The sequence below is a fragment of the Veillonella sp. T34266-5 genome, assembly GCF_002959815.1.
GTDB classification, from domain to species: domain Bacteria; phylum Bacillota; class Negativicutes; order Veillonellales; family Veillonellaceae; genus Veillonella; species Veillonella atypica.
Map to the genome: position 1 here is coordinate 1 of NZ_PPCZ01000008.1, position 40,961 is coordinate 40,961.

General features: G+C 40.0%; 14 protein-coding genes and 1 rRNA gene. 14 read left to right on the forward strand and 1 reads right to left on the reverse strand.

All coding sequences use genetic code 11. The features are described from left to right. The 9 genes from VIHSUH07_RS04170 to VIHSUH07_RS04210 form a co-directional block, all read left to right on the forward strand. On the forward strand, nucleotides 1-997 hold a 997-nt coding region (locus tag VIHSUH07_RS04170), incomplete at its 5' end, for an autotransporter outer membrane beta-barrel domain-containing protein (protein WP_146104938.1). A 687-nt stretch (nucleotides 998-1,684) separates the two neighbouring features. Next, on the forward strand, nucleotides 1,685-2,341 hold the full coding sequence (locus VIHSUH07_RS04175) for a hypothetical protein (protein ID WP_105083824.1): 657 nt from the start codon (nucleotides 1,685-1,687) through the stop codon (nucleotides 2,339-2,341). A 312-nt stretch (nucleotides 2,342-2,653) separates the two neighbouring features. Next, nucleotides 2,654-3,799 (forward strand): glycoside hydrolase family 3 N-terminal domain-containing protein, encoded by a 1,146-nt coding sequence (locus tag VIHSUH07_RS04180; RefSeq protein WP_105083825.1) that lies wholly within the window; start codon nucleotides 2,654-2,656, stop codon nucleotides 3,797-3,799. A gap of 255 nt (nucleotides 3,800-4,054) precedes the next feature. Continuing rightward, nucleotides 4,055-5,080 (forward strand): ATP-binding protein, encoded by a 1,026-nt coding sequence (locus tag VIHSUH07_RS04185; protein WP_105083826.1) that lies wholly within the window; start codon nucleotides 4,055-4,057, stop codon nucleotides 5,078-5,080. A 272-nt stretch (nucleotides 5,081-5,352) separates the two neighbouring features. Then, entirely contained in the window at nucleotides 5,353-5,928 is a 576-nt protein-coding gene (locus tag VIHSUH07_RS04190) for an RNA polymerase sigma factor (RefSeq protein WP_233187805.1), read from the forward strand. A gap of 315 nt (nucleotides 5,929-6,243) precedes the next feature. After that, complete coding sequence (locus VIHSUH07_RS04195) at nucleotides 6,244-6,852, forward strand: hypothetical protein (RefSeq protein WP_233187806.1); 609 nt, start codon at nucleotides 6,244-6,246, stop codon at nucleotides 6,850-6,852. 38 nt (nucleotides 6,853-6,890) lie between these two features. Then, nucleotides 6,891-8,264, forward strand: coding sequence for a YadA-like family protein (locus VIHSUH07_RS04200; RefSeq protein WP_105083827.1), 1,374 nt, complete (start codon nucleotides 6,891-6,893; stop codon nucleotides 8,262-8,264). Nucleotides 8,265-8,652: 388 nt separating this feature from the next. Further along, nucleotides 8,653-11,331 carry an S-layer homology domain-containing protein gene (locus tag VIHSUH07_RS04205; RefSeq protein ID WP_233187807.1) on the forward strand — a complete coding sequence of 893 codons (2,679 nt, stop codon included), beginning with the start codon at nucleotides 8,653-8,655 and terminating at the stop codon, nucleotides 11,329-11,331. Nucleotides 11,332-11,469: 138 nt separating this feature from the next. Next, nucleotides 11,470-13,194 (forward strand): YadA-like family protein, encoded by a 1,725-nt coding sequence (locus tag VIHSUH07_RS04210; RefSeq protein ID WP_105083828.1) that lies wholly within the window; start codon nucleotides 11,470-11,472, stop codon nucleotides 13,192-13,194. Between the two features lie 108 nt (nucleotides 13,195-13,302). Here VIHSUH07_RS04210 and VIHSUH07_RS04215 read toward each other — a convergent pair whose 3' ends face one another. Continuing rightward, on the reverse strand, nucleotides 13,303-14,937 hold the full coding sequence (locus VIHSUH07_RS04215) for a class I SAM-dependent methyltransferase (protein ID WP_105083829.1): 1,635 nt from the start codon (nucleotides 14,935-14,937) through the stop codon (nucleotides 13,303-13,305). A gap of 582 nt (nucleotides 14,938-15,519) precedes the next feature. Between VIHSUH07_RS04215 and VIHSUH07_RS04220 the strand changes: the two genes are divergently transcribed. The 5 genes from VIHSUH07_RS04220 to VIHSUH07_RS04240 form a co-directional block, all read left to right on the forward strand. Continuing rightward, nucleotides 15,520-24,162 (forward strand): ESPR-type extended signal peptide-containing protein, encoded by an 8,643-nt coding sequence (locus VIHSUH07_RS04220; protein WP_105084002.1) that lies wholly within the window; start codon nucleotides 15,520-15,522, stop codon nucleotides 24,160-24,162. Between the two features lie 97 nt (nucleotides 24,163-24,259). Then, complete coding sequence (locus VIHSUH07_RS04225) at nucleotides 24,260-25,063, forward strand: hypothetical protein (RefSeq protein ID WP_105083831.1); 804 nt, start codon at nucleotides 24,260-24,262, stop codon at nucleotides 25,061-25,063. Between the two features lie 669 nt (nucleotides 25,064-25,732). Continuing rightward, nucleotides 25,733-38,029 (forward strand): ESPR-type extended signal peptide-containing protein, encoded by a 12,297-nt coding sequence (locus VIHSUH07_RS04230; RefSeq protein ID WP_105084003.1) that lies wholly within the window; start codon nucleotides 25,733-25,735, stop codon nucleotides 38,027-38,029. A 76-nt stretch (nucleotides 38,030-38,105) separates the two neighbouring features. Further along, entirely contained in the window at nucleotides 38,106-38,906 is an 801-nt protein-coding gene (locus VIHSUH07_RS04235; protein ID WP_105084004.1) for a hypothetical protein, read from the forward strand. A gap of 1,025 nt (nucleotides 38,907-39,931) precedes the next feature. Further along, a 16S ribosomal RNA gene (locus VIHSUH07_RS04240) occupies nucleotides 39,932-40,961 on the forward strand; the annotation flags it as partial.

Here is a 40,961-nt window from a genome sequence, read left to right on the forward strand (position 1 = left end):
GCCACAACCGGCACCAACGCCAACACCAGCGCCACAACCAACACCAACACCGCAACCGGCGCCACAACCAACACCAGCACCGCAACCGGCACCAGCCCAATCAACGGCATATGATACTCCGCATATGCGTGGTGCTCGTTCTGCGATTATGAGTAATATCAATGGCTGGCGCACATTAACAAATACTTACCGTCCTCGCGCATTGCAACAAGGCGCAACAACAGGTATTTGGGCCCATATCGGTGGCGGTCAATATAGCTATGATGCACAAGGTATTGATACCGACACAACCTATACACGCATTCAAGGTGGTTACGACGCTAAAACTAGTAGCGGTTGGACCGTAGGTGGTCAAGTGTCTTACCTTCGTGGCCATGATGATTATGTATTCAATGGCTCTGGCAAAGAAAAGGCCTTTGCTGTTGGTGCCTATGGTTTGAAAGACCTCGGCCAAGATCAATACATTCAACTTGAATCCCAAGTTGGTCGTGTAACGAATACTTTCACAGCTCGTAATGAAATTGGTGAAAGCCTATCTGGCGAAACGAAGGCTAATGCATACACTATCGGCGCTCGCTATGGTAAAACTGTGAAATTACAAAATGGTGTATACATCGAACCGCAAGCACAATTGAGCTATACTCACTTTGGTGGAGATAGCTTTAATGCAGGCACCATGCATGTAGACCAAGCTGGTGTAAGCAGCACTGCTGGCGGTCTTGGCCTTGAAATTGGTAAGACATTTGGCGCAGGCAGTATCTATACTCGTATCGGCGTTAACCATGCCTTCTCTGGCTCGGTAAAAACTACATACACAAGTGGTTCTACTGTGAAATCAACAGAACAAGACCTTAAAGGGACATGGACTGACCTTGCATTCGGTGGCCGCTATGGCATCAACGCTAACAACAGTATCTACGCTGATATTAGCAAAGGTCTATCTGGCGACTATAAAGCAGGATGGTCTGTGAACGCTGGATTTACACATAAATTCTAAGATATGTTTACCTAAAACAATCTGAGAATATAGTCGATATATAAAATAGCCCCCGAGTACTAATAGCTGTATATATTAGCTGTTAGTACTCGGGGGCTTTTATAATTTTAACTCATATATCTGTATTTATAGATGCTTATTGATTAACTCATATGTTCTCATTATAATTAGCTTCTCTTATTTGTCTTGGAAAAGACAAATAGCCCTTCGTTATCCTAAAGTAACTAGGTAACTGAAAGGCCATTTCATCACGTTTATAATACTTGAGATGAGCCTGACGGATCTACTCGCTTGGCTATCTTCTTTTATTATAAGGAAAATTATATATATCGTCAAATCCAAATAAACTTAATCAATTATATGGTATCTCTAGAATTAGAACAGGCGTGTTCTAATTTTAAAAGGGTATGTACGAAGGTTCGGAAATTACTACAGGCCTGTTCTAATTTTAAGGAGCAGTATCAAAGGGGCCTATCAATACTACAGGCCTGTTCTAATTCCAAATAGGGATGTCAGAGGAACGCAATCTCAGAAAATGTGGTATAATAAGTTGTTAAATCGTATACAATCATTTTTATACTTACATAATCTACCTACCATTAGTATATATTAATGTATATATTAAGATGTGATTCATATAATATATATAGTATTAATATAGGTAGTAATTCATAATGAGGAGGCCTCATGTTTCAACGTATGTGTGCAGTGGCTATGTTTGTAGCAGCGCTGTTTATATCTGTTATACCCAATGCCGATGCTCGGCAAGATATTTATGCTTTCACCTATAATGGCAATAATTGGTATGTGGACCGCGATTCGATTGACCGCAGTAAACCGGACGGGTTGCTACATTTTACGGTGTATACCATGATTGGCTTGCGTTATGATGTGGCCAGTGGCAGTGAGTATTACAACGCTGATGTATATTATTACGATCAAAAATTGTCTACCGAAGGTGGTCAATTATTGTATCGCAACCCAGGCATCTTGGCGGCGACTCGTGTGGCACGTCAACAACCGGATGCGCCTAAACAAGCACCAAAACCAGTGGTAGCACAGCAAACAGCATCTCAATCGATAGCAGCTCAAACGGCGGCTCAATCTGTAGCGCCAACGGCACCGCAACCAAATATCGTCAAGGCTTTATCGACACCGGTTCAAGCCCCTGTACCTGCTAATGGTCCTGTGAAAGTAAACACTCAAATACCTATTGTATTACCAACAGGCCCAGTGAAAAAGGTGGCGGCTAAAACGGTGATGACCTTCCATAATACATCAAAACAAACGACAGGTACGACATCTGAATCCGATGAAACAGAGGCGAATCGTACTCGTAAATAATCCTAAAAACTGCAATTTAGTCTTATGTATACTGAGAATGTATCAGTTACAGTATATATGACTAGGTTGCAGTTTTTATTTTGTATATATGAGGCTGTCTGAAGAAATTTCTAACTTGTAATCTGTATGCATTCCTTTTTATCAATATGCGGAATCAGCAGGTTGAAAATTGTGGTCTTTTAATGAGGCATTAATGAAATAGATGGTATATAATAGAATGTATAAAGTGTTAACTATAGACTGATGGCTGAGAGGACAGAGGTCTAACCGTAACTTGATTGTATTTGAGCTGTCAATAGAGGGTAGAGAGATATGGAGCAGTTCGTAAAGAGGCTGGCTTGCGGTGTATTGACAATAGCCATGATAGGCATCCTTGTAGGGTGTAGTCGAGAGACGCCGAGTACGACGGCAAGTTCTGACCGTGCGCCCGTAGGGTATAAGGCGATTGCCGCCATGAATGCGTCGGCTGCGGAAAAGGCGGACCGCAGTGTGCGCACGATGTCACAAGAGGACAAGATTGGTCAGTTAATGTGTATCGGTCTAGAAGGCACTACATTTGACGAGTCACAAAAAGAATTAGTACGTAAATATCGCGTAGGCGGTATTGTATTAGATAATGATAATATGGAATCTAAGGAACAAGTGCGGGCTTTCACAAAAGGCATACGAGACACTGCGAATACGTCCAGCCTCATGCCACCGTTCATCGCCATGAATCGGGAACGCATGCAGTATAGACCTAATTTGATGCTGCCTTGGACGGACCCTAAGTTGTTATCGAAGCAGGGCCTTGATGCGGTGTCGAGTCTAGCGACGCGCACGGCCATTGAGATGCGCGACCTTGGGTTTAATCTCAATTTGGGTGTCATGGTGAATACCCACTCATTTTACTCGTACACGAGCGATGTGGACCGGGCGGCGCGCATCGGTGAGACCATTACTAAACGCTATGCGGTGAATCGCGTGTTTACGGGGTACCAATATTTTCCAGGCGGCGCTGATTACACGGTGCCGGGCATGAAATTAGATGCGTCTAAGGCGAGCCTCATGGACGATGATGGCCGCGTTTTTGCTCAGCTCATCGATGCGACGCGTGACGAACATCCTATGATTATGGTAAATGCTGTGAAAGTAACCTCTATTGACGCCAATCAGCCGGTGAGTCTATCTAAACCGATTATTACAGATTGGCTACGGAATGAACTGGGCTTTGAGGGCGTGGTGATGACCGATGATATCGAGGTCGGCGCCGCTATTGCTGGTATGTCCATAGAGGATTATGCGGTGCGTACCATTAATGCAGGCAGCGACATGGTTATTCTTTGTAAGCATGCCAAGCACATCAAGGCAGTTCACGATGCGTTAACACAGGCTGTAGAGAATGGAACCATTTCCGAAGCACGCCTTGATGAATCGGTGCGCCGCATCATGCTCATGAAATTTAGCAATGACCGATAGATATGGCTTACAACTGTAAGCTTTAATAATAAGAATGTAAAATTAGGCATAGAAACTCTTTTCTTGTAATAATGTACTCTCTTTACTGGACAACCAGTACAAGGGGTACATAGCATAATGGGAAAAGAGTTTTTTTATGTGTAAAAAATGAATTTATTATCTATTTGTTAAAATTTGCAAGATATATTTTATAGTTTATTTAAAATATGATATAATAAACTCCTGAGAACTATTTTAAGGGAGGTGAGATCTTATATGAAATGTAGTAACCATGAGGCGGTCATTGACGCCATAATGGAACTATACAATCAGGACCGCATGGAAATGAGTGTTGTACACGGTCCTTACAGCGTTGGTAAAACGTATATCGCTAGAGCGTTACAGGCTCGATTAGGCAAAGATCATACAATATATCTGCTTGGTCGCTTGGCGAATGAGTCCATTCATATTCGATCAATTGAGAGAGAACTAAAGGTGCCATCGGGGTCTTTTAAGACTCTAGAGGATGCATTGCGTGGCGTTTTTCAAGCAAGTCTTGACAAGCGAATCACGCTCATCATAGATGATTATCCTTCATTTGTGGATACAGTTCCACAAGCGCCTATCATATTGCGTGACTTGATGGAAACCTATCGCGACCATGGCAAAGTATTCGTACTTCTCATGGGAACCCATGTAGATGAATTGAAAGGTCGCATCATCGGCGAATCAAGCTTGATTGCAGCCTACATCCATAGTTATTTCAAGGTCAATCCGTTCACACTTGATGATGTGAGAGCATTAGGTTGGGACTATACGGATGAAGATCTTGTTAAGCTATATCATGTAACAGGTGGTATGCCGGGGAACCTCGTGCATATAGATCCCGCCTTATCGGTAGATGAAAATATTGTGCGTCTATTCTTCAGACCACAAGGCATATTATGTACGGAACCACAACGATTGCTTATGCGCTACATTCGTAATGTAGGCGCCGCTAATGCGATTCTCTATGCGTTGGCACAACTGGATAAGCCGTTCTATACAGAATTATGTCATGCTAGTGAGCTTAAGAGTGGTACCTTTGCAACCCGTATGGCCGACCTCTTGGATATGGAAATTATTGGACGTATTCAAGGTGGTAGCCGTGGTCCATTGCGTTACGCAGATTATCATTTTGTGAATACTATGTTCCAATTTTGGTACCAGTTCGTGTTCCCAAATCTTGAGGAAATTAATTGCGGTCAAGGGCAATATATTTACGATACCATTGCAAAACCTGCGCTAGATACACTCGCTTAATACAATCGTTTTAGTGAAATGAATTCGAATTCGTGCGACTTGTAATTGATTCGAACTCGCTCATTGTACAACGATCGATTCAAATTCATACAGCTATGAAAATTGATCTAAATTGACGTACTTTTCTGAAATAGGTTTGTAATTATACACAAATACATATGTAACAACAAAAATTCCGCTGTAAATCTATGCATTTATAGCGGAATTTCTCGTTTGTCTAAATACTCAATTGGGTGTATATTCCAAGTAAGCCTAGGCAGAAAGGAACGAATATGAACGTGAAACATGTGGTTTGTCCCCAAAAGGTGTTGCAAGCGGTGACAGACCTTAGTTTAGTGCGCGTCTGTCAAGAACGTCGTGTATCGGTGCTCAGTACGGAACGAGCCGTGTGGCCTATCGAGGAACTGACTATCGATGCGGCACAAATTGAACTATGCCGACGCTATCGGCCGCTTATCATGCGGTATGCAACCCGATGTAGTACGGCTATGATGACGGATGACGTCGAATCATTTCTGTGGATCATCTTTATCGAATCCATCTATAGCTTTCACACATCGGGAAAGGTACCATTTTCTGGCTATGTGAAAGCAGCCATTCATTATGGTTATCTTAATTTTTATAAACAATCAGCTCATCAGTGGCGCCACGAGTTGACCTTGCCTCTATGCAGCGGTGATGATGTATCAGAGCCCGCCATGGATCAATTTCCTGATGACGTAAATATTGAACGAGATATTATCGAAAACGTGAGCGACGACGAATTGCGCAATCGTCTGTGGTCTGCTTTCAGAAAACTGCCACGCGAGCAACAGCAATTGTTGTTTGCCTTATATCGAGATGCGTAGACATAGGTTGTGAAATACATCAGTCTAGACAGGCTGTGCAACAACGCCATCAAAAGGCCATCGACCAATTGCGGTACTATATGATGGTAGCGGATAACAAAGAATTCGATATCCAAGATATGCAAAATATGCATAGTTATAAGTAATATTAAAAAAACTAAAATATTTTTTAATTTATATATTTACAGTTTGTAATTATAGGTATACAATTGACTCATAAGTGCTGCTAAAGCACCTACTATAACACGTGTTATTTATAAGCTTTTACAAGAGGAATTCCTTAATATTATTACTCCTTTAATATAAGAAGAGGTCATGATGATGCATAATACAACGTGTCAAAATGTAAGTAATAACGAATTAATTTCTTGTAACCCCAATGCCATATATGGAGATGTAGATCACCATATATGTTGCTTGATCCCAATCTATATTGACGGCGGTGATTGTACCGCGTGTTATTATGTAGATGGTCGGCGTGAAATCATCCATAAATCCATTAAGATGGTATTACGAGAAGTAGCGCACCATGAGGGAGTTCTAGCAAACGGCATTCAATCGTCGAGGCGGTCAAAGCCGATGTATACGGACCCTAGAACAATGAGTCCGAACATGACATTTGCGAGCCTGAAATCGCGCAAAGCAATCGGGCGTGATGTGGTATATGGTCTATTCAATGTTATCATTCCATTTCAATACCGCATTGAGCCAGGACCAGAACCACATACAACGTATATCATCATAGGAGACTTTGATCCTATACTCGTATTTCATTCCCCTGACCACGTGCAACGTAAACTACGCGATGCTTTGTTAGAACATCTTGATTATACGAAACGGATACTTGCTAAATTGAGTACTTGCGGAAATCCTTACGTGGTGGCTGAAATATATGGTACATCGAGAACGCTAGCGGGAGTATAGCAACATGGTGTAAGAGAAGAGTGTAGGAGGGACGTAACATGAATTACGCAACAAAATTAAGTGTTGTAACAATGGTTAGTGTGTTTAGTGTATCTTTTATGGGCTTGGTGCAAGCCGCTGATACACCTATCGTTTCAACTGGTGGTGTAGCCTATAATATTGGACTACAAGGATCTACTTTTACCAATTCAGATAATGTTCAGCTTGGTGGTAATACTGGGGCAGCTAATAGTGATCCATATTCCCATACAGGAGATCCGAATGCAAAGGGTAATAATATCGCTATTGGTCGTCTTGCTTTAAATGGTTCTCAAGGTGGTGGCAATGTAGCACTTAGTTCTAAGACCTTTGTAGGTGGTAAAGGTGATTATAACTTCTTAGGCAACTTTGCAGCCGGTTATAATTCAACCATTTCCGATACAATTGCAATAGGGTATTTTGCAGGTTCTTATTCTCAAGGCAATAAAAACGTATGGCTTGGTACTTCTCAAGCTGCCTCTAGTAAGGCTAATAATACCGTATTAATCGGTTCTAACTCTACTGTAAATGGTAATTTTAACTATGGCATGGGTCATGGTGTTATCTTTAAAGGTGACAAGAATTCTGCTGTGGGCGCATATAACAAGATTGAAGGTAACCAATCGGGCGCCTTTGGTGTAGGTACGTATAATGTGGCTACCGTTAAGGGGGATAACTCCTATAGCGTAGGTAACAAGAACAAAATTGATGCCAATAATACATTCGTAATGGGTAATAATGTAAAAACATCTCTAGATAATGCAGTTGTATTAGGTAATAATTCCACTGCTGAAAGTAGTGATGTGGTGAGCACTCCAAGCTATACCTATGTAGGCGGTACCGTTAACTTTGCCGGCACTACACCAGTATCTACTGTATCGGTAGGTGCTACTGATGCAGAACGTACCATCACTCATGTGGCAGCTGGCCGCGTTAGCGCGGAATCCACGGATGCCATCAATGGTTCCCAATTATATGGTGCGAACCAACAAATCGATAATCTGTACAATAAAATTAGTAATATGGGAAAAGAGGCCAATAAAGGCGATGCTCGTGCTGCGGCACTAGCTGCATTACATCCAATGCAATTTGATCCAGATAATCGAGTACAAGTGATGGGTGGTATTGGACACTATAAAGATGCCAATGCCCTAGCTCTCGGTGTGGGTTACTATCCAAAGGAAAACTTGCTACTTACAGCAGGTGCCACTGTAAACGACCATATCATGGCTAACCTTGGTGTATCCTACAAATTCGGCGAAAACAAAACGTTACAAAACATCTCTCCTGCTTCCTATAACGCTCTCGAACAACGGGTTGATACATTGGAGGCTCAAAATAAAAAGTTACAAGAAACAGTAGATATGCTCTTACAAAAATTGAATAATAAATAATAGTTAAATATTCTATAGTATGTGTATCGTAAGTGAATCTGTTATAGAATAAAGCTAATATGTAAGCGGATAGTTATCCTTTATGGTGTACTATCCGCTTTTTATTTTGTTTAACGGTCTTGCAAAAATATTTGTTTTTAAACTCGGTTTAAAAAATGTATTCTATTAAGAAATAGGATTCTATAGTAAATCTTATATTGTAAGATATATTACAGATGGTTATTAAAGAAATAAGTATAAGGTATATTTAAAAATCGTTAACTTCATATTAAATTAATGATTTTACAAATCAAAGCAAAGTGGTATAATATTGAAATATAAAGATAAGATGAATTTTGTGTATATATAATTCATCTTGTGTATAATTTGTGAAATGGAGAGCGGTAAAATGAACAAACGAAAACGTTTATTAGCTTTATTAATTAACGGTGTGTTGTTGTCTAGCTTATGTATGGTAGCTAGCGCTGCAGATACAGCAACAGGTACGGGGAATGGCATTGCTTATGGTACAGGTAGTACTGCACCAGAGGTTAAAAATGTAGCTATTGGTAATGGTGCTGAAATTAATTATGCAAATGGTACTAATCGTCCTGCTACTGGAGATATTGCTATTGGCAGTGGTGCACATACAAATAACTATGTTAACCAAGGTGGTGGCATAGCGATTGGTGAAAAAGCTTTTTCTGAAAATATGGCAGGTACGCAAGAGGCTAATTTTAATTTTAAACAGACTACATTCCAAGGCTCTGGATTTTTTGGCTTTAGTGCGCCATTTGTTCCAGCTGATCCAACTAAAGTACCAACTGGTGTAGCTATTGGTCAAAATACATATGCTCGTTCTGGTGGGATTATGATTGGTACTCATAATTATAAGGGCGACATTGGGGATACCACAGTAGATACAAATAATGTTAGTAGTATGCGTTCTCATAATGTGAGTGTAAATGCAACTACAGTTGGTGTTAATAGTTTTAATAATGCTACCTTTGGTGTAGTTAATGGTGCCTATTCTGCTATCACAGGTGCCTATGATGGTGGATCATTCAGCTCACAAGCAGCACAAAACTTTGGTGCAACTATTACAGGTTCTTTAAATAGTATCGAGTCTAAGACTGCAATTAGTGGCTACTCTGGTATAGGTAATAGTATTGTTGGTACAGCAAATAGAACGTTTAATTCCAATGGCTCCATTATCATGGGGGCTGGCAACGAAATTACAAATTCTGTTAAAGCTATTTCTGGTGCACCAACTAGCGGTGGCAATTCTGCAAAAGCATTAGCTGAGAAATTACGTACTTCTGTTAAAAAATCTGACGGTGGCGGTGCTACAATGGCTTTCGGTGGTGGCAACAAGGCTGACTATACATTGCGTACCTCTATGATTGGTATCAAAAACACTGTAACAGGTGCTAATGGTGCTGAAAGTGCGGATAACCTTGTTATGGGTGTAGGTAATACTGCATCTAATGTACAGCATTTGACTGCTATCGGTTCTAAGAATACTGTATCTGATGCTAATAATACAGTTATCGTTGGTGATAACCGTAAGGTAACAGGTGTTAATAACACTGTCATTATTGGTTCTAGCGACGCAGAAACTACTACAACTGTGAACGATGCAGTAGCTATTGGTCATAATACAGAAGTATCTAAAGAAGGTGGCGTAGCACTAGGTAGCGGCTCTAAAGCAACTGTAGCAGCTGGTGAAGTAGGTTATGATATTAGTACAAATACGGCATCTACTGATACGACTTCTACATGGAAAGCGACAGCATCTGCTGTGTCTGTTGGTGATGTAGCGAATGATGTAACACGCCAAATTACATCTGTTGCAGCCGGTACAAAAGATACTGATGCGGTTAACGTGGCTCAACTTAAAAAGGTAGAAACTAAAATCTCTACTGTTGAGGCAGATGCTAAAAAGCATACTACTGTTGTAGCAGGGGATAATACAACTGTTACACCTGGTACAAATGCTAATGGCGGTGTTGAATACAAAGTAGCTGTAAATAAAGATTTAGTAGATATGAACTCTGCTACCTTCGGCAAAGCTACTGATAATGTGCGTTCTCGTATCGATAAAGACCGTGCTAGCTTCTTCAACGGTAGCGAAAATATTGGTATTTCACCTACTGGTGTTCAAATCGAAAACACAGATACCTTAGAACAAGCAAGATTTGATAAAACCGGTATGTATGCAAGTGAAGGAAGTAACACTGTTTACTACACTACAAATGGTATCAGCGCAGGCGACCAAATCATTAAAAATGTGAAAGCTGGTGTAGCAGATACTGATGCAGTTAATGTATCTCAACTTAAACGCGTACAAGATCAAATTCAAGGATCCTCTGTTGACATCAAGAATATCAAAGGTGACATTTCTAAGTTAGATAAACGTGTTAATCGAGGCGTAGCAGGTGCAGCTGCATTGGCTGCATTACATCCACTTGACTTTGACCCAGATGCTAAATGGGACTTTGCAGCTGGTTATGGTCATTACCACGATGGTAATGCTGCTGCTTTAGGTGCTTTCTATCGCCCTAACGAAGATGTTCAATTGAGCTTGGGTTCTACTGTCGGTAATGGTGAAACTATTGTGAATGCAGGTCTTTCTGTGAAAGTCGGCGCTCACAGCAATGTATCTCGTTCTCGTGTAGCTATTGGTAAAGAAGTATTAGAACTTAAGAAAACTGTGGCGATTCAAAATGCACAAATCCAAAAATTGACAACTCTTTTAAATGGTGTAGCTGGTACAAATATGAAAGCTGACCGTACTACATTATTCCCAGATGTACCAAGCAATCACTGGGCATATGAAGCTGTTAGCGATTTATCTCGTCGTGGCTTAGTAGAAGGGTACCCTGATGGAACATTCGGTGGGGACCGTATGTTAACACGTTATGAGTTTGCACAAATCGTATACCGTGCTATTCAAAACGGCGTACAAGTAAACGAACAACTCGTAACAGAATTTAGCCCTGAAATGGCATTGTTCCGTGTTGATACAGTGGCTAAAAATCATCAAGGAGAACCAACTATTGAACGTGTTCGTGTCAATAAAAAATAGTTAAGAGTGTAAGTTATATAAAAAAGTAATAATTTATTGATTATATATAATAGCAGATAGTTAGTTTAGCAAGTCCAATTATCTGCTATTTTTATGTAATAAATATATAAGTATTATTTAATTAGGGGATGTTAGATTATGGTAAAGTTCAACAAAAAAACAATGTTAATCGCTATGACTATGGCTTCTATAACGGGGTCTGTATTCGCTGGAGGTATTAATAATACGATTGATCCTGCGGCAGCGGCAGAAGGGGCAGAAGCCTTTGGTAATGGTAATACGATTTCAGCAACTGCTACGAGTGCGTTGGTTGCTGGATATAAAAATGTAGTAGATGGTGATAATGCGTTTGCTATTGGGGACAAAAATAAGGCTTTAGGTACGAATAGTATTGCTGGTGGGTCATTATCAGAGGCACATGGCAGAGATTCTTTGGCATTCGGTTCTTCTGCACAGGCATTAACTGATTATACTTATGCGATTGGGGCACAGGCTAGAACAAATGGTGAGCATACTATTGCGATTGGTAATGGTTCTTATGCATCTGCTAAAAGTGCAGTGGCTATTGGTAAATCTTCAAAAGCTACCGATGTCATGGCTACTGCAGTAGGATATGGCACAAAAGCATCTAACCAATATAGTAGTGCTATTGGTTATCAATCTGTGGCTTCTGGTGTGCAATCTACAGCTGTTGGTAGTGATGTAGAGACAACAGGTGATTATTCCTTAGCAACAGGTAATCATGCTGCTGCTAGTGGTGATTATAGTGCTGCTGTTGGGTATAAATCAAAATCGACAGAAGAATATGCTTTTGCTGCAGGTAATGAAGCCGTTGCTAGTGGTAACTCAGCGTTAGCCGTAGGTTCATTAGCAAAAGCATCTGGTAAAGATGCAATCGCTAATGGTCATTCTGCAATCGCTGATGGTGAAGCGTCCATTGCTATTGGTCGCAACGCGAGTGCATTAGGTAATAGTGCGGTAGCTCAAGGTAATGATACATTGGCAGATATTCCAAATAGTGTCGCTATTGGCTCTAATTCTGTAACCGATGCAGCAGTTGGTACAAGTACAATACAAGATAATGCAAGTGACATTAAATTTAGTAATGTCACATTTGCAGGCAGTACTCCAGACTCTGTTGTGTCCTTTGGTGCTAATGGTCGTGCTGGTACAAGTGGTGTTACAACTTATACTCGTCAACTTCAAAACGTCAGTGCTGGTAGAGTATCTTCTACATCTACAGATGCGGTTAATGGATCTCAACTCTATGATGTCGCTCTTGAAGCACAAAAATATAATACTATTGTAGCTGGTGATAATATTACGGTTACATCACAAGATAATGCGCATGGTCGTAAAGAATATACTATAGGATTGAGTCCTGATATCGTTAATCGAATTAACAGTTTCAGTAGTAATACTAATAGTTTGCGCAATATTATTGATGCTAATCAAAAAGAAGCACGTAAAGGTATTGCAGGAAGCGCCGCACTCGCTGGATTACATCCATTAGATTTTGACCCAGATCATAAATTAGACATAATGGCTGGATATGGTCATTATCATAATGCTAATGCTGCTGCTATTGGTGTAGCCTATCGACCAAATGAAGATATAATGATTACTGTTGGATCTACTGCTAATGGTGGGGATGATACTGTTTATAATGCAGGAATTTCTTATAAATGGGGCGCTAAGTCTGAAGTATCTCGTTCTAAAATAGCCATGGCTCGTGATTTAGCTGATGCTAAACGTGAAATTGCTAAATTACAAGCAGATAATGAACAATTTAAGGCTATTTTAAATTCCGTACTAGGTCTTAATATACAAACAGATCAAAATAAGGATCTAAAACATAATTAATAGAGTACGGTTATAACATAAAAAGATATAATATTATAAATTATATATATATATGATAAATGGCGAATAGTTGATATGTTAATCAACTATTCGCCATTTTTGTATTGGTTAACTTCTAAAAAATCCTAGATTTTCAATATGTTGTAAAGATTTTTCTAAATATTCATCATTTGGCACAATAAACGTAGTCCCATCTTTGCGTGTACGTTCTACTGTTAAATTTTCATCCATAATTGCTAGCATTGATTTTTTTGTAGTAGGCTTTGTGAGTAATCGCATCACAAATAAAAGACCTTCATCGATATCTTGATCGATTTGATTATACATATTACCTGTCGTCATATATTGAAGCCCATTACCTTCAGTGAGCGTTGCTATATATTTTATAAATTGTTCTGGTATATATGTTTTATTTTCAATAAATGGCAATTGATTATATCTTTCACCAAGTACATACACATGGCCTACGATAGCTAAGAGGAATAAACGTCTGTATATGCGATCCATGTCAATTTCAAAATCAGGATGGTGTACTGTTACATAGTTGACTACATCTTGAACATTGAATGGTTTTCTAAGGTCCATTAATTGTTTAATGGATATATATGATTTATCTTGCCATTCTGGTGGGGCACCATCATATTCATCTAATGCGGTATAGAAATAAAGACTATTTAATGTATCTATAGTTATTGTTTCATCGCGATTAATCATATCTTCGTTGATTGGTTTAGTGAGTAAAGCCATACGAAATTGCGTATCATATACGTAATCATAATACTGCTCTTTATCCACATGATTTCCTTGAGATAAGGCTGTGATATTTTCTACCACTGCATCATCGAGCCACGTAATAAATGAACGTTGTAACGATTCGTCACCAATGTAGGTACAACCTTGTTGCTCAGCCCATTTCACAAACTGTGATACATAAACAGGGTCATTATAGGATTCTAGATATTCGTGACCTACATAGTAATCATTAGAGTGGAGAACGCGATTAATATTTTTGATTTTGTAATCCGAGTATACCCGAGACCGTTCATCCATTTTCATCGTTTCAGCGATGAGTTTTAATACATTCTTCGTATACACCGTGCGATCTTTTAAGGAATCATGAGGTGCATGTTTTTCCGAATAGAGCATGATATCACGTAGTTGTTCTAATCGTTTCCATCCAGGATATGTATTATATGATATATAGGCAATGCCACGGTCTGATAAATTACGATTGCAAATAGAAAGAATTTTATCTTTCACTACATCAGGTACCCATGACCAAATGCCGTGTACGATAATGAAATCAAAGGTACCAAAATCATCATCGATGTCCATGATATCTTTCTCTAGCAATGTTACATTCGTGAGTCCCATTGAGTTGATAAGTTCATTCCCGTGTTGTACTTGTACTGATGATAGGTCTATGCCTGTGAAAGTAGCATTTGGATAATACAATGCTTGTGGAATGATATTCCCACCACAGGAGGAACCGAGTTCTAATACACGAGCCCCATTAATTGGAACTGGATTAAGTCCGTAAATACGACCTTTAGCGATAAGTGAATTAATATTTGTATTTGGAAATGCTTTTGAAATATAGAGAAAATTATCGTATGAATTTTTTAAATTGTCGATATCCGCTTGTGCATCTGTTGTAACATGCGCAGGTGGAGTAATATGCTGTGCTTGGTTTAGATTAGGTACTGCTGCCTCTAGTTTGTGTTGTGTATCGTCCTTTTTCATATAACATCCCCCTTAGTATTAATGTCTTTTATTTCTTTAGTATACTATAAAAGTGTTTTTTATGTACAAATTATTCCTTGTATAGTTGGTTATAATCGACGATTTTATGAATTTTAAAAATACCTCATATGTATAATATATTTTGTAAAAGTAAAGTTAGAGAATATAGATAATATATGAATTTTAATTATATCGATGATTATGAAAGCAATTAAATTGATGAAAGAATAGTTTATAAGTAAAACTGATGATTATATCGAATGAAATGGTTCTATATCGAATTTAATTGAATTACTTGCTATGAGTAGGCGAAAAATACACATAAAATCTATGATTTTTATATACAAATATAAAATAATTATAAATAAAGTTAAAATATTAAAAATATATGAGTGAAAAATGAAGAATACTATTTACAAGGTATTCTTTTTTTGATATCTTATATATGACACAAGATGAGTAAAAAATGAAATGCTATGAAATAAATTATTTTTAGTAGTATTTATATTATGACTCATCAAACTATAAGGAAAACATTTTGATTGTAATTGTGTCTATTTAAAAAGGGGGTTCATAGTTTCTATGAATAAGATTTTTAAGGTTGTTTGGAGCAAAACTAAAGAGTGCTACGTAGTAGTTTCCGAAGTTGCAAAAAACAATGGTGGTAAGAAAAAAGCTCTTGCTAGCGTGTTAGCTGGTTTGGCTATGGTAGCTGCGGCTGGTACTATGGGTACACCAGTACAAGCGGGGACAGACTTAGGGAATAGCTCTGTTAATATTTCTCCTAATGGTACATTAAATGGTAGTAACCATGTAGGCTCTAATTCTATTGTTGTAGGTTATCAAAATACAACTGATAACAATTGGGGGACTGTTGCAATCGGTGCGGGAAATACTGCAACAGAAAACTCTGCAGTAGCTGTTGGTAATGGTAATGAGGCAACTGGTGGTGCAGCGGCTGCATTTGGTGCCTACAATAAAGCGAAAGGTCGTGCTTCTGTAGCGATTGGTAATGTATCTATGGCATCTGCTGATGATTCTATTGCAATTGGTAATCGTGCGAATGTAGATGCAAATAATCATGATGCAGATCGAGGTAGCGGTCAATTCTCTATTGCTGTAGGCCGTGAAAGCTGGGCAAAGGGTACTGATAACATCAGTATCGGTCATAAGGCTGAAACGAATTCTTCTGGCGATAGCATTGCTATGGGTCGTGAGTCTAAAGCGAACCAAGCAAATGCGGTTGCTATTGGTCCACAAGCCGATGCCAACGGTTGGGGCGGCATTGCCATGGGTCGTGAAGCAGCTGTAAGTGCTAATTTCGGGACTGCTATTGGATATAAATCTAATGCACAAGGTAGTTCTTCTGTAGCAATTGGTAAAAATAATACAACTACTGGTGGTGCAGGTGGTGTTGCTATCGGCAATACAAATACATCTACTGGCGATCGTGCGATTTCTATTGGTGAAAAGAATAACTCTAATAAAGAGGATACAATTACAATGGGTACTTCCAATAATGCGAACATTGGTGGTGGTATTGCTATTGGTCAAAATAACCTTGCAGACTCTACTGTAAATGGTGGCCGTGCCGCAGGTAATACAATGATCGCTATTGGTCGTGAAAATAAAGCGACAGCAGAAGATACTGTTGCAATCGGTCGTAAAACAACAGCATCTGCTAACGTTTCTGTTGCCCTTGGTGCTCGTTCTGAAGCAACAGGTTCTGGTGCTATCGCTATTGCTGGTAATGGTGAAGGTTATCAAACGTCAGCTAGTAAAACAGGTTCTATTGCCATTGGTATGCAATCTAATTCTACAGGCGTTGCTTCCACTGCAGTAGGCGGTGTTGCGCAAGCAACAGAAAAAGGTGCCTCTGCCCTTGGCTTTAAAGCAAATGCTACTGCTGAAAGTGCGACTGCATTAGGTCAAGAATCTGTTGCATCTGTAAAAGATGGCGTTGCTCTTGGTTCTCAGTCTAAAGCAACAGTAGATAAAGGTGTTAAAGGCTTTAACCCTGCAGAAACTCGTACAAACAAATATGATGGTTTAACTGATAATGTACAAACTTCCACATTGGCAGCAGTTTCCGTAGGTGACGGTGCTAATGCAACTCGTCAAATTACAGGCCTTGCAGCAGGTACTGCTGACAGCGACGCAGTTAACGTAGCTCAATTGAGAAGTGTTAACTTGAAATACGCTGGTGACACTGGCAATGGCGATGTATTGTTAGACAATGGTACATTGAAAATTAAAGGTGATGAGCCTACATTTATTTCTACATCTGCTGATAAAAATGGTGTTACAGTAAAAGCTAAAATAGGTGCTGATATTACTAATACTAATGGTAAAGCAGTAGCGCCTACTACAAACGGCATTGCTACAACTGACAATGTTGCAAAAGCAATCAACGAATCTGGTTGGAACGTAGTTTCCTCCAATAACGGTGGTAGCGTAACAGGTACTCAAGTATCCAAAAAAGTAAGCCCTGGCGATACTGTAACATTGAGTGCTGGTAAAAACATTGTATTAGACCAAACTGATAAACAATTCACATACTCCTTGAACAAGAATGTTGATTTAACTAAAGATGGTTCTTTAACAATTGGTGATACTAAAGTTAACAACGATGGTTTAACAATCACAGGTGGTCCATCTGTTACTAAAACAGGCATCAATGCTGGTAATAAGACAATTACCAATGTATCTGATGGTGTCAATAACAACGATGCAGTCAATGTATCTCAATTGAAGGCTGTAGCTGCTAAAGAACGCCACATTAAACCAGGTTCCTATGCAGTAGATAATGATGGCAATGTAACCATGACTTATGTTGATGGTGATGGTAAAGATGTTGCTGGTGACAAAGCAATTATTACTGGCGTTGCTAATCAAGATCTTTCTAACATCACTAATAACGGCGAAACAAAGATTAAAAATCTTGCTAAATCCGTTATCAACATGGAAGATGGTAAAAATACTAAAGCATCCAGCCGTGATGTAAATGGTGTTAAGACTTTCAAAGTTGATGTGGAAGGTGATTTGACAGGTATCACATCCATTTCTAATACAACAACTGGTCCAAAAATGGAAATTGGTGCTAATTCTATCAATATCACAAATGGCCCAATCAACATGGGTGGTAGCAAAATCACTAATGTAGCTCCTGGTACAGATGATACTGATGCAGTTAACTACAGCCAAATTAAAGGTTTGCGCACAGAAGTAAAAGCTGGTAACAATGTGAATGTTACTAAAACACAAGGTGGAGATGGTCATGATATCTACACCATTGATGCTACATCCACTGGTGGCGCTGCTTCCTCTTGGAAGGTGAATACATCTGCTACTGATGGCACTCATTCTGGTGATACTACACAAACAATTAGTGACCAAAAGAAAGTCGACTTACAAGCAGGTAAAAATCTTACTGTAAAACAAACTAATACGACTGACGGTGCTGAAGTTGAATTCGCCTTGAACAAGGACGTTGATTTAACAAAAGATGGCTCCTTGACAATTGGTGACACTAAAATTGTTAATGATGGCTTGACTATTACTGGTGGTCCATCCATCACTAAAACTGGTATTAATGCTGGTAATAAGACAATTACCAATGTATCTGATGGTGTCAATAATAACGATGCAGTTAATGTATCTCAATTGAAGGCTGTGGCTGCTAAAGAACGTCATATCAAACCAGGTACTTATGCGGTAGATACTAATGGCAAAGTAACAATGACTTACCAAAACGGTGATAATGCCGATGTGCCTAATGAAACAGCTGTTATCACAGGTATCGCTAAACAAGATCTCTCCAACATCGATAATGCTGGTAAGAATGTCATCACTGGCCTTGGCACCATCGTAAAAGCTGGTGACAATGTCAACGTATCTGAAAGCTCTGATGCAACAACAGGTCAAAAAACATATACAGTTAATGCTGTAACACCTGCTGTTTACACTAAAGCTGATGGTACGAAAGTGTACAAACGTCCAGATGGCACTTTCACAACAAATAGCAATCTTGCTGCTGGTAATAATGTAGACAAAGATGATGTAATCACATCTTTCATGGATGGTAATGGCAACACAACTGGCGGTAACATGGTTATCAACAATGTGGGCTCTGCTATTGATAAAACTGGTACATCCACAGGCGATGCATTCTTGACTAAGTTAAATACAGCAGCGACTAACACACCAAATGCAGCTGTAAACGTAAAAGACCTTAAGAATACATCCGATGCATTGGTTGACAAAGGTTTGAAATTCACTGGTAACAACACTGGAACCGAAAATGCGCATAAACTTGGTTCTCTTGTAAAAGTTCAAGGTGAAGGCCTTACTGCAACGGATGTTCCAACCTTCGCATCTGCAGCTGGTAACATCGCTGTAGTAGCTAACGGTACAGATACATTGGAACTCAAGTTGAACAAAAACTTGAAGGGTATCAACTCTGTAACTAACGGCAACACTTCCATCCTATTGAATGACGCTCCAAATGCTACAACTCCTGCTGTAACTATTAAGGGCGGTAACTTGTCCTTGGGTGATGGCACAACTAACAATAAGATTGTGAACCTAGCTCCTGGTACAGATAACAACGATGCTGTTAATGTAAAACAATTGAAAACGGCTAAGACAGTTGTTGAAGCTGGTTCTAACGTAAGTGTTAGTAAGACCACAGGATCTAATGGTGAAGATGTTTACACTGTAAGCGCTACTGGTGGTGGCACTACAACTGCTTCTTCTTGGAATGTAAAATCCACAGGTAATACAGATTCTACATCTGAAACTGCTGCTAAGACCATTTCCAATGGTAATACTGTTGAAATGGCTGCAGGTAAGAACCTAACTGTAAAACAAACATCTGATGCTAATGGCGCTAAGGTTGAATTTGCCTTAAATAAAGACTTGTCCAACCTCGACAAAGTCGTTGTTAATGGTAAAGATGGTATTGCTGGTAAAGATGGCGTAACTATCGTTGGTCCTCAAGGTGCTACTGGTGCCCCTGGCATTCCTGGTACAAATGGTATTGATGGTAAAGTTGGTATCTCTGGTAAAGATGGTAAAGATGCTGTATCCATTGCTGGTAAAGATGGCGTTGGTACAATCGGTTTGACAGGTCCTCAAGGCCCTGCTGGTGCTGATGGTAAAGGTGTAGATATCTCTACTGATCACGGCACACAAACCCTTGTTAAGCAAGAAGCTCACAATGATAACAAGTCTGAACGTATCGTATACGTACCAAAAGATAAAGATGGTAATCCATTGAAAGATGGCGACGGCAACACGATTAAACGTGAAGTAGCTACAATGGATGATGGCTTGAAGTTCAAGGGTGATAACGCAACTGTTATCAAGAAACCTTTGGGTGAACAACTCGATATTATTGGCGGTGCAACTGGTAGCTTGTCTGATAATAACATTGGTGTTAATGAAGACAACGGCAAGTTGAAAGTTCAATTGGCTAAGACTATCGACCTTACTAAAGATGGTTCTGTAACAACAGGTAACACTAAAGTAGATAATAGTGGTGTAACAATCACAGCGCCTACTGGTGGTACAACAACTAACGTTAGCTTGACTCAATCCGGTCTTAATAACGGCGGTAACAAGATTGTGAACGTTAAAGAAGGCACAGCTGATACTGATGCAGTTAACGTAAAACAATTGAAAGAAAACCGTACAGAAGTTAAAGCTGGTGACAATGTAGTTGTAACTTCAGCTGTGGATGCAACAGATAACCATACTGTTTACACTGTAAATGCTGTAACTCCAGCAGTTTACACAACTCCAGATGGTGAAAAATTAACGAAAGATAAAGACGGTAAATTCCATAAAGTTGGTGAAACAGCTGAATATACTGGCGATATCATCACTTCTTTCGAAAACCCTAAAGCAGCAACTGGCCAAACAACAAAAGATGGTGGCATGATTGTTAACAACATTGGCTCTGCTATTAAAAATCAAAATCCAACAATGCCTGCAGGACAAACTGCTACATACTTGGATAAATTGAAAGCAGCTGCTGATGCTGGTTCTAATGTTAAAAATGCAGCAGTTAACGTATCTGATCTTTATAATACTGCTGAAGCATTGAAAGCGTCTGAATTGCATATTGCTCCAACAGTTGGTGGTAAAGACGCTGATAAAGGTGGCGTAGCATCTGGTAATACTAACCCAGGCGCAGCAGCTCAAGCTTACAAATATAATGCAGCAACTAAACAAGTTGAATTAACATTCAATGATGGCAATGGTAAAGCTGTAACTGGTCCTAAAGCAGTTATCGACTTCTCCGACTTGAATATTCCAGCTGGTGGCAATAATTACGGGTTCAATACTAATGCAGGTGGTAATCTTGCGACTGGTACGACAGCAAGCGTAAAACCTGTTGCTAGTGGTAAAACTGTAACTTATGCTGCAGGTAAGAACTTGACCGTTAAACAAGAAGAAAATAACGGCGACCTTACTTACACATATGCTTTAAATAAAGATCTTACTAACTTAGACAAAGTTGTTGTAAATGGTAAAGATGGTCAAGCTGGTAAAGATGGTGTAACTATCGTTGGTCCTCAAGGTGCTACAGGTATTCCTGGTACAAATGGTATCGATGGTAAAGTTGGTATCTCTGGTAAAGACGGTAAAGACGCTGTATCTATCGCTGGTAAAGATGGCGTTGGTACAATCGGCTTAACAGGCCCTCAAGGTCCTGCTGGTACAAACGGCAAATCTGTAGATATTTCTACTGAAAATGGTAAACAAACTCTTGTTAAACCAGAAGCAAACAATGGTAATCAATCTCAACGTATTGTTTACGTACCAAAAGATGCTAATGGCAACCCATTGAAAGATACTGATGGCAACGATATTAAACGTGAAGTAGCGACTATGGATGATGGGTTGCGTTTCACTGGTAACAACACTTCTAAAGAAAATAAACAACCAATGAATTCTCTTGTGAAGGTTCAAGGTGAAGGCGTTACTGAAAATGCAGCTGGTAAATTAGAAGCTAATGGCCAAGAGTTCAAATCTGCAGCTGGTAACATCGCAGTTGAAGCAGATAGTCAAAATACTTTAACTGTTAAGATGAACAAAGATCTTAACCTCACTAAAGATGGCTCTGTAACAATGGGTGATACTGTTGTAAATAACGATGGCATTACTATTAAAGCGCCTACAACTCCTGGTACAACTACAACTGATGTTAAGTTGACTAACCAAGGTCTTGATAATGGTGGTAACAAAATTACTAATGTTGCAGCTGGCACAGCTAATACTGATGCAGTAAACGTAAAACAATTGAAAGATAATGTTACAACTGTTACATCTTCTGATAGCTCCATCAAAGTAGTTGATAAAAACGACCCTACATCTGCAACTTATGATGCAACTAAAGGTCACCAATATGACATCACTATCAACAACCAAGGTGTTGTAAATAATGCACAAACTCCTGTTGTTTATACTAAGGAAGATGGCACTAAAGTTTACAAACAACCAGATGGTACTTTCAATACAAATATTAATGGTACTGGTACAGTAGTTCCTGCAAACCAAGTGATTGCATCTATGAACAGTGCTGGTAACTCTTCTACAGATCCTACTAAGTTACAAAACGTTGGTTCCTCCATCGCTGATAAAACTGGTACTACATTCTTAGATAAGATTAATACAGCAGCAGCTAATCCTAATGCTAAGTATGGTGCAGTTAATGTAACTGACCTCAAATCTACATCTGATGCTCTTATCGACAAAGGCCTTGTATTCGATGCAAATAACGGAGATCCTAAGACAAATAAACTTGGTTCTAAAGTAACTATTGCTGGTACAGGCGCTCTCGGCACTACCGAAAACTTTGCAGATAAATACAACACTGATAATATCAGAACTAACATCAAACAAGATGCAGCTGGTAATACAACTGTTGAAATCGGTCTTAATAAGAACCTTAAAGGTTTAGAATCCGTTAGTGTTCCAGGAAAAGATGGCGTTGATGGTCAAGACGGTGTATCCATTACTGGTAAAGATGGTGCGAATGGTCTTGACGGTAAAGTTTCTATCGGTAAAGACGGTAAAGATGCTGTATCTATCTCCGGTAAAGACGGTATCGGTCACATCGGTTTAACTGGCCCTGCTGGTAAAGATGGTAAAAATGCAACTGCTGATATTACTGTTAAAGAAGGCAAACCAGGTGTAAATGGTACTGATGGTATCACTCGTATCGTATACAACGATAAAGATGGTAACGAACATGAAGTAGCAACTCATGATGATGGCGTAAAATACGCTGGTGATGATGCTCAAGGCACAGATAAAACTAAAGTTATCTCCAAAAAATTGAACGAAACTATCGATATCGTTGGTGGTGCAGATAAAACTAAATTGACTGATAATAACATCGGCGTGAATAACGACGGTGGTAAATTGAGAGTTCAATTAGCTAACGAATTGTCTGGTATTACTAAGATTTCTAACGGTAACTCCTCTATCTCTATCGCAGATGTTCCTGCTGGTGCTACAACTCCTGCTGTAACAATTAGCGGTGGTAACCTCAACATGGGTGGTAATAAAATTACTAATGTTAAAGCTGGTACAGATGGTACAGATGCAGTTAACCTTGACCAATTGAAAGCAGCTCGTACAAAAGTTACATCTAATGATAATTCTGTAACAATCAATAGAAGTGAAAATACTACTACCGGTGAAGTCACATATGATTTACATGTAGATCCTAATGCTACACCAGATTTGGACCGTGTTAACAACCGTATCGACCAACTTGGTGAAGAAGTCGGCCGTGTAGGTGCTCAAGGCGCAGCTCTTGCAGCATTGAAACCTATCCAATACGATCCATTAGAACCAACTCAAATCATGGCGGGTTATGGTAACTACCGTGGTAACTCCGCAGTGGCTCTTGGCGTAGCTCATTACAAAAATGAATCCACATTGATTCATGGTGGCATCTCCTGGGCTGGTGGTTCTAGCCACATGATGGCGAACGCTGGTGTAACTTGGAAAGTTGGCAACCGTGATAGCGAAGCTGCTGTAGCAGATCGTTACCGCAAAGGCCCTATCAGTTCCACATATGCAATGCAACAAGAAATGGCAGCTATGAAAGCTCAAAATGCCGGATTAAAAGGCGAAGTATCTGATTTGAAAGCAGAAAATGAACAAATGAAAGCTCAAATTGCTGCAATGATGGCAAAATTAGGTTTATAATTTGAAACGTTAAACTTTCACAGACGCTGGGATGAGGGTTCTCATCAATGAGAATCCTCGCATCCCTTTTGATTCGACTAAGAAAAGAGGAATAGATATGAAAAAATCTACAATGCTTGCTTTCACAGCAGCAGTATTTATGAGCGCTGCATCCCTTACTGGTCACGCAGCTAGCACACCAACGTATGATGATACGTTAATCGTTAAAAATCCTGTAATGACGCCACAACTTGGTTCTGTTGTACTCGTTCCTGTAGCGAGTCCACAAACCATGGCTGCTGTTCATGATTATGTGAAAGCTTGGCAAAATGCAGAGGTTAACATTGCAAAGGCTAAGGTTAAACGCGATAATCACGAGCAATTAACTAAAGCGGATGTAAAATGGTTACATTCTTATGACAAACATAATTATGCTGACTATTTCCGTACACATTCTATCGGCCGTGTACATGGTCAAGAAGTATTCATGAACTGGAATGGTGAAAACCGTAATAAAAATGAATACGAATATTTTGATATGCCAAAATATAACGAACAAGATGGTTTCACTAATAGCTATGGGTACAATGTACTTCGTGGCATGGTGGATCAAATCAATACGGTTATCCAAGAGCAAAAGAAAATTGGCGGTCCTATGACTGACGAAGAAGCAACTGCTTTGGAAGATTCCATTTTGGATATCATGGCCCATGATCAAGAACATGTAAACAATGACGAACTTCGTCACTACATGAATGACACAATCTGGTATGCCGCTAAACAAACGGTTAAAAACAAAGCGAGTGAAGAACCAGTTGCTGGCGAGGATCATGAAGTAGATCTACGTGCAGCGATTGCAAAAGCACCTGTTGATCAACCGCAATCACGTAAAGTAAATTTGCGTGAAGCTATTAGTAAATAATACTAGTAGATACAATTACAATCACATATGGCCCTCATAGAAACTCTCACAATTGCCCCCCCTGTTTAGTATGGGGGCCTATAAAAAGACGCTCACACAATGTGTGGGCGTTTTTTTGTGCATATATGAGTACCTTATGTTGTATTGATGATACTTTTGGTTTAGTTGTAATTGAGTAGATAGGTATTGAATATATTAATTAACTATTAATAGTAAAGGTTTATTATTTTATTAAATGAATTATATTTATAATAGAAAAATACAGCTATTTACTGGTGCGTTGATATTTTATGGTTTACAAAATTTATGGATTATAGATTCCTATTTAGATCTGTATCATAGCTTTATTTTCGTTATTTAACAAAAATATAAACTAAAAAGAATGGGCTGCTATATGAAAGCTATATGAAGAAAGTTTCTAAAATACGTTTAAAAACCTTGCTATTATGCACTTTCTCGTAGATGTATTTATTTTTACACATACATATAAACTTCAGTTTATTTTCATCTAAAATATAAAATTTAATTAAATAAATGGGTGAAAAAGTATTTACAATTAATTAATAAATTGATATTATTGAATTATCCTATATGAAGTGTGTGTGAATGAGAGGAAAGCCACTCTTCATGAAGTGAACAAAAGTGTAAAAGTTACATTTATATGTACTTATGAGAAAGGGGTTCAAAGGTTTTATGAACAAGGTCTTTAAAGTCGTTTGGAGCAAATCCAAAGAGTGCTACGTTGTAGTGCCTGAGATTGCGAAAAATAATAGCGGCAAAAAGAAAGTCCTAGCTAGCGTATTGGCTGGTTTAGCTGTAGCTGGTGCTATGGGCGGTATTGCACCTCAACAAGCCATGGCCGATGCGGATTATGGCAATAGTCATGTTAATGTTTGGGCTAATACGGCTCCAGATGGTAGCAATGGCAAAAATGATGCAGGTCAAAACTCTATCGTTGTAGGGTATCAAAATACAACAGACCACACAGCCGGTAATGATGGCAAGGTAGCGATTGGTGCTAAAAACTCAGCAACTGGCAATTCCGCTATGGCGATGGGTAACCGAAACGTTGCAAACGGTGGTGCAGCTACAGCTATCGGTGCTGGTAATGAATCGACTGCAGCTACAACACTAACGGTAGGTAATAAAAATAATGCGAATGCAGAAAATGCTATCGCTATTGGTGCGTATAATAACCAAAATTGGACACATGGTTCTTGGCAAACAACACCTAAACCAGCTGGTGCTTATTCATTAGCCATTGGTAACTTTAATGATGCCTTAGGCAGTCGTGCTACTGCAGTAGGTGCTTTCAATACAGCTAAAGGCGAATGGGCTACAGCTATTGGTGCGTCTACAGTGGCAAGCGGTGATGGTGACGTAGCTATCGGTGATACAACTAAAACAAATGCAACCGGTGTTGGTCATGCCGTAGCTGTGGGCTGGCATGCTGAAACAGGTGCTGCTAATGCAGTGGCTGTAGGCCCTAGCGCATTAGCTAGTGGTAAAAATTCCGTATCTGTTGGTAGCAATAATAAATCTCGTGTGCAAGATACTGTTACCATGGGTCAAGACAATGATGCGAAAACAATGGGCGGTATCGCCATTGGTAAAAACAATATGGTGGACTCCACAAATGGTGGTACAAACTTTGGTGAAACTCGAAATGAGAATTCTCAAATTGCCATCGGTCGAGATAACACAGCAACTCATTTAGATACAATTGCTATTGGTCGTGATACACATGCTACAGGATCTGGTGCAACTGCTTTTGGTGCTCGCGCCGATGCATCTGGTAATAATTCTATTGCTATCGGTCAAAGTGGTAGAGATTCTAAACGTATCACTGCATCTGGTGAAAATGCTATTGCTATTGGCATGAGAACAACTTCTTCTGGTGCATCTTCTATTGCACAAGGTGCAGAGGCAACTGCAACTGGAGATTATGCGATTGCAGAAGGTCGTCTTTCCAAGGCAACAAAACAAGGTGCGATTGCTATAGGTAATGAAACTGAAGCTAACATCGCTAACGGCGTAGCTCTTGGTGATCACTCTGTTACAACAACAGATAAAGGTGTGTTAGGTTACAACCCATCTAATCTACATGATCGTAAATATAAAAACTTAAAAGGTAACGTACAAACTGCAACAACTGCTGCTGTATCCATCGGTAATGGCGAAACATTGACTCGTCAATTGACAGGCCTTGCTGCTGGTACTGCTGACACTGATGCTGTTAACGTAGCTCAATTGAAAAACGTTGGCGTTGCTGTTGCTGGTAATACTGGTAACAGTGATTTCTTGGCTGACGGTGGTAAATTAAACGTTATCGGTACTGGTCGCGTATCTACTGTAGCGGCTCATGATGGTGAAAAAGATTCCAAAATTACAGTTGCTTTTGATGACACTGGCATGGTGAAAGCTGGTAAAAACGTTACTGTTGATGAAAAAACAGTAAACGGCCGTACTACATACACAATCAACGCTGCAGACGCTGCTGCAAAATACGATTTCTTAACAAATGCTAAGGCTAACGGCGGTAAATTAGATGGTACTGCTACAGCAACTAAAGTTGAAAGCGGTCAAACTGTTACCTATGCAGCTGGTAAGAACTTAACAGTTAAACAAGACATTAACCAATCTATTGGTGAACAAACATATACATACTCCTTGAATAGCGATCTTGGTGGTATTACTTCCATTACTAATAATGGTGGTCCTACATTACACTTTGGTGATAACAACATCAGCGTTACTGGTGGCAACCTAGATCTTGGTGATCACAACATCACTAACCTTAAATCTGGTGGCGATGTAGAAAATAACGCTGCTAATATTGGCGACGTTACTCGTATCTCCAAAGCTAACGATTTACACATAGCACCTACAGCAGGTACTAATAATAACGTAGCTGAATATACTGTAGACGGTAACAAGAAGGTTACCTTAACATACCAAGATGGTAATGGTAAAACTGTAACTGGTCCTAAAGCCGTTATCGACTTGAGCGGTTTACCAACAGGCGACATGAGCTCCTTCAACGTGAAATCTACGGCTACAGAAGGTACAGTGGCTCGTGGTTCTCAAGGCCAACAAGCTATCCGTGATGGCAAAACTGTGGAAATGCAAGCCGGCAAAAACATGACCATTAAACAAACTAATAATAATGGTAATGCGGCTGTTGAATTCTCCTTGAACAAAAATGTAGACCTCACTCCAGATGGTTCTTTAACAATCGGCGATACTAACATCACTGACAACGGTTTGACTATCAACAATGGTCCTTCCATTACTAAAACTGGCATCAATGCTGGTGGTTTGAACATCACTAATGTGAAAGCTGGCGTAAACGATAACGATGCAGTTAACGTAAGCCAATTGAAAAAGGTTCGTGCTGACGAACGTCACATCAAACCTGGTGAATATGCGGTAGATGCAAACGGCAAAGTAACGATGACATACCTTGATGGTAACAACAAAGATGTTGCTAACGAAACGGCTGTTATCACAGGTATTGCTAAACAAGATCTTTCCAATATCAACAAGGGTGGCGAAACAGTCATCCAAAATCTTGCTAAAAAATCCATCGATATGGAAAATGGTAAGAATACAAAGGTGAGCAACCGTGAAATCAATGGCGTTAAAACTTTCAAAGTAGACGTTGAAGGTGATTTAACTGACATTACATCCATCACAAACAAAGATGGCGATGGTAAAGTTGTATTCGGTGGTAACCAAACTGTTAACGTAGCAGGTGACCATAACATTAACTTGAACGCTAAAGTTGGTGACATCACTGGTTTAACTAACGTAACGTTGGATGCTCCTGATTTCGCTAAAAAAGGTCGTGCAGCAACTGAAGAACAATTGAAAATCGTAAACAACGGTTTCAATAACACAGTTGGTTTGACTGGTAACACAGGCGCTACTGATCTTCAAAAATTGAACCAAGCTGGTGGCTTGAGCTTTGGCGTAATTGGCGCTAATAATGGCCAATACATCAAAACAACTGCTTCTGGTAGCAATGTAGCTGTTGACTTGTCCGATGATGCGAAAAGCAAATTGAACAATACTGTAGAAGTTCGCGGTAAAAATGCTGCGAAGGTTACATCTGTAACAGAAAATACTGTTGACGGTGGTAAGAAAACAATCTACACAGTAGACGTTGATAATGTAACACCTACAGCTGCTTCTACTGAAAAAGTGAAAGCAAAAGCTAATGTAACAGGTTCTACAGATACAAATATCGCTAAGGTTACACCTCAAGCAGGTGACCAATATGGCGATGCTGGCGCAACTTACGAAGTAAACGTTTCCCGTAACGACGTAAAAGATGCAGCTCGTGAAGCGGTAACTGTAAACACTACAAATACAACAAACAACCCTATCACTGTTACACCTGCACAAGACGAAACAAACCATAACACAACTTACACTGTAACATTCGATGGCGATAAAGCTGCTAAACAAATTCCTTTGACATACAAAGCGAATGGCCAAAATGCTCAAACAGTTACATTGGATAAAGGTTTGAACTTCACAAACGGTAAAAACACAACCGCTTCTGTAGATGCTGAAGGCGTTGTTAAATACGATGTTAATAAAGATTTAGTGAACATCAATTCCATTTCCAACACTACAAATGGTCCAAAAATGGAATTCGGTCCTAACTCCATCAACATCACTAATGGCCCTATCAACATGGGTGACCAAAACATCACTAACCTTAAATCTGGTGGCGATGTAATCAATAATGCTGCTAACATCGGCGACGTTACACGTATCTCCAAAGCAAACGACTTGCACATTGCACCTACAACATCTAACCGTACTGGTGAAACAACTACATCTTACGCTTACGATGCAGCAAGCAAGTCCGTAACATTGAAATACAACGATGGCAACGGTGCTACACAATCCGGTACAGTTGCGAAAATCGACTTGTCCGGTTTGGCTGATCAAATCAAAGACGGTTATTCCTTCTCTACTGACGCTAAAGGCAATGTAGTTGGTAACCATGCTGTAACAGCTGTTGGCAATGGTAAAACTGTTTCCTATGCAGCAGGCGATAACTTAACTGTAAAACAAGATATCGATAATGCAACTGGTGAACACACTTACACATATGCATTGTCCAACAATGTTGATTTGACTCCAAATGGTTCCTTGAAAATTGGCGACACTATCCTTAATAATGGTGGCTTGACAATTACAGGTGGCCCATCCGTTACTAAGACTGGTATCAACGCTGGTAACTTGAACATTACTAATGTGAAAGCTGGCGTAAACGATACAGACGCAGTTAACGTAAAACAATTGAAAGATGCTCGCACAGTTGTAACTTCTAACGATAACTCTGTAACAATCAACAAAACAGAAAACGGTAATCAAGTGACTTACGACTTGCACGTAGCTCCTGGTGCAGCACAATCCGTATGGAACGTGAAATCCACAGGTAACACAACTGCTGATTCTGAAACAGCTGCAAAAACTATCTCTGATGGTAAAACAGTTGAAATGGCAGCAGGCAAGAACTTGACTGTTAAACAAACTAGCAACAACGACGGCGCTAAGGTTGAATTCGACTTGGCTAACGATATCAAGATTGGTAAAGATGGTAGAGACGGCGTTGACGGTAAAATCGGCGTAAACGGTAAAGATGGTTCCTCCGTTGTGATCAACGGTAAGGACGGCTCCATCGGCTTAAATGGTAAGGACGGCAAAGACGGTCTTACTATGAAGGGCGAAAAAGGCCAACCTGGCTTAAACGGCAAAGATGGCATCACTCGTATCGTTTATGAAGATAACAACCATGATAAACATGAAGTTGCTACGTTAGATGATGGTTTGAACTTCACTGGTAACAACACTGATATAGTGAACAAACAAAAATTGAACAGCTTAGTAAAAGTACAAGGTGAAGGCGTAGATAAAAATACATCTGCTACATTTAAGAGTGCAGCCGGTAATATCAACGTAAAAGCTGATGGTACAGATACTCTAGAAGTTCAATTGAACAAAGACTTGAAAAACATCAACACAATTAAGAACGGTGGCAATGCTACGTTCACAATTGGTGGTGATAACTTTGCATTCAATGGCGGCAACGTAAGCATCGGTGGTAACAACATTACTAACCTTAAATCTGGCATTGTAAATAACAATGATACAGATAATACAAATGCTGCTAACATCGGCGACGTTAAGAATATTTCCAAAGCTAACGACTTGCACATTGCTCCTACTACATCTAATCGTACTGGTGAAACAACTGTATCTTACGCTTACGATACAGCAAGTAAATCCGTAACATTGAAATACAACGATGGCAATGGCGCTAACCAAGCTGGTACAATCGCAAAAATCGACTTGTCTGGTTTGGCTGATCAAATCAAAGATGGTTATTCCTTCTCCACTGACGCTAAAGGCAATGTAGTTGGTAACCATGCTGTAACAGCTGTTGGCAATGGTAAAACTGTTTCCTATGCAGCAGGCGATAACTTGACTGTAAAACAAGATATCGACGCTACAACTGGTGAACATACTTACACTTATGCATTATCCAATGACATCAAGGTCGGCAAAGACGGTAAAGATGGCATCGATGGTAAAATCGGCGTAAACGGTAAAGATGGTTCCTCCGTTGTGATCAATGGTAAAGATGGTTCTATCGGCCTCAATGGTAAGGACGGCAAAGACGGTCTTACTATCCGTGGCGAAAAAGGTCAAGATGGCGTAGACGGTAAAAATGGTACTAATGGTATCACTCGTATCGTATACGAAGACCACAACAACGATAAACACGAAGTGGCTACATTGGATGACGGCATGAAATATGCTGGCGACGATGCACAAGGCACAGATAAATCCAAAGTAATCGCTAAGAAATTGAACGAAACTATGGACGTTGTTGGTGGTGCTGATAAGTCCAAATTGACTGACAACAACATCGGCGTGAACAACGTAGATGGCAAGTTGAAGGTTCAATTGTCCAAAGAAGTGAACTTGACTCCGTCCGGTTCCTTAACAATTGGCGATACTGTAGTTAACAACAGTGGTTTAACTATCTCTGGTGGCCCATCCATCATTAAAACTGGTATCAACGCTGGTAACTTGAACATTACTAATGTGAAAGCTGGCGTAAACGATACTGATGCAGTTAACGTAAAACAATTAAAAGATGCTCGTACAGTTGTTACATCTAACGATCACTCTGTAACAGTTAACAAAACTGAAAACGGTAACCAAGTGACTTACGACTTGCACGTGGCTCCTGGTGCTGCACAATCCGTATGGAATGTAAAATCCACAGGTAACACAACTGCTGATTCTGAAACAGCTCCGAAAACTATCTCTGATGGTAAAACAGTTGAAATGGCAGCAGGCAAGAACTTAACTGTAAAACAAACTAGCAACAACGACGGCGCTAAGGTTGAATTCGACTTGGCTAACGATATCAAGATTGGTAAAGATGGCAGAGACGGCGTTGACGGCAAAATCGGCGTAAACGGTAAAGATGGTTCCTCTGTTGTAATCAACGGTAAAGACGGCTCTATCGGCTTAAATGGTAAGGACGGCAAAGATGGTCTTACTATGAAAGGCGAAAAAGGCGCTGACGGCGTAACTCGCATCGTTTACGAAGATCATGACAACAATAAACACGAAGTAGCTACATTGGATGATGGTTTACGTTTCGACGCTAACTCCGGTGGCGAAAAGAAAAATAAACTTGGCTCTAAAGTAACTGTTAAAGGTACAGGTGCTAAAGCTGATTCCGAATACGATTCCTCTAACATCAAAACAAGCATCACGCAAGGTGCTGATGGTAACAGCGAAATCAACATCGGTTTGGCTAAAGACTTGAACAACATCAACACAATTAAAAACGGTGGTCCTGCTACTTTCACAATCGGCGGCAACGAATTCAAATTCGACGGCGGCAATGTGAACATGGGTGGCAACAACATTACGAACCTTAAATCTGGTATCGTAAATAACAACTCCACTGATGATACAAACGGTGCTAACATCGGCGACGTTAAGACAATTTCCAAAGCTAACGATTTGCACATTGCACCTACTACATCCAATCGTGCTGGTGAAACAACTACATCTTATTCCTACAACACAGCAGATAAATCCGTAACATTGAAATACAACGATGGCAACGGTGCTAACCAAGCTGGTACAATCGCAAAAATTGACTTGTCCGGTTTGGCTGATCAAATCAAAGACGGTTATTCCTTCTCCACTGATGCGAAAGGCAATGTAGTTGGTAACCATGCTGTAACAGCTGTAGGCAACGGTAAAACTGTTTCCTACGCAGCAGGCGATAACTTGACTGTAAAACAAGATATCGACGCTACAACTGGTGAACACACTTACACATATGCATTGTCCAATGACATCAAGGTCGGCAAAGATGGTAAAGATGGCGTTGATGGTAAGATCGGTGTAAACGGTAAAGATGGTTCCTCCGTTGTTATCAATGGTAAAGACGGCTCTATCGGCTTAAATGGTAAGGACGGCAAAGACGGTCTTACTATCCGTGGCGAAAAAGGTCAAGATGGCGTAGACGGTAAAAATGGTACGAACGGTATCACTCGTATCGTATACGAAGATCACAACCATGATAAACACGAAGTGGCTACATTAGATGACGGCATGAAATATGCTGGCGACGATGCACAAGGTGCAGATAAATCCAAAGTTATCGCTAAGAAATTGAACGAAACTATGGATATCGTTGGTGGTGCAGATAAGTCCAAATTGACTGACAATAACATTGGCGTGAATAACGTAGATGGCAAGTTGAAAGTTCAATTGTCCAAAGAAGTTAACTTGACTCCATCTGGTTCCTTAACAATCGGTGATACTGTAGTTAACAACAATGGCTTGACTATCTCTGGTGGTCCATCCATCACTAAGACTGGTATCAACGCTGGTAACTTGAACATTACTAATGTGAAAGCTGGCGTAAATGATACTGACGCAGTTAACGTAAAACAATTGAAAGATGCTCGTACAGTTGTTACATCTAACGATAACTCCGTAACAGTTAACAAAACTGAAAACGGTAACCAAGTAACTTACGACTTGCATGTGGCTCCTGGTGCAGCACAATCCGTATGGAAAGTGAAATCCACAGGTAACACAACTGCTGATTCTGAAACAGCTCCGAAAACTATCTCTGATGGTAAAACAGTTGAAATGGCAGCAGGCAAGAACTTGACTGTAAAACAAACTAGCAACAACGATGGCGCTAAGGTTGAATTCGACTTGGCTAACGATATCAAGATTGGTAAAGATGGCAGAGACGGCGTTGACGGCAAAATCGGCGTAAACGGTAAAGATGGTTCCTCTGTTGTGATCAACGGTAAAGACGGCTCCATCGGCTTAAATGGTAAGGACGGCAAAGACGGTCTTACTATGAAGGGCGAAAAAGGCCAACCTGGCTTAAACGGCAAAGATGGTATCACTCGCATCGTTTATGAAGATAACAACCATGATAAACATGAAGTGGCAACGTTAGATGATGGTTTGAACTTCACTGGTAACAACACTGATACAGTGAACAAACAAAAATTGAATAGCTTAGTAAAAGTACAAGGCGAAGGCGTAGATAAAAATACATCTGCTGCATTCAAGAGTGCAGCTGGTAACATCAACGTAAAAGCTGATGGTACAGATACTCTAGAAGTTCAATTGAACAAAGACTTGAAAAACATCAACACAATTAAGAACGGTGGCCCTGCTACTTTCACAATCGGCGGTAACGAATTTAAATTCGACGGCGGCAATGTGAATATGGGTGGCAACAACATTACGAACCTTAAATCTGGTATCGTAAACAACAACTCCACTGATGATACAAATGGTGCTAACATCGGCGATGTTAAGACAATTTCCAAAGCTAACGATATTCATGTTAAAGATACACGTTATACTGTAAACGCGGATAAAACTGTTACATTGGAATATGTTGACGGCAATGATAAGAAGATCAATAAAACAGCCGTTATCGATTTGAGTAACTTACCTACAGGTGGTAATGCCATCACATATAAAGCGAATAACCAAAATGCTCAAACTGTATCCTTGGATAAAGGTTTGAACTTCATAGATGGTAACTACACGAAAGCATCCGTTGATGCAGATGGCATTGTTAAATACGACGTAACAATCGGTAAGGTGAAAGACGGCGTTGACGGCAAACCAGGCGTAGATGGTAAAGATGGTATCGCAACAGTTAAAACTGTAGTTGATACAATCAATAACTCCGGTTGGAAAGGTGATGTTACTGGTAATACAGTAGGTAATCACACTGCAACAATCGTTAAACCAGGCACAACTGTAAACTTCGGTGCTGGTAAAAACGTAACTGTTGAACAAATCGTTAATGCTGTAACAGGTGACCACACTTACAACTATGCATTGTCCGACGATATCAAACTTGGTAAAGATGGCAAAGACGGTGTTGATGGTAGAATTGGTGTAAACGGTAAAGACGGTTCCTCCGTTGTTATCAATGGTAAGGATGGTTCTATCGGCCTCAATGGTAAGGACGGTAAAGATGGTCTTACTATGAAAGCTGAAAATGGCCAACCAGGTCTCAATGGCAAAGATGGTATCACTCGTATCGTTTATGAAGACAAAAATAACAACAAACACGAAGTGGCTACATTGGATGACGGTTTACGTTTCACTGGTAACAATGAAGTGGAAAATAAACAAAAACTTGGATCCCTTGTAAAAATCAAAGGCGAAGGCGTTTCTAAAGCCGAAGAAGCTACATTTGAATCTGCTAAGGGCAATATCGCTGTTACTGCTGATGGTACAGATACATTGACTGTTCGTTTGAACAAAAACATCAAAGGCATCGATAGCATCCAAACTAAGGAAATCCACTTAGGTACACCTGATAACTACACAACCATCAAGAAAGATGGGGACCGCATTAAATACGGCGATAAAACAATTGCTAATACTGACGAACTCTGGACAATCCAAGCTAATGGCACAGATGTTCCAGCTAACGGCGGTAAAGTAAATGTGAAAGGTGCTGACGGTATCACAGTATCTAGAACTGCGAATGGCGAAATGACTATTAGCGGCTCTGGCCTTGGTACAATGAATAGCTTTAACGTTAAATCCACTGGTAATACTGCTGCTGGTTCTGAAACAGCAGCTAAGAAGATTACTGATGGTAAAACAGTTGAATTCTCTGGCGGTAACAATGTCACTGTAAAACAAACTAGCAACAATGATGGTGCTAAAGTAGAATTTGCATTGAAGAACAATATTGACCTTACTCAAGACGGTTCCGTTAAGATTGGCGATACTAAGATCACTGATGGTGGCTTAGTTATCAACAATGGTCCATCCATCACTAAAGATGGTATCAATGCTGGTAATAAACAAATTACTAATGTTGAAGATGGTGTAAACGATACTGATGCAGTTAACGTACGTCAATTGAAAGATGCTAAGACTAAATTAGTAGACGGTCAAAACACTACAGTTACTGGTGACGGTTCCAAAAATAACCCATACAAAGTTAATGTAGAAGGCGATTTGAAGAAAATTACTTCTATCACTAACAACGATGGTGACGGTAAATTGGAATTCAAAGGTGACCAAGTAGTTAACGTAGCTGGCGACAACACAATCAAGCTTGATGGTAAAACTGGTGACATCACTAGCTTAACTAACAAAACTCTTGATTCTGCTGACTTCGCAACTAAAGGTCGTGCCGCAACTGAAGAACAATTGAAACTTGTTCAACAAGAAGCAGCTAAGAAATCTACTGAAAAAGTACAAGCTAAAGCTGATACTAATAACATCGCTAAAGTAGCTCCTAAAGCTGGCGATACATTTGGTGCAGCTGGTGCAACATACGAAGTATCTGTAGATAAAAACGATGTAAAAGATGTAGCTCGTGAAGCAGTTACTGTATCTGGTGATAAAAAAGCGATCACTGTAGACGTTCAACCAAATGCTACAAACCATACAACTAACTACCAAGTTAACTTCAACGGCACTGAAGCGGCTAAACAAATTCCATTGACTTATAAAGAAAATGGTGGCAATGCTAGAACAGTAATGTTATCTGATGGTTTGGATTTCACTAATGGAGTGAATACTACGGCGCACACTGCTGCGAATGGTAAAGTATCCTTTGACGTGAAAGGCGACCTCACTAATATCACTTCCATTTCTAATAACTCTAATGGTCCTAAGATGTCCTTCGGTGGTGATTCCATTAATATCACTGGCGGTAGCCTCAATATGGGTGATAATTATATCCATAATGTGAAAGCCGGTGAAAAGAACACTGATGCTGTTAATGTAAGTCAATTGAAAGCAGCTAAAACAGAGGTAGAAGCTGGCCGTAATGTGACTGTAGAACATCGTCTTGGTGAAAATGGTCAAGATATTTACAAGGTTAATGCAGAAGCGGGAGTAGATCCTCGCGTAGATAAATTAGGTGAAGAAATCGGTCATGTAGGTGCACAATCTGCTGCATTGTCCGCATTGAAACCTATCCAATACGATCCAATGGAACCAACTCAAATCATGGCTGGTTATGGTAACTATCGTGGTAATTCCGCATTGGCATTGGGCGTAGCTCATTACAAGAACGAATCCACAATGTTCCATGCAGGCGTGTCCTGGGCTGGCGGCAACGGCCACATGATGGCTAACGCTGGTGTAACTTGGAAGGTTGGCAACCGCGATAGCGAAGCTGCTGTAGCAGATCGTTACCGTAAGGGTCCTATCAGCTCTACATATGCAATGCAAACTGAAGTGGCTTCTATGAAAGCACAAAATGCCGGATTAAAAGGCGAAGTATCTGATTTGAAAGCTGAAAATGAACAAATTAAGGCTCAAAATGCAGGCTTACAAAGCGAAGTAGACCAATTGAAAGCTCAAATGGCTGCTATGATGGCTAAATTAGGTATGTAATAAGATACACATGGATGGGGATTCTCCTTGAATCCCCTACCATCGCTAATATTCGACAATGAAAAGAGGAATAGATATGAAAAAATCTACAATGCTTGCTTTCACAGCAGCAGCACTTATGAGCGCTGCATCCATTACAGGATATGCTGCTGGCTCACCAACATATGATGATAATTTGATTTTGCCTAACCCTGCTTCTACACCAACTACAGGTCCTGTTGTACTCGTTCCTGTGGCTAGCCCACAAACGGTACAAGCTTTGCATACATTTGTACAAGCATGGCAAAATGCAGAGGTTAACTATACTAAAGCTAAGATTAAACATGACAATCATGAACAATTGACTAAGGCTGAAAGTAAATGGTTACATTCTAAGGATAAACATAACTATGCGGACTACTTCCGCACACATTCCTTGGGACGTGTTCATGGCTTTGAAGTCGCATTCAACTGGAACGGCGAAAACCGTAACAAAAATGAATACGAATTCTTTGATATGCCAAAATACAATGAAAAAGATGGTTTCGTAAATAGCTACGGATTCAACGTATTACGCGGCATGGTAGACCAAATCAATGCAGTCGTTCAAAGACAAAAAGAAATCGGCGGTCCTATGACTAACGATGAAGCAAGTGCTTTGGAAGACGCAATCTTGGATATCATGGCTCAAGATCAAGAACATGTGAACAACGAAGACCTTCGTCACATGATGAACGAAACAATTTGGTACGCAGCTAAAGAAACCGTAAAAAACAAAGCAAGTGAAGAGCCTACTGCTACTGAAGAACACGTAGTAGACCTTCGCAAAGCAATCAATGAGCCAGTGGAACCTTCCGCTCCTCACACAATTGATTTGCGTAAAGCAATTCAACAATAAGATTGCTGACCGTATATCTTAAAAAAACAATATGGCCCCTCATATGCTAATATAGGGGCCGTATATACCCTAGAACCCCTAACTAGGGCACAAATAATCCTTATACGAATGACGCCACCCTTATGGGTGGCGTCATTTGTTTTATATAAGAATGTAAATGGTATATCAGATAAGACGTTAAGGTGGATCAGTGGGTTATATAAATATAATGATGTTACATAAGCATATTATAGTATTATATAGTGTTAATTAATTACTACAGGCCTGTACTAATTATAGAATGGTAGTTGTAAAACCTCCTAAAAAATAGAACAGGCCTGTACTAAATGTAGAATGACAGTTGGAAGGTCTCTAGAAAAATAGAACAGGTCTGTACTAAATGTAGAATGATAGTTGCAAGGTCTTCTGAGAAATAAAACAGGTCTGTAGTAATTAATAGATATAACTGAAACTAATTAGTGGAATAGCATATATTGTATTTATAATCTATAGAAATATAAAAAGGGGCTATCAAATACAATATATAGTAGTATCAAAATAAATAAATACATTATACAGAAAAGGTGAAAAAAGTTTCAAATTTTTTAAAATTAGGGCTTGCGCGCATCACTTGTTTGTACTATAATAACCATACAGTCGTTGAGGCGACTGTTTCTTAATGAGGAAACACTAGATACAATCTGGTTTCTTTGTTAGTTATTTTAGAATTTTATGTAAATCCCTCACATAGAGGTAATTACAAAATTCTAAAAAAGATTATAAAAAGTGCTTGACACTGAATGGTCAACATGTTATTATAATCTAGTCGCCAGTTGGTGAAACACTTCAAACGAAAGTGGTTCGGAGCTAGATAATATCTGGTCTGACTGGTACAGATCTTTGAAAACTGAACAATGATAGGTAATCAATCATATGATTGAACATATGCCAGAGTGCGGGTTTTGACATAGTCAAAACCAACCATAATTCAAAGTTACTTAAATGTAACGACAACAAATATTGAGCTACTCAAATAGCTTCAAGATATCTTGGAGAGTTTGATCCTGGCTCAGGACGAACGCTGGCGGCGTGCTTAACACATGCAAGTCGAACGAAGAGCGATGGAAGCTTGCTTCTATCAATCTTAGTGGCGAACGGGTGAGTAACACGTAATCAACCTGCCCTTCAGAGGGGGACAACAGTTGGAAACGACTGCTAATACCGCATACGATCCAATCTCGGCATCGAGACTGGATGAAAGGTGGCCTCTATTTATAAGCTATCACTGAAGGAGGGGATTGCGTCTGATTAGCTAGTTGGAGGGGTAACGGCCCACCAAGGCGATGATCAGTAGCCGGTCTGAGAGGATGAACGGCCACATTGGGACTGAGACACGGCCCAGACTCCTACGGGAGGCAGCAGTGGGGAATCTTCCGCAATGGACGAAAGTCTGACGGAGCAACGCCGCGTGAGTGATGACGGCCTTCGGGTTGTAAAGCTCTGTTAATCGGGACGAATGGTTCTTGTGCGAATAGTGCGAGGATTTGACGGTACCGGAATAGAAAGCCACGGCTAACTACGTGCCAGCAGCCGCGGTAATACGTAGGTGGCAAGCGTTGTCCGGAATTATTGGGCGTAAAGCGCGCGCAGGCGGATTGGTCAGTCTGTCTTAAAAGTTCGGGGCTTAACCCCGTGATGGGATGGAAACTGCCAATCTAGAGTATCGGAGAGGAAAGTGGAATTCCTAGTGTAGCGGTGAAATGCGTAGATATTAGGAAGAACACCAGTGGCGAAGGCGACTTTCTGGACGAAAACTGACGCTGAGGCGCGAAAGCCAGGGGAGCGAACGGGATTAGATACCCCGGTAGTCCTGGCCGTAAACGATGGGTACTAGGTGTAGGAGGTATCGACCCCTTCTGTGCCGGAGTTAACGCAATAAGTACCCCGCCTGGGGAGTACGACCGCAAGGTTGAAACTCAAAGGAATTGACGGGGGCCCGCACAAGCGGTGGAGTATGTGGTTTAATTCGACGCAACGCGAAGAACCTTACCAGGTCTTGACATTGATGGACAGAAC

What these genes read in the sequence shown, in the direction of transcription:
- VIHSUH07_RS04175 (WP_105083824.1), top strand. Translation starts at nt 1,685, where the DNA reads ATGTTTCAACGTATGTGTGCAGTGGCTATGTTTGTAGCAGCGCTGTTT.
- VIHSUH07_RS04180 (WP_105083825.1), top strand. Translation starts at nt 2,654, where the DNA reads ATGGAGCAGTTCGTAAAGAGGCTGGCTTGCGGTGTATTGACAATAGCC.
- VIHSUH07_RS04185 (WP_105083826.1), top strand. Translation starts at nt 4,055, where the DNA reads ATGAAATGTAGTAACCATGAGGCGGTCATTGACGCCATAATGGAACTA.
- VIHSUH07_RS04190 (WP_233187805.1), top strand. Translation starts at nt 5,353, where the DNA reads ATGAACGTGAAACATGTGGTTTGTCCCCAAAAGGTGTTGCAAGCGGTG.
- VIHSUH07_RS04195 (WP_233187806.1), top strand. Translation starts at nt 6,244, where the DNA reads ATGATGATGCATAATACAACGTGTCAAAATGTAAGTAATAACGAATTA.
- VIHSUH07_RS04200 (WP_105083827.1), top strand. Translation starts at nt 6,891, where the DNA reads ATGAATTACGCAACAAAATTAAGTGTTGTAACAATGGTTAGTGTGTTT.
- VIHSUH07_RS04205 (WP_233187807.1), top strand. Translation starts at nt 8,653, where the DNA reads ATGAACAAACGAAAACGTTTATTAGCTTTATTAATTAACGGTGTGTTG.
- VIHSUH07_RS04210 (WP_105083828.1), top strand. Translation starts at nt 11,470, where the DNA reads ATGGTAAAGTTCAACAAAAAAACAATGTTAATCGCTATGACTATGGCT.
- VIHSUH07_RS04215 (WP_105083829.1), bottom strand. Translation starts at nt 14,937, where the DNA reads ATGAAAAAGGACGATACACAACACAAACTAGAGGCAGCAGTACCTAAT.
- VIHSUH07_RS04220 (WP_105084002.1), top strand. Translation starts at nt 15,520, where the DNA reads ATGAATAAGATTTTTAAGGTTGTTTGGAGCAAAACTAAAGAGTGCTAC.
- VIHSUH07_RS04225 (WP_105083831.1), top strand. Translation starts at nt 24,260, where the DNA reads ATGAAAAAATCTACAATGCTTGCTTTCACAGCAGCAGTATTTATGAGC.
- VIHSUH07_RS04230 (WP_105084003.1), top strand. Translation starts at nt 25,733, where the DNA reads ATGAGAAAGGGGTTCAAAGGTTTTATGAACAAGGTCTTTAAAGTCGTT.
- VIHSUH07_RS04235 (WP_105084004.1), top strand. Translation starts at nt 38,106, where the DNA reads ATGAAAAAATCTACAATGCTTGCTTTCACAGCAGCAGCACTTATGAGC.